The sequence below is a fragment of the Mycobacteroides franklinii genome, assembly GCF_002013895.1.
GTDB classification, from domain to species: domain Bacteria; phylum Actinomycetota; class Actinomycetes; order Mycobacteriales; family Mycobacteriaceae; genus Mycobacterium; species Mycobacterium franklinii.
Window position 1 is genome coordinate 57,672 of the sequence record NZ_MAFQ01000013.1, and the last position, 57,671, is coordinate 115,342.

At 64.6% G+C, this 57,671-nt stretch carries 55 protein-coding genes (1 of these 55 only partly in view); 32 read left to right on the forward strand and 23 right to left on the reverse strand.

The annotated features are described in order from the left end of the window. Nucleotides 1–1,097 precede the first annotated feature (1,097 nt). The 3 genes from B4393_RS21115 to B4393_RS27310 all read right to left on the reverse strand — a co-directional run bounded on the left by B4393_RS21115 (nt 1,098) and on the right by B4393_RS27310 (nt 2,782). A complete protein-coding gene (locus B4393_RS21115; RefSeq protein ID WP_078335810.1) occupies nt 1,098–1,631 on the reverse strand; it encodes a peptidase in 534 nt (177 codons plus the stop codon). Between the two features lie 153 nt (nt 1,632–1,784). Then, nucleotides 1,785–2,408 carry a superoxide dismutase gene (locus B4393_RS21120; protein WP_070937580.1) on the reverse strand — a complete coding sequence of 208 codons (624 nt, stop codon included), beginning with the start codon at nt 2,406–2,408 and terminating at the stop codon, nt 1,785–1,787. A 218-nt stretch (nt 2,409–2,626) separates the two neighbouring features. After that, nucleotides 2,627–2,782: a hypothetical protein gene (locus tag B4393_RS27310; RefSeq protein ID WP_109420686.1), complete on the reverse strand. Its 156-nt coding sequence runs from the start codon at nt 2,780–2,782 to the stop codon at nt 2,627–2,629. Between the two features lie 188 nt (nt 2,783–2,970). On the opposite strand from B4393_RS27310, the gene msrA reads away from it, so the two are divergent. The 4 genes from msrA to B4393_RS21140 all read left to right on the forward strand — a co-directional run bounded on the left by msrA (nt 2,971) and on the right by B4393_RS21140 (nt 6,383). Beyond that, nucleotides 2,971–3,705: a peptide-methionine (S)-S-oxide reductase MsrA gene (gene msrA / locus B4393_RS21125; RefSeq protein ID WP_078335811.1), complete on the forward strand. Its 735-nt coding sequence runs from the start codon at nt 2,971–2,973 to the stop codon at nt 3,703–3,705. 244 nt (nt 3,706–3,949) lie between these two features. Then, entirely contained in the window at nt 3,950–4,276 is a 327-nt protein-coding gene (locus tag B4393_RS21130; RefSeq protein ID WP_078335750.1) for a rhodanese-like domain-containing protein, read from the forward strand. Nucleotides 4,277–4,456: 180 nt separating this feature from the next. Then, entirely contained in the window at nt 4,457–5,521 is a 1,065-nt protein-coding gene (locus B4393_RS27970) for a DUF4328 domain-containing protein (protein WP_236743205.1), read from the forward strand. After that, nucleotides 5,496–6,383 (forward strand): glycerophosphodiester phosphodiesterase, encoded by an 888-nt coding sequence (locus tag B4393_RS21140; protein ID WP_191987006.1) that lies wholly within the window; start codon nt 5,496–5,498, stop codon nt 6,381–6,383. The genes B4393_RS27970 and B4393_RS21140 overlap by 26 nt, the downstream gene beginning before the upstream one ends. A gap of 197 nt (nt 6,384–6,580) precedes the next feature. Here B4393_RS21140 and B4393_RS21145 read toward each other — a convergent pair whose 3' ends face one another. From B4393_RS21145 to B4393_RS21160, 4 genes are all read right to left on the reverse strand, one after another. Then, the gene (locus B4393_RS21145; RefSeq protein WP_078335751.1) at nt 6,581–7,498 is read right to left on the reverse strand and encodes an SAM-dependent methyltransferase; all 918 of its coding nucleotides are present in this window, start codon (nt 7,496–7,498) and stop codon (nt 6,581–6,583) included. Nucleotides 7,499–7,631: 133 nt separating this feature from the next. Further along, complete coding sequence (locus B4393_RS21150; protein ID WP_078335752.1) at nt 7,632–8,177, reverse strand: ferritin; 546 nt, start codon at nt 8,175–8,177, stop codon at nt 7,632–7,634. Nucleotides 8,178–8,347: 170 nt separating this feature from the next. After that, the gene (locus tag B4393_RS21155) at nt 8,348–8,905 is read right to left on the reverse strand and encodes a ferritin (RefSeq protein ID WP_078335753.1); all 558 of its coding nucleotides are present in this window, start codon (nt 8,903–8,905) and stop codon (nt 8,348–8,350) included. An 18-nt stretch (nt 8,906–8,923) separates the two neighbouring features. Continuing rightward, complete coding sequence (locus tag B4393_RS21160; RefSeq protein ID WP_078335754.1) at nt 8,924–9,865, reverse strand: LCP family protein; 942 nt, start codon at nt 9,863–9,865, stop codon at nt 8,924–8,926. A 56-nt stretch (nt 9,866–9,921) separates the two neighbouring features. Between B4393_RS21160 and B4393_RS27605 the strand changes: the two genes are divergently transcribed. Further along, complete coding sequence (locus B4393_RS27605; protein WP_157901303.1) at nt 9,922–10,089, forward strand: hypothetical protein; 168 nt, start codon at nt 9,922–9,924, stop codon at nt 10,087–10,089. Nucleotides 10,090–10,173: 84 nt separating this feature from the next. Here the strand turns inward: B4393_RS27605 and B4393_RS21165 are convergent, their stop codons facing one another. After that, on the reverse strand, nt 10,174–10,935 hold the full coding sequence (locus B4393_RS21165; protein WP_078335755.1) for a CPBP family intramembrane glutamic endopeptidase: 762 nt from the start codon (nt 10,933–10,935) through the stop codon (nt 10,174–10,176). A 22-nt stretch (nt 10,936–10,957) separates the two neighbouring features. Here B4393_RS21165 and B4393_RS21170 point away from each other — a divergent pair, with 22 nt between their 5' ends. Continuing rightward, nucleotides 10,958–11,647 (forward strand): alpha/beta fold hydrolase, encoded by a 690-nt coding sequence (locus B4393_RS21170; RefSeq protein ID WP_078335814.1) that lies wholly within the window; start codon nt 10,958–10,960, stop codon nt 11,645–11,647. On the opposite strand, the gene B4393_RS21175 is transcribed toward B4393_RS21170, so the two are convergent. Continuing rightward, a complete protein-coding gene (locus B4393_RS21175; RefSeq protein WP_078335756.1) occupies nt 11,644–12,429 on the reverse strand; it encodes a DUF2470 domain-containing protein in 786 nt (261 codons plus the stop codon). The two genes, B4393_RS21170 and B4393_RS21175, sit on opposite strands and share 4 nt — an antisense overlap. Nucleotides 12,430–12,566: 137 nt before the next feature. On the opposite strand from B4393_RS21175, the gene pheA reads away from it, so the two are divergent. Together pheA and B4393_RS21185 are read left to right on the forward strand one after the other, a co-directional pair. Further along, nucleotides 12,567–13,493, forward strand: coding sequence for a prephenate dehydratase (gene pheA, locus B4393_RS21180; protein WP_078335757.1), 927 nt, complete (start codon nt 12,567–12,569; stop codon nt 13,491–13,493). Beyond that, nucleotides 13,490–14,176, forward strand: coding sequence for a histidine phosphatase family protein (locus B4393_RS21185; RefSeq protein ID WP_078335758.1), 687 nt, complete (start codon nt 13,490–13,492; stop codon nt 14,174–14,176). Before pheA ends, B4393_RS21185 begins: the two co-directional genes overlap by 4 nt. On the opposite strand, the gene B4393_RS21190 is transcribed toward B4393_RS21185, so the two are convergent. From B4393_RS21190 to B4393_RS21225, 8 genes are all read right to left on the reverse strand, one after another. Then, on the reverse strand, nt 14,173–14,400 hold the full coding sequence (locus B4393_RS21190; RefSeq protein ID WP_078335759.1) for a hypothetical protein: 228 nt from the start codon (nt 14,398–14,400) through the stop codon (nt 14,173–14,175). The genes B4393_RS21185 and B4393_RS21190 overlap by 4 nt on opposite strands. A gap of 75 nt (nt 14,401–14,475) precedes the next feature. Then, entirely contained in the window at nt 14,476–16,215 is a 1,740-nt protein-coding gene (poxB, locus tag B4393_RS21195; RefSeq protein ID WP_078335760.1) for a ubiquinone-dependent pyruvate dehydrogenase, read from the reverse strand. A 99-nt stretch (nt 16,216–16,314) separates the two neighbouring features. Next, the gene (locus B4393_RS21200; RefSeq protein WP_078335761.1) at nt 16,315–16,746 is read right to left on the reverse strand and encodes an ester cyclase; all 432 of its coding nucleotides are present in this window, start codon (nt 16,744–16,746) and stop codon (nt 16,315–16,317) included. A 332-nt stretch (nt 16,747–17,078) separates the two neighbouring features. Further along, the gene (locus B4393_RS21205; RefSeq protein ID WP_070937561.1) at nt 17,079–17,822 is read right to left on the reverse strand and encodes an ESX secretion-associated protein EspG; all 744 of its coding nucleotides are present in this window, start codon (nt 17,820–17,822) and stop codon (nt 17,079–17,081) included. Next, nucleotides 17,819–18,859 (reverse strand): PPE domain-containing protein, encoded by a 1,041-nt coding sequence (locus B4393_RS21210; RefSeq protein WP_078335762.1) that lies wholly within the window; start codon nt 18,857–18,859, stop codon nt 17,819–17,821. The genes B4393_RS21205 and B4393_RS21210 overlap by 4 nt, the downstream gene beginning before the upstream one ends. A 3-nt stretch (nt 18,860–18,862) precedes the next feature. Next, nucleotides 18,863–19,234: a PE family protein gene (locus B4393_RS21215; protein ID WP_070937559.1), complete on the reverse strand. Its 372-nt coding sequence runs from the start codon at nt 19,232–19,234 to the stop codon at nt 18,863–18,865. 145 nt (nt 19,235–19,379) lie between these two features. Further along, nucleotides 19,380–19,730, reverse strand: coding sequence for a metallopeptidase family protein (locus tag B4393_RS21220; protein ID WP_078335763.1), 351 nt, complete (start codon nt 19,728–19,730; stop codon nt 19,380–19,382). Nucleotides 19,731–19,755: 25 nt separating this feature from the next. Further along, a complete protein-coding gene (locus B4393_RS21225) occupies nt 19,756–21,453 on the reverse strand; it encodes a septum formation family protein (RefSeq protein ID WP_078335764.1) in 1,698 nt (565 codons plus the stop codon). 85 nt (nt 21,454–21,538) lie between these two features. Here B4393_RS21225 and B4393_RS21230 point away from each other — a divergent pair, with 85 nt between their 5' ends. The 4 genes from B4393_RS21230 to B4393_RS21245 are packed head-to-tail and all read left to right on the forward strand — an operon-like array spanning nt 21,539 to nt 24,608. Beyond that, nucleotides 21,539–21,976, forward strand: coding sequence for an ankyrin repeat domain-containing protein (locus B4393_RS21230; protein ID WP_070937556.1), 438 nt, complete (start codon nt 21,539–21,541; stop codon nt 21,974–21,976). A 42-nt stretch (nt 21,977–22,018) separates the two neighbouring features. Further along, nucleotides 22,019–23,275 carry a serine--tRNA ligase gene (serS, locus tag B4393_RS21235; protein WP_078335765.1) on the forward strand — a complete coding sequence of 419 codons (1,257 nt, stop codon included), beginning with the start codon at nt 22,019–22,021 and terminating at the stop codon, nt 23,273–23,275. A 5-nt stretch (nt 23,276–23,280) separates the two neighbouring features. Beyond that, nucleotides 23,281–24,102: a DUF5718 family protein gene (locus tag B4393_RS21240; protein WP_078335815.1), complete on the forward strand. Its 822-nt coding sequence runs from the start codon at nt 23,281–23,283 to the stop codon at nt 24,100–24,102. A 47-nt stretch (nt 24,103–24,149) separates the two neighbouring features. Then, nucleotides 24,150–24,608, forward strand: a complete 459-nt coding sequence (locus tag B4393_RS21245; RefSeq protein ID WP_078335766.1) for a nitroreductase family deazaflavin-dependent oxidoreductase — start codon at nt 24,150–24,152, stop codon at nt 24,606–24,608. Here the strand turns inward: B4393_RS21245 and B4393_RS21250 are convergent. Then, complete coding sequence (locus B4393_RS21250; RefSeq protein WP_070937553.1) at nt 24,605–26,158, reverse strand: MBL fold metallo-hydrolase; 1,554 nt, start codon at nt 26,156–26,158, stop codon at nt 24,605–24,607. The genes B4393_RS21245 and B4393_RS21250 overlap by 4 nt on opposite strands. Before the next feature lie 104 nt (nt 26,159–26,262). Between B4393_RS21250 and B4393_RS21255 the strand changes: the two genes are divergently transcribed. Beyond that, a complete protein-coding gene (locus tag B4393_RS21255) occupies nt 26,263–26,700 on the forward strand; it encodes a MarR family winged helix-turn-helix transcriptional regulator (protein WP_078335767.1) in 438 nt (145 codons plus the stop codon). Between the two features lie 10 nt (nt 26,701–26,710). On the opposite strand, the gene B4393_RS21260 is transcribed toward B4393_RS21255, so the two are convergent. Further along, on the reverse strand, nt 26,711–27,424 hold the full coding sequence (locus tag B4393_RS21260) for an AAA family ATPase (protein ID WP_078335768.1): 714 nt from the start codon (nt 27,422–27,424) through the stop codon (nt 26,711–26,713). 130 nt (nt 27,425–27,554) lie between these two features. On the opposite strand from B4393_RS21260, the gene B4393_RS21265 reads away from it, so the two are divergent. From B4393_RS21265 to B4393_RS21275, 3 genes are read left to right on the forward strand one after another with little or no spacing between them, the layout of a single operon-like run. Beyond that, nucleotides 27,555–28,535, forward strand: coding sequence for an NAD(P)H-dependent flavin oxidoreductase (locus B4393_RS21265; protein ID WP_078335769.1), 981 nt, complete (start codon nt 27,555–27,557; stop codon nt 28,533–28,535). Continuing rightward, nucleotides 28,526–28,939 carry a tautomerase family protein gene (locus B4393_RS21270; protein WP_078335770.1) on the forward strand — a complete coding sequence of 138 codons (414 nt, stop codon included), beginning with the start codon at nt 28,526–28,528 and terminating at the stop codon, nt 28,937–28,939. Before B4393_RS21265 ends, B4393_RS21270 begins: the two co-directional genes overlap by 10 nt. Before the next feature lie 12 nt (nt 28,940–28,951). After that, nucleotides 28,952–29,845, forward strand: coding sequence for a LysR substrate-binding domain-containing protein (locus B4393_RS21275; RefSeq protein WP_078335771.1), 894 nt, complete (start codon nt 28,952–28,954; stop codon nt 29,843–29,845). Here the strand turns inward: B4393_RS21275 and B4393_RS21280 are convergent, their stop codons facing one another. Then, nucleotides 29,846–30,409, reverse strand: a complete 564-nt coding sequence (locus tag B4393_RS21280) for a CHAP domain-containing protein (RefSeq protein WP_078335772.1) — start codon at nt 30,407–30,409, stop codon at nt 29,846–29,848. A 47-nt stretch (nt 30,410–30,456) separates the two neighbouring features. Continuing rightward, nucleotides 30,457–31,179, reverse strand: a complete 723-nt coding sequence (locus B4393_RS21285; protein WP_078335773.1) for an aminoglycoside 3'-phosphotransferase — start codon at nt 31,177–31,179, stop codon at nt 30,457–30,459. A gap of 44 nt (nt 31,180–31,223) precedes the next feature. Between B4393_RS21285 and B4393_RS21290 the strand changes: the two genes are divergently transcribed. Genes B4393_RS21290 through B4393_RS21305 form a run of 4 tightly spaced genes read left to right on the forward strand, consistent with a single transcriptional unit; the run spans nt 31,224 to nt 34,422 of the window. Then, entirely contained in the window at nt 31,224–31,997 is a 774-nt protein-coding gene (locus B4393_RS21290; RefSeq protein WP_078335816.1) for an SDR family NAD(P)-dependent oxidoreductase, read from the forward strand. A gap of 47 nt (nt 31,998–32,044) precedes the next feature. Continuing rightward, on the forward strand, nt 32,045–32,842 hold the full coding sequence (locus tag B4393_RS21295; RefSeq protein WP_078335774.1) for a lysophospholipid acyltransferase family protein: 798 nt from the start codon (nt 32,045–32,047) through the stop codon (nt 32,840–32,842). Next, on the forward strand, nt 32,843–33,607 hold the full coding sequence (locus B4393_RS21300) for a lysophospholipid acyltransferase family protein (protein WP_078335775.1): 765 nt from the start codon (nt 32,843–32,845) through the stop codon (nt 33,605–33,607). Continuing rightward, nucleotides 33,604–34,422, forward strand: a complete 819-nt coding sequence (locus B4393_RS21305) for an HAD family hydrolase (RefSeq protein ID WP_078335776.1) — start codon at nt 33,604–33,606, stop codon at nt 34,420–34,422. The genes B4393_RS21300 and B4393_RS21305 overlap by 4 nt, the downstream gene beginning before the upstream one ends. A 34-nt stretch (nt 34,423–34,456) precedes the next feature. On the opposite strand, the gene B4393_RS21310 is transcribed toward B4393_RS21305, so the two are convergent. Then, complete coding sequence (locus tag B4393_RS21310) at nt 34,457–36,208, reverse strand: N-acetylmuramoyl-L-alanine amidase (RefSeq protein ID WP_078335777.1); 1,752 nt, start codon at nt 36,206–36,208, stop codon at nt 34,457–34,459. Nucleotides 36,209–36,408: 200 nt separating this feature from the next. After that, the gene (locus tag B4393_RS21315; RefSeq protein WP_078335778.1) at nt 36,409–37,218 is read right to left on the reverse strand and encodes a hypothetical protein; all 810 of its coding nucleotides are present in this window, start codon (nt 37,216–37,218) and stop codon (nt 36,409–36,411) included. 274 nt (nt 37,219–37,492) lie between these two features. On the opposite strand from B4393_RS21315, the gene glf reads away from it, so the two are divergent. From glf to B4393_RS21375, 12 genes are all read left to right on the forward strand, one after another. Further along, complete coding sequence (gene glf / locus B4393_RS21320) at nt 37,493–38,698, forward strand: UDP-galactopyranose mutase (RefSeq protein ID WP_078282061.1); 1,206 nt, start codon at nt 37,493–37,495, stop codon at nt 38,696–38,698. After that, complete coding sequence (locus B4393_RS21325) at nt 38,691–40,643, forward strand: glycosyltransferase (protein WP_078335779.1); 1,953 nt, start codon at nt 38,691–38,693, stop codon at nt 40,641–40,643. Before glf ends, B4393_RS21325 begins: the two co-directional genes overlap by 8 nt. Next, nucleotides 40,640–41,203, forward strand: coding sequence for a phosphatase PAP2 family protein (locus tag B4393_RS21330; protein ID WP_078335780.1), 564 nt, complete (start codon nt 40,640–40,642; stop codon nt 41,201–41,203). The genes B4393_RS21325 and B4393_RS21330 overlap by 4 nt, the downstream gene beginning before the upstream one ends. Further along, the gene (locus B4393_RS21335) at nt 41,200–42,114 is read left to right on the forward strand and encodes a decaprenyl-phosphate phosphoribosyltransferase (RefSeq protein ID WP_078335781.1); all 915 of its coding nucleotides are present in this window, start codon (nt 41,200–41,202) and stop codon (nt 42,112–42,114) included. The genes B4393_RS21330 and B4393_RS21335 overlap by 4 nt, the downstream gene beginning before the upstream one ends. Then, nucleotides 42,092–44,134, forward strand: a complete 2,043-nt coding sequence (zomB, locus tag B4393_RS21340; protein WP_413816160.1) for a flagellar motor control protein ZomB — start codon at nt 42,092–42,094, stop codon at nt 44,132–44,134. The genes B4393_RS21335 and zomB overlap by 23 nt, the downstream gene beginning before the upstream one ends. A gap of 188 nt (nt 44,135–44,322) precedes the next feature. Then, complete coding sequence (locus B4393_RS21345) at nt 44,323–45,297, forward strand: esterase family protein (protein WP_078335783.1); 975 nt, start codon at nt 44,323–44,325, stop codon at nt 45,295–45,297. Nucleotides 45,298–45,376: 79 nt separating this feature from the next. Further along, the gene (locus tag B4393_RS21350; RefSeq protein WP_070937532.1) at nt 45,377–46,378 is read left to right on the forward strand and encodes an esterase family protein; all 1,002 of its coding nucleotides are present in this window, start codon (nt 45,377–45,379) and stop codon (nt 46,376–46,378) included. Between the two features lie 245 nt (nt 46,379–46,623). Then, a complete protein-coding gene (locus B4393_RS21355; protein ID WP_070937531.1) occupies nt 46,624–47,601 on the forward strand; it encodes an alpha/beta hydrolase in 978 nt (325 codons plus the stop codon). 222 nt (nt 47,602–47,823) lie between these two features. Beyond that, complete coding sequence (culp6, locus tag B4393_RS21360) at nt 47,824–48,834, forward strand: carboxylesterase Culp6 (RefSeq protein ID WP_070937530.1); 1,011 nt, start codon at nt 47,824–47,826, stop codon at nt 48,832–48,834. A gap of 338 nt (nt 48,835–49,172) precedes the next feature. Then, entirely contained in the window at nt 49,173–51,086 is a 1,914-nt protein-coding gene (gene fadD32 / locus B4393_RS21365) for a long-chain-fatty-acid--AMP ligase FadD32 (protein ID WP_078335784.1), read from the forward strand. A gap of 51 nt (nt 51,087–51,137) precedes the next feature. After that, a complete protein-coding gene (gene pks13 / locus B4393_RS21370) occupies nt 51,138–56,483 on the forward strand; it encodes a polyketide synthase Pks13 (RefSeq protein ID WP_078335785.1) in 5,346 nt (1,781 codons plus the stop codon). Beyond that, nucleotides 56,483–57,671, forward strand: the 5' portion of a protein-coding gene (locus B4393_RS21375; protein WP_070937527.1) for an acyl-CoA carboxylase subunit beta. It continues 365 nt past the right edge of the window; 1,189 of the gene's 1,554 nt are visible here — the first part of the coding sequence; the start codon lies at nt 56,483–56,485; its stop codon lies beyond the right edge, outside the window. Before pks13 ends, B4393_RS21375 begins: the two co-directional genes overlap by 1 nt.

Below are 57,671 nucleotides of genomic sequence, written 5' to 3' on the forward strand. Positions count from 1 at the left end.
TAAAGTTGCTAATTCGGGGGACGTATTTGCTGCCCATCGTAACCTTAGTTTTGCCTGTAGCCAAGCGCAACCGTCAAGTTTGGCTACAGCAGGCATGGTGTTCGGTTATCCAAACCTGCTAGCTCGGGTACATCTGTGCAGCGTCCAATATTCAGGACGATCTGGGAATCTTCGTTCTCAGGCAAATGATTGATAAATCCCCAGGGCGACGGCGCGGGGGCCGCCGCCCGGGCCTCGCTGAGAGATCGCATTCGTTTCCTAAGTCTGTCGTGCCCAGTGCTCGGCTGTATAACCTGCTCAGTTGCTACTCGCACCAAGACCACGCGTTCTGCGCGCACGCCTCGCTGACCTGGCAGGATGTCACGCCCGTGACGATAACGGCAGCTAGCGATTCTGGCGTGAATCGCCGCGCATAGGTAACGTTTTAATAATGGAACGGTGACCGCAAGTGTGGCCTCCAACAGGGCATCACCTCTGACCAGCGGTAAATCGGCACTGATGGACTGTGAGGAAGATCACAGCAACCATCAAGCTTTGAGAGCTGCCACTGCCATCCGCGGCCGCGCGGGTGTGCCGATCAAGATCATCCAGAACCCGAAGATCGGGGTAAGTCCCGCCGATGTTCTGCGGCAGATGTGACGCAAGAGGCCCGTGCGGCGACGGTCATCAAGAACGGCACTCCCGTCAGCGCACACCGCGAGTGTGGTCGGGTCCGGTGGCGCACGGTTCTGTTGATGGTCGCTGGTGAGCGCCATCGTGATCGGCCACGTCCTACCCCCTTCGTGGATCAAGATCGACGAAGAAATGATCGCCAGGAGGAAAAAACGACTGATGCGGGCGGTCGCTGGTTTCCCGTCCTCGTTTGCGTCGCTCCTGCCCCCAGGCGGCTTGCGGTGGCGGGCGCGTGGCCATGTTCGAGCAAGGAGACATCGGCGAGGTGTCCGATGGCGCCGCCCGGGCGGCGGGCCACGGCGCGAAGACGGTGCGGGCCCTGCGAGAAATACGATGCCGAGGCTCGTGGCGGCTGGTTGCGCCAGGAACTTCTGGACGCTGCCGAGAGCTAGTGTCTGGGGAGTTGCTGGAGGGTGCCGAATCCGTTACGCGGCAAGCAGCATTGCCAGCACAGCCGTGTCGGGATCGCTGATGGGATCGATGCCTACCCGACTCACCACCGAAGTGACGGTTCCGTCTGACTCGGCCTCTACCCATGCGGCCCGATGCTCAAGACCGAGGTGTGGCAACCCGGGCAGAAGGAGGCAACCCGACGCCGCGCCAAGGCATTCCGGCAGTGTGGGGTTGGTCTCCGAGGGCGGATGGAGCATGAGCAGCGCCGGTGGCTGATGCTCTGCGAAATGGCCAGGCGCGACAGCGGATTCGCCAAGGACCGTTCCCTCGGCGATGACCAGCCCAACCATGCCGGGTGTCGGGTCGTCGGGCAGGTCTTCGCGTGCACCAAAAATCGTTGTGGTGGAAAGCAATCCGGGCAATGTGGCGATGCGCACCGTCACGATCAGCAGCTGCATCCATTCTTTGGTGGAGTCGGGCCAGCGGCCGCACACCACAAACCCCCGCAGCGATCCGCCCGCATGAAAGGGCGCGATCTCGATCGGCCGATCGGAACTGGTCGCCATATCTGCCTCCGCGACATCACAATCCATATTGCGCGACGCTGCTGATTCCAGAATTACCATGCGCGGAAGCACCCCGCAATCGCTAGCGGACACGCCGAAAACACACTTGGGCCCCGGATTCGTAACGAATCCGGGGCCCAAGCGAAAGCGAGATCAGCCGAAGATGAGACCCGACGTCTTGGTGGTGGCCGCTGCGTAGCGGTCCTGCACGTCGGCCCAGTTGACCACGTTCCAGAACGCCTTGACGTAATCCGCCTTGACGTTCTTGTACTGCAGGTAGAAGGCGTGCTCCCACATGTCCACCTGGAGCAGCGGGATGATGCCCAGAGGAACATTGGCCTGCTGGTCATACAGCTGGAAGGTCAGCAGCTTCTGTCCGAGGCTGTCGTAGCCGAGCACGGCCCAGCCCGATCCCTGCAGGCCGTTGGCTGCGGCGGTGAACTGCGCCTGGAACTTGTCGAACGAGCCGAACTGATCGTCGATGGCGGCGGCCAGATCACCGGTGGGCTTGTCGCCACCGTTGGGGGACAGGTTCTTCCACCAGATCGAGTGGTTCACGTGCCCACCGAGGTGGAATGCCAGGTTCTTCTCGTTGAGGAAGATCGCCGCGTGGTCGCCCTTTTCGCGGGCCTCTTCCAGCTTGGCGACCGCGGAATTGACGCCCGCCACGTAGGCCGCGTGGTGCTTACTGTGGTGCAGCTCGTTGATCTGTCCCGAGATGTGGGGCTCCAGCGCTCCGTAGTCGTAGTCCAAATCGGGCAGTGTGTACTCAGCCACGAGATTCCTTTCCGCTTGCGTCGTAATCGCTCGTATCTGCGTTATGTGCAGAACTATTCAACAGAAGGCGCGGCTCAACCTGTTCCCACCGGAGTGCCGGCCTACCGATTCAACCCTGCTCTATTGCGCCCTAGGCCGCAAGGACTGGGGAAGGGCACGCACGTCCCGGATGTGGCTACCGAACGGGTGAGCCGCAGGTGTGCGCGGTCGACTGTCGGTCAGACGAGAATGAGAAACGCGAGGCCGGCCGCGAGGATGAGAGCGATGATGAGAGCGCGGAACGCTGCGACACGGTACGAGGTGTTGTAGCAGCGGGGAGTCAACTGCCAGCCGGAAGTGGACATCGGTTCTTGTCCTGCCGACTGTGCTGTCATCGCCGCCCTCCTGCCATTCATTGCAAGTACCGTCACGGTGAGATGAGTCACAGCATCACTCGTGTGACGGTCATCATAACTCCAAATCGTGGTGCGCGAAAATTCACCCAGCGTGTACCTGGAAACCCCAGCTAGACCAGCAAATTGAGGGCACCCGGCGGCGTATCATCAAAGGCATGGCTTCTTGGGTGGATAACGTTCGCGATCAGATCCTGGGACGACTCGAAGACGGGGTTAAGCCGGGAAAGTCGGCAATCGTGGAGGAGGGCGCGGCCCTGCCCGGCCGTGCTACCCCGATTCGGATAACCGGCACTCATTTCGTCAACGGTCACACCACGGTGCCGCCGTTCCCCGAGGGGCTCGAGCTCGCCGTGTTCGGGGAAGGTTGCTTCTGGGGTGCGGAGCGCGGCTTCTGGAAGCTTCCGGGCGTCTATTCCACCGCAGTGGGATACGCCGGAGGATACACGCCCAACCCCACGTATGAAGAGGTGTGCTCGGGACGGACCGGCCATGCCGAGGTCGTGCTGGTGGCATTCGACCCCCGTGAAGTGACTTACGAACAACTGCTGGTGCAGTTCTGGGAGAGTCACGACCCGACCCAGGGCATGCGGCAGGGCAACGACCGCGGATCCCAGTACCGCTCGGTCATCTACACCACCGGCGAGGGTCAGGCGGCGCATGCCGCGGAGAGTGCCGCTCGGTATGCGGTCGCCCTAGCCGGCGCTGGGTACGGGGAGGTCACCACCGAGATCGCTCCGCTGGACGGGCCCGTCGGGCATACGTCGCGGACCTTTTTCTATGCCGAGGAGTATCACCAGCAGTACCTGGCCAAGAACCCGAACGGGTACTGCGGACTTGGTGGAACTTCGGTTTCCTGCCCCATCGGCCTGGATGTGCCACCCGGCAGTGCGGCACAGGCGTGAGCTATCCCACGGACGCGGCAATGAATTCGCTAACCCTGCACAGGCAGTGCTACGGTTCCCCGTCGCGAGCCCCGCTGAGCCTCTTGATGAAGTCCTGGCCAGCGCAAATGCAAATGAGCAACCTGTGGTTTGTGGATCAACCTGTGGATAGTGTGGATAAGCCGACATTGCTGTGGTGTGCGTCACACTGCGAAAAGTTGCGGGCGCCGCAGGTGTCATACCGATCGAGCGACAGGAATGAACGATGAGCTTCCCTTCGGGCGATGAGGTTCCACAGGTCGGCATCGACGAGATCTCGGCGGCGCTGGACCTTGGTGTCAAGTTGCTTGACGTTCGTGAAGACGATGAGTGGGCGGCCGGACACATCGAGGGCGCGCAACATATACCGCTCGGTGATGTGCCGTCCCGGATGGATGAGCTCGATCCCGACGCGCCGCTGTGGGTGATCTGCCACGCGGGCGGACGTTCTCAGCGCGCCGCGGCGTACCTGAACCGCAATGGTTTCGACGTCAGCAACGTCTCTGGCGGCATGCTGGCCTGGGTTCAGGCTGGTAAGCCAACCGTCAGCTGAGCTCCTGGCGACCGACCTCGTCGGTTGGTGTCGATGCCCCACTCGCTGCGAGGTGCGCCCTCAGGCCGTTACGCTGGACGAATGATCCAGGTGTGCTCCCGCTGCGGTACTCAGTGGAACGTGCGTGAGCAGCGTCGATACTGGTGCCCACGGTGTCGAGGCACCCTGCTGGAGCCGGGTATGACCGCCCCGCCGCGCCCCGCGGCGCCGATGCCGCGCCCACCCGCCGGGGCCCCGCCCTCCGGAGGTAAGTACTGGGTTCCACCGACGCAGCAGGGTCCTGTGGCAACTCCTGCGGGGCGTCCTGCGGCCCGTCCGACACGGCTCCCCGCGGGATATCGGTGGATTGCCGTGCGCCCCGGCTCGCCCCCGAAAACGGCGCGCCGCCCGCGGCCGCTCGGTCCGACGCCGCGCTACGCGTACATCCCTCGGTGGGGTCTGGTCGACCACATCGACCCGTCGGGATCGTCACGCCAAGGGATAGCCGGGGGCGGTGTCCCCAGCCGGGTGCTCGAACGGCTCCTGCTCGCCACAATCATCACCCTGGCAATCACTTCGTGTGCGCATTTTCTTCGATATGCGTTGATGGTTTATAACCGCGGAGCCCTGATTCCGCGGTTCATCGCCAGCACGTCGAATGGGCTAGTGCTCGTCAGCGTCGCGCTCGCCTTCGCCGTCATGGTGGCCACCGCATGGTTCCTTACCGAATGGATGATCGCGCGACGCGCCGAAACCTACCGTGACCTGGGATTCGAGGATCCGCGCGCTCGGTGGGAGATTCGGGTGGGCTGCCTGCTTCCCATCGTGAACATCGTGGGCGTGCCTCTGTTACTCCTGGAGCTCGCCAAGATCGAGAACCGGTGGTACCGGCAGTACCGAAACATCCTGTGGTGGTCGGGACTCTGGGCCGCGACGTGGCTCTTGGTCCTGGTGACATGGGTGTCTCGCGACGCGGTGACGGTGCAAGGCGTAGCGGACAACGCGCTGTTCACGGCCATCGACTACGCGGCCGCGGCGGCCGCGGTCTGGTCGCTGCGCCGGGTGTACGAAGGCTTCACTGCGCCCGAAGGACATCGCCGCGCGGTGCGCTGGTTGGCGGTGGAATCCCTCCAGGGGCCGGTGCCCGTCGATGCCGACCGCCCGGATGTTCCGCCGACACGCGACAACAATTCCGCTGCTGCGGTTGAACCGGTGGGCCAGGAACCGGCAGCATTGGAGCGTGACCGAGTCGTCGGAGCCTGGTGATGGTGAGGCCAATGCGTGGGGAGCCGACGATATAGACGGCATAGGCGAGGTCCCCGCCTCCGGGCGGGACCCACAGCATCCGTTCGTCGTCGCGCACCGGGGCGCGTCGGCGGACCGGCCCGAGCACACCCTTGCCGCCTACGAGCTCGCTCTCGAAGAGGGCGCCGATGGGGTGGAATGCGATGTCCGCCTGACTCGGGACGGACAACTAGTCTGCGTTCACGATCGCCGAGTGGATCGCACCTCGAACGGAACCGGGCTGGTCAGCGAGATGACACTGAGCCAGCTGCGCGCCCTGGATTTCGGCAGCTGGCATCCCGGCGGCGCGGAGGCGTCATCGGGCACAGGACTGCTGACGCTTGAGGAATTGGTTTCGCTGGTACTCGACTGGAACCGGCCGGTGAAACTGTTCATCGAAACCAAGCATCCGGTCCGGTATGGATCGCTGGTCGAAAACAAAGTGCTCGCGCTGCTGCACCGGTTCGGGATTGCCGCCCCCGCGTCCGCCGACATGTCGCGCGCGGTGGTCATGTCGTTCTCGGCTGCCGCGGTATGGCGCATCCGCCGGGCGGCACCCATGCTGCCGACAGTGCTGCTGGGCGAGACGTCCCGATACCTCGGCGGCAGTGCGGCGACCACCGTCGGGGCCACCGCGGTGGGACCGTCCATCGCGACCCTGCGTGAGCATCCGGAACTGGTGGACAGGGCGGCGGCTCAGGGACGGGCGACATACTGCTGGACCGTCGACCACTACGAGGATGTCGAGTTCTGCCGGAGCATCGGCGTCGCCTGGATCGCTACCAACCACCCCGGCCGAACCAAATCCTGGCTGCAGCGGGGACTTACCGGCACCACGTTGTAGCCGGATCTCTCGTGCAATCGCAGTAGTGGCGGGGTCTCCTGCGCGCAGATAGTCACGCCTGTGGCCGGGGCGCACGCACGGTCGTGGATCTTTTCGATCGGCCAAGGGTCTCTTCGATTCGGGAGATTGCGCCGGGCCGCCGGTGATGTGCTCTACGCGGCAAAACGCGATCGCCGCAACGGTTTCCGCGCTACCGCTCAACTCAGGTACGTGACGGGGAGCGTTGCGGTGAGGAATCTGCGGGCATCGAACTCGTCGACATAGGCAGCCAGTGCGCCGTTCGTCCGCAAACCATAGCGATCTGCCAGTTCCCGCCCTGTGGTGGTCTGTGCCAGCCAGCCGTGCCCCGACAGCCATTCGCTGGATCGTGTCCGCTCCTCATAGCCACGTGTCAGCTCCGAAGCGTTGAACGCCTCGGCGGCGAGGGCGTCACGTACATCCGCCCAGGACTGGCCGGACGGGGAGATCCCGTCGGTGTCGGTCGCGATGGTGCTGCCCAGCGCCGACATCTCGATGATCCGCTCAAAGAGCGCGTCATGACTCGGGCCGGGCAGGTGGGAGATGAGAGCCTCCGCGAGCCAGGCGGTGGGCAGGTCGGGATCGAAACCAGCCGCCGTCAAGTCGGACTGCCACGGCCCACTGAGGAATGTGGCGACCTGTCGTCGTTCGGTTCGCGGTATCGCCCCCACCGACGTGAGCACACTGGCCTTGAACTCGAGTAACTCCGGGTAATCGATCTCGAAGACCGTGATGCCGTCGGGCCAATCCAGTCGGTAGGCGCGGGTGTCCAATCCGCCGGCCAGGAGCACCACCTGGGTGGCACCGGATTGGGCCGCGGCCAGCAGGGCATCGTCGTAGTGGCGTGTCATCACCGCGCGGCACCGGGCGAGGAAGAGTGTGCGTTCGGTTGCGGCACCGGTGGGCGGATGCGCCCGGGCCGTCTCCAGCAGCGCAAGCGCATAGGGATCATCAGACTTCAGCACCAAGCCTTCGGCGAAGGTGTCGATGAACAGCGGTTCGGCGCGATCCGACTCGATCGCCCGGGACGCTGTCAACGTCAGTTGAATTTGCCTACCGCGGAACAACGTTTGCACCGCCTTTCGCCGCGCCGTCACCGAGCGATGTTCTCTGCATCCCATGAAAGATTATCGGAAAGCAACCGGGCAAACGTGTGGGTTCACGGCCGGAAATGCAAGATGTCCCTCACCGCGGCGATGAGCCGAGGTGAGGGACATCTTGTTGGGGTGCCTAGAGCGCGCCGCCCGCGGCCGGAGGTGCGGTGGCGTCGCTTGACTCAACGGAGATCTCGCGTGCCACGAACTCTTCGAGGTCGAAGTAGTTATCGCCGGCACGCTCGGCAACAGTGAGCAGCGTGTCCATGAGTGCGACCTCTTCCACCTGCTCCTTGAGGAACCACTGCATGAACTGCTCGCCGATGTAGTCGCCCTCGTCCCGGGCGGTGCGTGCGAGCTCGGTGACCTGTTCGGTGACCGTCTGCTCCTGGGCCAGCGCCAGCGCCAGCGGCTCGCGCGGTGCCGTGAACCCGTTGATCACCGCGCCCACGGGAGGAATCTCGACGGAGACGCGCCGGTCGATGAGGTACCGCACGATCATCATGGCGTGGTTCCGTTCCTCGACTGCCTGCTTGTAGAAGTGTGCGGCGAGCTGAGGAAGGTCGGCGTCATCGAAATACGCGGCAATTGCAATGTATTGCTGAGACGCGGTGAACTCGTGACCGATCTGGTCGTGGAGGAGTGCGTTGAATTTCGTCTTGGGGGTGTCGGTCGCGGACATGAAATCGACAATAGGCCAGGTCAGAGGCCTTGTCACCCAAGGTCAACCTTAATGAGGTTATGTTCACCTAAGTAAATGGCGCATATTACGTAAGCTAATTGGCCAATTCTTAACTTAGCCAAAGTTAATCCATCCCCATGGCAATTGAGAATCGCCATGCGCAGAATTGATTAGGGTGCTTCCCCGGCCGCCCGCGGTGCCGTCGGATCCTGGCCGACTGGACGATTGAGCTCGCGCTCCACAAAGTTCTCCAGATCGAACAGATCATGATCGGCGCGGTCGACGACCGTCAACAGCGTGTCCATGGTGGCGACCTCTTCCACCTGTTCCTTGAGGAACCATTGCATGAACTGCTCGCCGTAGTAGTCGCCCGATGAGCGCGCCGCGCGAGCGAGCGCGGTGATCTGATCGGTGACGCGCTTCTCTTGTTCGAGGGCAAGGGCGATGGGTTCGCGCGCATCGGCGAACCCATTGATGACCGGATCGACTCCAGGGATGGTGACGGCGACGTTCTTGTCGATGAGGTACCGGATGATCATCATCGCGTGCGTGCGCTCCTCGACCGCCTGCGCGTAGAACCGTTTGGCCAGCTGCGGCAGATCGGCATCGTCGTAGTAGACGGCGATCGCGATGTACTGCTGGGATGCCGTGAACTCGTTGCGGATCTGGTCGTGCAACAGTTCGAGGAACGGTGAAGACGCGCGCACGTGCGGATCGGTGGTAGCCACACCGAAAAGCCTAGTGCGTCAGGGAGTCGTTGTGGCCGGCTCAGGCAAGAGGTCGGCGGGAACTTGTTGGCCCGAGCGCAGAGCCTCGAAAAGCCGGGCCGAGGCGTCCTGATCCCAGGTGACGATGTCGCCCGCCCAGTTTGAGGAGAACGACCCGATGGGCATTGTCATATTCTGCACGGAACCCGCTAGGGCCCAGCCCAATTGGGCCAGGTTCCAGCTGTGGTCACCTTCGGCGATGGTGATGGCGTCGGCGGTGGACGTGGCGATGGGATACCAGCGGAATGGGTTGGCCCACACCGCCGGACTACTCATCCGGTGGAACAGCGCGGTCATGAAGGTGCGCTGATGTGTCATGCGATCCAGATCTGCGCGCGGCGTGGCACGGCTACGCACATAGCCAAGTGCGCTGGGCCCGTTGAGTATCTGGCATCCCGGCGCCAAATCGACACCGGCCAGCGGATCGTCGATGGGCTCGTCGAGGCACAGGGAAACGCCACTGATCGCATCGACGACGGAGGCGAACCCGCTGAACCCGATTTCCGCGTAGTGGTCTATGCGCAGGCCCGTGGCCTGCTCGACGGTCTGGGTGAGCAGTGCCGCACCGCCCAGCGAGAACGCGGCATTGAGTTTGTTGCTGCCGTTTCCGGGGATGGGGATGTATGAGTCGCGGGGAAGCGACACCATGGTGGCCGCCCCACCGTCGTAGAACGCGGGTATGTGCACCAACAGGATGGTGTCGGTACGGCCGTCACCGATGTCTCCGCCGGTAGCCAGCTCGGCTTCCTGATCCGGAGTGAGGCCCTGACGGCTGTCCGAGCCGACGAGTAGCCAGTTGGTCCCGCTGCCTACCGGGGGGCGATCCGGGTAGTCGTTGAGTGCGTTGACGTGATGTAACCGCCCGTCGAGCCAGAAGGCGGTGCCGATGATGGTGCAAAACCCGAGCAGGACAAGGGTCATCGCGAGGACGAAGGTGCGCCGTATCCATGCGCCCCAGCGCCTCTTACGTGTGGGGCGTGCGGGCGTCGGGGGTGCGGGCGGAGCGGCTGGTCGGCGCGGTCGCGGGTCACGTGAAGACGGTCGCGGCGGCGGTGGCGGCTGCGCGCGGCGGGGTGGTGGCGGACCCGGCCGCCGCGGTGGATTGCCGGGTGGCGGGGGTGGAGGTTGGGGATGCCGACGGATGACTTGGCTGTCCTCCCGTCGGTGGGGGCGCCGACCACGGAAGGGGATGGTGGGCTCGGTCATCGTGCGCGTCCCATGAGATGAGGCTAACGGAGCCAGCCAAGGTGATCCCGGAGCAACGCGAACCCTACGAAGGCCACGGTGTCGATGACGCCATGGGCGACGACCAGGGGCCATAGCCTTCCGCTGCGGTGCCACACGTATCCGAAGACCAGACCCATTGCCAGGTTTCCGATACCGGCCGAGACTCCCTGATACAGGTGGTAGCAACCACGCAGCAGCGCAGAGGACGCGATGGCGGCCGCCGTTCCGTAACCCAGCTGGCGCAGGCGGGTCTGTAGGTAGGCGACGACCACCACCTCCTCGGCCCAGCCATTCGCGAACGCGGACAGCACCAGCACCGGTATGCGCCACCAGGTGTCATCGAGGGAGGCGGGAATGACTTGGGCGCTCATGCCGGTCCAGCGTGCGCCCACATATAGGGCCAGGCCGGGAAGCCCGATGAGCGCGGCCAACCCGAGCGCGCCCAGGCCGTCGCCCCGCCAGCGCCAGCGGCCGAGCCCGATCGAGGAGGGGCCGAATCCACTGCGCCACAGCAGGTAGACCGCAAGTGCTCCCCAGGCAACCAGCCGCGTGATCGACACCAGGTTCAATCCCAGGTCGATCAGGCTGAACTCGGCGCGGCGAGGATTCAGGGCGACGGTTTGGCCGGACAATCCCGCCAGTACAGCCGAGGTGAACTGCAGGATGGCGCTGAGTGCGCTCATCCCGAAGCTGATGGCGAGCACAATTCCGATCTCGATACGGATTGTGCGTGCTGACATGTCCGATTCCGCCACGGCGCTCATTCTGGCTGGTATTGGTGGAAGGGTGTCCGATGTGGTGAGCACTCTGCGCTATGTGGCATCGCCCGATGGCGTCCGGTTGAGCCTGACCGTGTCCGGAGAAGGGCCGCCGCTCGTGATGGTGCACGGAGCGATGGATTCGGGGGCGAGCTGGTCCGATGTCGCCGCAGAGCTGCAGCACGACTTCACCTGTTTTCTCGTCGACCGGCGAGGCCACGGCGCCAGTACTGACGCGCAGGAACACAGCCTGGCGCGAGAGGCGGACGACGTGATCGCGGTCGCCGCGGAGGTCGGTCCCAATGCGGTGATACTCGGCCATTCCTTCGGTGCCGTTGTCGTCCTGGAGGCGTTGCGTCGCGGACTTGATGTGGCATCCGTCGTGCTGTACGAGCCGCCACTGCCGGTTTCGGACTCCGTAGCGGCAGCGAATCGGAGTGGAAGTGAGGCGGTCAGGGCGCGTTCGGCGACAGTGTCGCGTGAGTTCGAGGCGCTGGATCGTTGTGTAGAGCTCCTCGGGGAGTACGCCCGCTCGGTCATCCCGATGCTGCTGCTCGAGGGGGCGAACTCGCCGCCTCAGTTCCGGGAGCCGGTGGGTTATCTGGCTCGTCGCGTGCCCGGCGTGCGGGTGAAAGAGCTTGACGGACAGGATCATTTCGCACACCGCGACGCTCCGGTGATGTTCGCGCGGGTGCTCCGCGAGCTGTTGCTCGGTTAGATCTTGCGGGCGCGCAACCCGTTGAGGAATGGGCAGCCGGCCAGGATGCGCAGCGCCTGGCTTAGCCCCGCGGTGTCGTTGACGGGCTCGTTGAACGGTAGCCGTACGTCGTGGTCGCCCTCGTTGCCTTCCACTCGCAGCTGGATGCCGTAACGGTCGATGCCGAGCAGACGTACCTCGCCGTGCTGCAGATTCAGGGGCAGACGACGGGCCAAGCGTTCGACGAGATCCCGGTGGTCGTGGTCGATATGCGACAGCCATCCGGCCTCGAGTGTGCAGAAGGGGTCCGGCCGCGCGCCGAGCAGCGCCGAGACGTCGACCGATTCGGCACCCGTGGAGTCGGCGACGACGACGGACTCCACCGCCAGGCACAGCAGTATTGAGCCCGGCTGCGTGCGCAGCCGCATATCGGTGCGGATATCCAGGAGCGCCGGGTTGGGTATCCGGCTGGCGATGACATCGACAATGCCGCGCGCCTCCCGATCGGAGGCGGACACCACATTGCCGCGCACCCAGACCAGAGACCTGACCGGCTCGCGCAACGGAAGGGGAGCCTGATCGGTCAATTCCAGCAGCGCGGGCATTCCGGATGAGCCGGCCGCGACCACCGTGGCCGCAATGGCGCTATCCGAGGGGACTGCGACGGCGAAGGTGCCGTCGTCGAACAAATGGTGCAGTGAGGTGCCGACGACATCTGCTCCGGCGATGGCGAGGGTCGAGCTGGCGGCCCGTGCGCAAGCCGATCGCACGCGCTCGGCGGTGGTAGGCGGTGCTGCGGTCATGGCGACCCTCTTCCTGACGAACCTAGCGAACTGAGGTAAGCCTAAGTTAACAACGGACCGTGGAGAGTGCAAGGGACACCCGTGCCATCGCCTGTGTCGAGGGTTCGCCCAGTGGCCGAGCGCCTAAGGTTTGAAGTGTGCAGCGCATCACTTATCTGGGGCCGCAAGGCACGTTCTCCGAGGCCGCACTGATCAAGCTGCGCGCGACGGGACGCATCCCCGGTTCGCCGGACGTGGAGCCGGTCTCGGTCTCCAGCGCGCGAGACGCGTTGGTACAGGTACAGGGCGGGGACGCCGCCTACGCGTGTGTGCCGATCGAGAGTTCACTGGAAGGTCCGGTGGTGCCGACACTGGACACCCTGGCGGTCGGTACGCCGCTGCAGATTTTCGCCGAGACGGTGTTGCCGGTGTCGTTCACCATCGCGGTGCGACCGGGCACCACCGCCGGGGATGTGAAGACCGTCGCCGGCTTCCCGATTGCCGCCGCACAGGTGCGGGAATGGTTGGCCGAGAACTTGCCGGACGCGGAGCTGGTGGCCGCGAACTCGAATGCGGCGGCAGCCGAGGACGTGAAGGCCGAGCGGGCCGATGCCGGGGTGTGCACGGAGTGGGCCGCCGAACGCTTGGGGCTGCATGCCCTGGCCAGCGGCGTCGTCGACGAAGCCCATGCGCACACGCGTTTTGTGCTGGTGGGGCGGCCAGCGCCGCCGCCCGCGGCCACCGGCTCAGATCGCACCTCGGTGGTCCTGGGGCTCGGGAATGTGCCCGGTGCACTGGCCGCCGCCATGAACGAGTTCGCGATCCGGGACATCGACCTGACGCGCATTGAGTCCCGGCCCACTCGTACGGGCCTGGGTACCTACCGGTTTTTTCTGGACTGCGTGGGCCATATCGACGACATCGCCGTCGGCGAGGCACTCAAGGGCCTGCATCGTCGTTGTGAGGATGTGCGGTATTTGGGATCGTGGCCGAGAGGGACCACAGCAGCCGCCGGCGCCAATCCGCCGGTGTTGGACGAGGCGTCGGGATGGCTCGCCGAGACACGGGAAGGGAAGCTGCGATGAGTGGGCGCCTTGTCTTGGTCCGGCACGGGCAGTCCTACGGAAACGTTGAACGTCGACTGGACACCAAACCACCGGGCGCGGCGCTGACCGAACTCGGATTGCAGCAGGCGCGCCTGTTCGCCAAGCGGTATGAGGAGCATGCGCCGGCGGTCCTGGTGCATTCGGTGGCGGTGCGCGCCGTGCAGACAGCCACGAAAATCGCCGAACACCTTGGCCTGCAAGCAGAACAGATCGAAGGCCTGCATGAGGTTCAGGCCGGCGAGCTGGAGGACCACACCGATCTAGAGTCGTTCGCCGTCTTTGATCGCACATATGAGCGTTGGCATTTCGGAGATCTCGACGCCCGGATGCCCGGCGGAGAATCGGCGCAGGACGTGTTCGACAGGTATCTACCCGCGGTCGCCGAGCTGCGGCTACGGCACTTGGAGAACGATGCGTCGACCGGTGATGTGGTGATCGTGAGTCACGGGGCGGCGATTCGTCTGGTGGCCGCGACCCTTGCCGGGGTGGATCCGGGCTTTGCGGTGAACCGTCACCTGGGCAACGCGGAAGCCGTTGTGCTGGCGCCGATTACCGACGGACGGTGGAGTTGCGTGCATTGGGGAGATGCGGCAGCGCCGTTCCCGCACCAGGAGGCCGCTAGCGCTGAGGAGCTGGCGCAGTCGGCCGATCCGATGGGTTAGACCGCCAGCTGAATTTCGCCCGCGCAATCGCATTGTGCAGCAATGCAATCGATCACCAGGCTGTGACGCAGCAGGTACTGACCGTCGCAGTCACGGTCCGTGCACTCGGCATGATGCGAGGAATGCACGATCAGTGTGCCGTGACAGTGGTCGATATCTCGGATGCAATCACGGCATGCCACACCGCAGCTGATGGCGTGCCGCCAGTCCGGTGTTTTCTTCATACAAATGTTGTAACACCGGATGCCGACAAGTCCGCGTAACCGCGCGGGGTCTGGCCTTATCTTTTGGCTTCCGCGTCACTTGCGGCGCAGGCGTGCACCAAGGTTGGTCTTGGCCAGGTCGATGAGCTCGTCGCCACGCCCGGACAGCAGGGTTCGGGTGGCCCACAGTGAGAATCCCGCGACTTGTGCGGCGGTGATGGTCGGTGGAATCGACAGTTCTTGACGGGCGGTGACCACCTCCACGAGTACGGGCCCCGGGTGGCTGAACGCTTCCGATAACGCAGCATCCAGCTGATCCGGGCGTTCGACCCGGATGCCGTGGATCCCGAGTGCCTTCGCGACGTCGGCGAACACCGGATTATCCAGGGCTGTACCGTAATTCACGATGCCTGCCGCCTTCATCTCCAGCTCCACAAAGCTGAGCGCGCCGTTGTTGAAGACGATCATCTTGACGGGCAGCCGCGACTGGGTCAGCGTGATGAGATCCCCCAGCATCATCGTCAGCCCGCCGTCGCCGGAAAGGGTGACAATTTGGCGGTCACGATGAGACGCCTGTGCGCCGATTGCCTGCGGCACCGCATTGGCCATGCTGCCGTGATTGAACGAGCCGAGTAGGCGACGGCTGCCATTCATCGACAGGTATCGCGCTGCCCAGATGACGGGGGTGCCGACATCGGCGATGAAGACGGCATCATCAGCCGCCAACTCGTTGATGCTGCGGGCGACGAGTTCCGGGCGCACCGGTGTTTGATTGCGGTCGTCCACCGCCAATCGGTCGAGCTGAGCCCGGGTGCGCGTGTAGTTCTCCCGCGCACGATCCAGATGCCTGCTGTCCGAATGCGGTGGCAAGACCGAGTTGAGGTGCTGAAGAGTCTCTTTCACCGCACCGACGAGAGGGACGTCGACCCGAACACGCCGACCGATGTGCTCGCCGCGGATATCGAGCTGGATGACGGTGGCCTTCGGCGGATAAAACTGGCGATACGGGAAATCGGTCCCGAGCATGAGCAGCACGTCGGTGTCTTCGAGGGCGTCGTACCCGGAGCGAAATCCGAGTAGGCCCGTCATCCCGACGTCGTACGGGTTGTCATGCTCGACGAATTCCTTGCCGCGCAAGGTATGCACGATGGGCGCCTGCAGGATGCGCGCGGCGGCCAGCAGCTCCTCGTGTGCTCCCTCGCATCCCGCTCCGGCCAGAATGGTGACTGCGTTTGATCCGTTCAGCACCTGTACTGCGCGCTCCAGGGAGGCTGTATCGGGTAGCCGGGTGCCGATGCCGGCCACGATGGGGGCTGATGGAGGCGCTACATCCGTCTTGGCGCTGAGGATGTCGCCGGGGATTGTCAGGACTGCCACACCGCGTTGGTCGAGGGCGGCGCGGATGGCGATGTCGAGGACGTACGGCAACTGTTCGACGCTGCTGACCAACTCGCTGTACACGCTGCATTCGGAGAACAGGTCCTGCGGGTGGGTCTCCTGGAAGTAGCCACTGCCGATCTCGGCACTGGGGATGTGCGATGCGATCGCGAGCACGGGGACCCGGCTGCGATGGGCATCGAAGAGGCCGTTGATGAGGTGCAGGTTCCCGGGGCCGCAGCTGGCGGCGCAGACCGCGAGGTTTCCGGTCAGAGCCGCCTCGGCCCCGGCCGCGAATGCAGCGGACTCCTCGTGTCGTACGTGGACCCACTCCACGGTGCCATCGCGACGAAGTGCCTCGGTGAAGCCGTTCAGGGAGTCGCCGGGCAATCCATAAATACGTTGAACACCAACAGCTTTGACTGTTTCGAGGATGAGCTGAGAGACGGTGCGTGCCATGGTGTGCTCCGAATCGGTCGAGCCGCGTCGGCGGCTGGGATGGATCGGCTCTTCACTATCGGATGCTAGCGAGCCGGATGACGTGATGCCTCCGAGCCATCACGTCTCGATACGGCCGCCGAGTTGGTGCACCACGGAATAAAGGTTGGCCACGCCCCAGTGTTCGACGATCCGTCCGTCCCGCACACGCATCGCGTCGACGGTGTCGAACTGGACGACGCGGCCCGTCGGTTCGATGCCGAGGAACGCACCGCGATGCGTTCCGTGGTAGGTCTTGAAGGTAGTCACCACATCGCCATCGACTGTCTGCCAATGAATCTCGGGGTGGAAGTCGGGAAATGCGTCGCGCAACCGCCGATAGAGCACCCGCACGCCTTGCTTGTCAGGGGTCGTTCCCGGTTGTGGAGTGTGGTCCACGAAATCGTCCGCGAACAGCGTCTCCAGTAGCTCGAAGTCGCCCTGTCCCTGTACCTGTTCGGTGTTGCGCCGGACGATCTCCTTGGCCCGCCCACCCGCGTCGTTGTCGCTCATGTGTCTGCTCCCGTTCATAGGCCCCGACTGCGGCCGTCTGCACCATTACAACCGGACTGCGGTCCGGGTATTCCACAAGCTGCCACTCCGCGTGGCACTTCGGGAACTGGTGGACGAATCCTGTCGGTGTCGAGTCTGCAGGTGTGAAGGCCGTATTTCGCGGACAGCGGCGAAGTGAAGGCGTCGAGGTTGAACGAGGGGCGCCGCTGGATGGGGCCAGTCGAACTCCATCAGTCGACGCCTGTGTTCATGCAGACCCTTGAAACGTGGCAAGGCCGACTTGGCGCACCCCAGCAGGCCACTGCAGTGGCTTGCTGGGTGGTCTGTCCGGCCTATTCCAGGCCGAGGCTCTTGAGCGCGTGTGTCATCCGCTGCGGTGTCGCGGGAGTCAACGTCGCCCACAGTGCACCGTCGGTGGAGGTGCTGGGGGTGGCCATGATTCGTCCAAATGCCGTGTCATACACCGCAACTCCGCCGGGTGCACGGTCAGTGATGCCGTCGACCCGACGAATCGCGGTGATCTCCGTCATCGCACCGCGGCGAGCCATTGCCTTCGCGACGGTGACCGCGTCGGCCTTGGTGGCGCCCAGAGACATGAGCTGTCGTGCCATATCCGCAGGCTCGGAGTTCAGGGCCAGCGCCAGCTGCTCGGCGGGTGCGTTGATCGAGCCGAACTTCAGCGGGGTGGCATCCCCGAGATAGCGCCACAGCTCGGCGCCGAGTGAACCGGTCACCGATCGCATGGCCACACCCTCGCCATCATTGACCAGCAGCACGTACGCCTCACCGTGCTCGACCAGGCACAGGCGCAGCATCTGCGATCCCGCCCAGCGGCGCACGGCAACCTGACCGGTGGCCTTGCTGGCAGAGGTCAGCATGTCGCGCAGGGTTGGGTGAAGGTCTTCGCCCTTCAGTAGGTTGCGTTCCTTGAGCCGGGTCCGGGCGCTTTCCAGGGCGTCTCGATGTTCGACTTCGTCTTCGTGGCGGGGACCGGCGGCCAGCACAACCGGCAAGAGGTCGTTGCCGGTGATCTCGCGGGTCAGCTCCAGCTCGTCGAAGTCCAGGCGGACGGTCACAGCTCCGCGCTCGCGCCGAGGACCGGAGGCGCCACTGCTCCCTTGGAGCCGCCGCGCTCGAAGAGCGATGAGGCGTCAACGTTTTCGAAGTCCGGAACCTTGTCGGTACCCGACTTGTTGGTCAGGATGTCCGGCAGTTCGACAGGCTTGCTCTCGTCACCCATGAAGACGCCGGTGGCGCCGATGGCGGTGAGATCCTTGTCGTCCTCGTCTTCATCCTTCTTGTTGACACTGCCGCCGACCTTGATGCCCTTGCCGGCGGAAGCAGCCAGTGCGCCGCCCGCCATCATCCCGGCCATCGGTGCGCCCATACCGCCCATGCCCACACCGGAGCCGCCGACGGCGGCCGGGTTGCCTGCCATGGAGATGGCTGCCGCGCGGGCGCTCTGCACACCAGGTACCGAGTCGGGGCTCAACGGGCTCGGGCCCATCTCCGACAGGCCGACGCCGGCAGCACTGACACCGGTGTTGCCGCTGTTGGCTTCCGACTTCTCTTCGGGGTACTTGATGACTTCCGGAGCCTGCGGGAACTCGACGACCTTGGCCGCGGGCTCGCTGGCCGACTCGTACGTTTCCATGGCCTTAGCTGCCTGAAGGTCCAGGCCCTGCTCCATGCCCTCGGTGGTGGCGTGGAGCCCGAACAGCGCTCCGCCTGCCGACAACGCCTCGGCCTTGGCCTTCTCCAACTGCGCCAGGTCGTTGATGTGCGGCATGTCGAGAACCGCGGTGCCATACGACTCGGCGTAGGTGTTGGAGGTGTCACTGACCTGTTGAGTCAGCCCGGCCATCTTGTCGAGCCAATCGGTGAACGGGTTCAGCTTGGTCAGCGCCTCCTCGGCGCGAGGTCCGCGGTACCCCTCCATCAGCTTCTCGCCGACCCGCGTGCTGTTTTCGTGCACCTCGGCAAACGCGGCACTGATCTCCTGCCAGGCCAGCGCGCTGTCGACGACATGTGTCGGACCTGCACCAGTGGTCAGGTCAAGGGCCAGCTTCTTCGCTTTGCGGGCCACCCAGTTGACGCCAGTGAATCCGGTCATGATCTATTCCCCCACACCATTGATACGGGCGGCGTTGTGGTGCTCGAGGTCCACGAACGCCTGCGAGTTACGCCGGAGTGCTTCGGCGATGCGCTTGAGCTGCTCGATGCCGTCCTTGGCAACCTTCTCGAAGTTCTCGTTGGTCTTCGCCGAGGCGTGCGCCACCGCGGTGGACACCTCGTCGCGGCCCGCCGAGCCGAACTTGGCCGTCTCCAGCTGCTTGTCGAGAGCTTCCTGCAGTCGCTGCGCCATCGCGTCGTACTCGGTGGCGGCATCCTTCATCACATCCGGATCGACCTGCAGAACAGTTCCCGGCTGGTTAGCCAGGTCCCAGCGGATCTCCTCACGCTGGGCGGGCGCCGGTACGTCAGCCATCTTCTGTCCCCTTTCCCCCACTTGTCTCACGTCGTCCTAAGGGCAGTTTTGCCCTTTCACTAGAGATGGACGGCGGATCCCTCTATTTGGTTCCATCATTCTCCAAGATTTTTGGATTTTTTTCCAGCAAACCTCAACCGTCCCTTTAGCCCCAGCCCAGCTGGTGTAATCGGTCGTCGTCGATACCAAAATGGTGGGCAATCTCGTGGATCACTGTGATCGTGACCTCATCGATCACCTGATGTTCGCTGGAACACATTTCCAGCAACGGTTCGCGGTAGATCGTGATGGTGTCCGGCAGTGCCCCTGCATAGAAGCTGTCGCGCTCTGTCAGCGCGATCCCCTCGTACAGCCCGAGTAGCTCGGGATCCTCCGGATGACGATCCTGGACCAGCACCACCACGTTGTCGATGGCGGCGGCGAGCTTCTGCGGCACGGCGTCAAGAGCATCGGACACCAACTCCTCGAACCGTTGCTCGCTCATCTCGACGGGCATCAGACGGCATCCGACATCGGCACGGCTAGGCCGGCCCGGGTGGCGGCGCTCCCGCAGGTGCCTGGCCCGGAGCTGGACCTTCCATGGGCGGACCGTCCATCGGCGGACCCGCGGGCGGCGGTGGCGGACCCGCACCTGGAGGCAGCGTTGTCACGATGGTGATGCCCGGAGGGTTACCGGGGCTCGGCACCGCGGACGACGTCGGCGGCGCCGAGCTCCTTGTCGGTTGCTGAGTCGGCTGTTGAGTCGATTGTTGGGTGGATTGCTGAGTACGCGTCGGCTGCTGTGTATACGTGGGCTGCTGCGTATAAGTGGGTTGCTGAGTCTGGGTCGGCTGCTGAGTGGGAGCCGGTGCCGTGGTGAGTGGGATCGGGGTCAGGTTCAGCCGATCGGCGGGGATGTCCGGCGGCGGTACCGGCGGCTGGCCGTTGATCAACAGCTGCCCGCTCTTGGCGCTGTTGACCAGAGTCGACCACGCACCATTGCCCAGCGTGGAGCCGATATTGCAGCTGACCTGGCGGCTGCCGGCGGTCCAGCTGGGCAAGGTGATCGTGTTATAGGACAGCGTCAGCGTGGTGGCCCGGAATCCGTCGGGATTACCCATGTATTCGTTGGTCAACCGGGTGCAGTTGTCCTTGATGAACACGTCCTGGTCGGGCTCGGGCGGGACCGAACCCGGGAACTGCTCCGCCAGGCTCACCGTTCCGGTGATTTCCATGGAATGAGCCTTGTCGCAGTCCACAGGGAGTTCGGTGGGCAGATTTGTTGTCGAGTCGATGCCCAGGCAGGTGCCGGCCGGCCAGATTTTCGACTGATCCTGCTCGGCTACCTTGCCGTGGAACAGCTGTTGCTGGTTGTCGGCGCCGGGGAGCTGCAGCCCGCACAGCACGCGACGTTCTCCTGCCTCGGTCCAGCCCTTTTCGCCTGGCCACAGCATGCCCATGGTGAATCGGCTGTTGGGGTCGTAGCGATCGCCAAGGTAGCGGTTGATGGCAACCTGGCACTGCTCCTGGCTGATTTCCTGGATGCGTCCGACGGTGGGTGGTCGTGAGTTCGGCCCGTACTCCGTGCCGGGGAATGTGCGTAGGTCGATGGACTCGGCGATTTCGAAACGATGGTCGTTCGCGCAGTCGACGACGTTGACGTCGTTGGTGGAGGCGGGCGCGGGCCAGTTGAGGCACTCACCGGCCTTCGCCGAGTTGAAGGTGCTGTTACCCGGGGCGCCGGTGCTCGGCACCGGGTTGGAATCGATCCTGTTGACCAGGCGATCTGCGGAGGTCCAGCCGTCCGGCAGTGCCTGGGTGATGCCCGCGATGAACAATCCGCCGAAGGTGACGAGGAGCAGCGCACGGTGGGTAGAGCGCTCCTTGAGCCCTTCCTTCAGGCCGGCCCACCAGTGAGGTTTGGCGGACTTAGGGGGTTCGCCCTGGGATTCCCCGGCGACCGGCGCGTCGGCATCCGCGGTGTCGGGATGCTCGCTGGCGGGATGCTCCAGGGCTTCCGTCTGCGGCGCCTCTGCGGCGTCGACGGATTCGGTGGCGGTCTCGGCATCGACCGCAGGTGAGGCGGCAGTCTCCGGCGATTCCGCGGATGGCGTGGCAGAGTCCGGTGACTCGACGTCGGAGTCTCCGGATGTGTCGGTGCCCAGCTCGTCCTTGGCGGATTCTTCCGGGGTGGAGTCGTCCCGCTCGACCTTCGGCGTGGGTTCGGCTTCGTCACTCATACTGCAGTCATTGTTACAGGTGACGGTGTGGGTTAGCCGAGCGATGCTGTCCGCATGCGCCGCTAGATTGAACACTGTGACAACGATGGAACCTGACCGTGACAACCCGGAGGATCAGGCGGGGGAGGCCGAGCATCAGGCCCGTGTTGCCGAGCAGGTCGCGGCGCTCGCCCATGAGCTGTTCGATATGGCCCGAGAGGGCAATGCGTCGACCCTGGCCGCGTACCTGGATTCCGGCGCGCCAGTGGATCTGACGAATGCGGCAGGCGACACCCTCGTCATGCTGGCCGCCTACCACGGGAACACCTCGACGGTGCGTTCGCTGATAGCGCGCGGAGCCGACGTCAACCGCGCCAATGACAAGGGGCAGACTCCGCTGGCAGGAGCGGTGTTCAAGGGCTCCGACGACATCGTCCAGATCCTGGTCAACGCGGGCGCTGATCCCACCGCGGGAACACCCTCCGCGCTCGACGCGGCGCGGATGTTCGGCAAGGACGAGTACCTGAGCCTGTTCGGCGCCTAATGGGTTGGCCGGGGATTCTGGCCCCCACGTAAGGTTCAGCAGGTGATCGACCTGAAATTCCTGCGCGAAAACCCCGACGCGGTGCGTGCCTCGCAGCGTCTCCGGGGCGAGGATCCGGCACTCGTCGAGGTGCTGCTTGACGCCGATACGGCACGACGGGCGGCAATATCAACAGCCGATACGTTGCGTGCCGAACAGAAGACCGCCAGTAAGAAGGTAGGCCAGGCGACGCCCGAGGAGCGCCCGGCGCTGTTGGCAGCCGCCTCCGAACTTGCCGCGCAGGTCAAGGCGGCCGAGGCCGAGCAGGTGGTCACCGATGCCGCGTTCACCGAGGCGCATAAGGCGATCAGCAACGTGGTGATCGACGGTGTCCCCGCCGGAGGCGAGCAGGATTTCGTGCTGCGGGAGTTGGTGGGTGAGCCGACCGCCATCGAGAACCCCAGGGACCATGTGGAATTGGGTGAATCGCTGGGCCTGTTCGACATGGAACGCGGCGCCAAGGTCTCCGGTGCACGGTTCTACTTCCTCACCGGGTACGGCGCGCTGCTACAGCTGGGCTTGCTGCAGTTGGCGGTGCAGACCGCGGTGGCCAACGGGTTCACCCTGCTGATCCCGCCAGTCTTGGTGAAGCCCGAAATCATGGGCGGCACAGGATTTTTGGGTGCACATGCCGACGAGGTGTACCACCTCGAAGAGGACGATCTGTACCTGGTAGGGACCTCGGAGGTGCCCATCGCCGGCTACCACTCTGGTGAGATCCTCGATTTGAACGAAGGTCCGTTGCGTTACGCGGGGTGGTCCAGCTGCTTCCGCCGCGAGGCCGGCAGCTACGGCAAGGACACCCGCGGCATCATCCGGGTGCACCAGTTCGACAAGGTGGAGGCATTCGTCTACTGCAAGCCGGAAGACGCCGAGACCGAGCACGCCAAGATCCTCGGCTGGGAGCGGGAGATGTTGGCTCACATCGACGTGCCGTACCGCGTCATCGATGTTGCGGCAGGCGATTTGGGCTCATCGGCGGCGCGCAAGTTCGATTGCGAGGCGTGGGTGCCGACACAGCAGGCGTACCGTGAGTTGACCTCCACCTCTAACTGCACCACGTTCCAGGCGCGGCGGTTGGCCGTGCGCTACCGCGACGAAAACGGTAAGCCGCAGACCGCTGCCACCCTCAACGGCACCCTGGCCACCACCCGGTGGTTGGTGGCGATCCTCGAGAACCACCAGCAGCCTGATGGCAGCGTCCGCGTGCCCGCGGCGTTGGTGCCCTTCGTCGGAACCGAAGTGCTGGAGCCCAAATGAGCAAGATGTTCGACGTCGAGTTGAACGAACTGCGCAGCTGGTTCGGTTTCGGGGTGGCCGGGAACTTCGCCGGTCATCTCGAACAGGCGGGGGAGTCGGCAGATTTCGTGAACGTCGCCACGGATACCCCCGCCGGGACATCCGCGCCCAAGGGAATCTTTCCCTGGTACGTACCGGGCGACGAGGGATTCCTGGGACAGTTCCCGCTCTCGCAGGACGAGACGGTGCTGCCCGAGAGTGACACGCCGCTGAACCTGCAGATCGAACCCGAGGTGGGCTTGGCATGCCGGGTGCATTGGCGCGGCGACGTCGTCGCCTCGCTGGAGCCGTTTGCGCTGGGCGCCTTCAACGACTGCTCGATCCGTCGGCCCAATGCCCCCAAGATCAGCCACAAGAAGAACTGGGGTGCGGCATCCAAAGGTGTTGCACGACAGTTCTTTGAGATTGGTGACCTGACTCCTGACGGACCTACTGCCACCTTGCGGCTCAACTGCCACCTGCACACCGCCGATGGCCAGGAGCACGAGTATGGCGTCGACAGCCCGTTGCTCGGATACTCGTACTACGGCGAGGTGCTGTTGGACTGGATCACCGAGCGTCTGGACAACCAAAAGGGCTCCCCGGATACGCCATTGGAAGATGTGGGTGCCCTGATGGTGGCCGCGGGGCACCCCGAGCACGTGTTGATCGGTATCGGGGCGACCAGGTACACGGCGCTGGGTGAATCCACATACCTGCAGGCGGGCGATGAGGCTGTGGTGCGGGTGTACGGTACCGGCTCCGACGAGGCGTCCGAGCTGCGACAGCGGGTACGAACGGTCCGCTAGATGGGACATGCGGAGTTGCGCCGCCGGGGGCACGCTAGCGTCGGGGCATGACCGAAGGCGTGACCTCGGATACCTACCGGGAACTTTCTGAAAACGGTGTGCAGAAGCACAATAACCGGATGATCCGGCTGCTCCGTGAGAACGGCGGAAGGCTGCCGGGAGTGCCCGACGACGAGATGCCGGTACTCATCGTGACCATCACCGGCGCGAAGTCGGGGATCGAGCGGCCGACACCCCTGGGGTACTTCGAACATCGGGGCCGCCGGTTCATTGTGGGATCCAATGGCGGACAGGAACGGCCACCGGCATGGATCTTCAACGTGCGCGCCCATCCCGAGGTGATCGTCGAGGTGGTGCCGAACATCTACAACGCTGTTGTGCGCGAGCTGAACTCAGAAGAACGTGACGAGATGTTCCCTGCGCTGGTGGCCAAGCATGCGTTCTTCGGCGACTACCAAACGCGCGTCGACAGGGTCATCCCGATGTTCGAGTTGGTGCCGCGCTAGCCCAGCTTTTTGGACCGCAGCTCGTGACCCTTGGAGGTCAAGCAGCGGCCGGTCTCCAGATTCCAGTCCCACCCGTGCAGGTTGCAGGTGAGGGTTTTTCCTTCTACCACGCCGAATTTCGATAGGTCGGCCTTCAGATGCGGGCAACGGCGCTGGATCTCCCAGCCGTCCAACGTGATCGAGGCACTGTCGTCATGGGCCTCGGCGAACCAGCCGTCGGCGTAGGCGATGCGCTCGTTGGTGAGGCATTTGAAGAAGGTGTAGAGATACTCGTTGTAGCCGCCCACGCGCCAAGCCTTGAAGCGGGTGGACAAGAAGATGGTGTTCACCCAGTCGGGCTCGTCATCGCGGAGCACCGTACGCACCAACTCGGGCGCGATCCCGAAACCGTAGCGGAACTTCTCATTGGGAATCGGTTCACGGACAATGCGTTTCGGAAAGTCGAGGGCCACCGTCTCGTCGCCCATGCGCAGCTCGACGGGATAGCCGATGCCGTCGCAGATTTGATCGGTTTGCGCCATGATCGGTTCGAATTTGGCGCGCAGCGCCCCGAGTAGTGGTTCGCCCTCGGCGGGTGCCCAGGCCGCTTTCTCGGCGGCCAGTACGGGAGCCATTCGCTGGGCGTATTCCTCGATGTAGGCGGCCTTGCCTGCGCCGAAGATGTGTTCGGCCTCCTCGTCGGACACCGGATGTTCCAGCGAATTCAGTTCCGAGCCAGTGAAATCCGCGACCGTACCGGGAATCATCAGCAGGCCCTTGTCATGGCCGTGCTGGCGCATCTGGTCCAGGAACACCAGCTGGTCCGGGAAAATGTTCGCCGGATCGCCATGGTCGTCGTTGAGGTCGCGCAACTCCGCGTCCAGGAAACACGGCGGCCCGGCGGATGGGATCACCCAGGTGGCACCCACCTGCGCGATGTACTGACGGCACCGATCCATTCCGCGCTGTCGCTTCTGGGTGCCGAAGGCCTCCTTGGCGCGGGCCGGCATGTCGTAGACCATCGGGTACCAGATGGCCCCCGAGTACTGCAGCATGTGCACGTCGACATGCCCAAACTCTTGGGCCAGCACATCGAGGTCGACGGGGCGGGCGTCGTTCATATTGAAGCAAGTGGTGGAGCCGTCCGAAATGACGAGGCCGGAGTCACCGATCGGTCCGTCGGCCGGCGCCCGCAGCGCGATGATCATGATGTCCAGATCACCCTTGGGGCCGCTCACTCGATGCTTCACCGAGTCCTCGGTCTCCACGAACGTGTGGAATCCCAGTCCTTCGAGCTCACGCTTCAGATCGGGCACCGGGTAGTCGGGCAGCAGCACCACCGCGTCCTTGTTGACGTGCTCGGTCAGGTTCTTCGGGTCGTAGTGGTCCTTGTGTAGGTGCGATACGTAGAGGTAGTCGCAGTTGCCGAGCCGGTCCCAGTCAAGGGTGCTGTTATCAGGGAACGGAAACCAGGAGGCGAAGTAGGCAGGATTGACCCAGGGGTCGCAAAGGATGCTGCCCGCCGCCGTCTCGATGAAGAATCCGGCGTGGCCGACACTGGTGACTCGCATGGCCCCAGCCTATCGAGCTGCGATTACCGTGCAAAAAGGTGCGTAAGCCGCAGGAAAATACGCCGTAATACCCTTGTATAGAAAACCTACGTAAAATTGCGTGTGTGTCCACCACCGATGGCGTCACTGCCGACGTTCTTACCGTGATCGCGCGGCTCAACCGCTGGGTGTCCAGCCACGCCGAGCTGCCTGTGCCCACCGGGCAGGCGCGGCTTCTCGCGCTCGTCGGCGAGATGGAGGATGCTCGGATCTCCGACCTGGCGCAGGCCGACCACTGCAGCCAGCCCACGATGACGGTGCAGTTGAAGCGGTTGCAGGATGTCGGGTATGTCGAGCGCCGGGTCGACCCAACCGACAAGCGTGCGCAGCGCATCAAGCTGACCGAGGCAGGCCGGGAGGCGCTGGTCGCCATGCGTGCGCAGCGGCAGAGTGTGCTCGATCCGTGGCTGAGCACGTTGCCGACTGGCGAGCAGCGGACTCTCGTCGAGGCCGCGAGGATTCTCGAGGGCCTTACCCGCCGGATGGCCGCACAATCCGGCTAGTCCAGTCGGTTCACTCGGCCTCGAACAAGTGCCGCAGATAGGCGCGTGGGTCGGAAAGAAAACGCTGCCAGTGCCCCACCATCTCCAGGTCGTTCCAATCGGATTGCTGCACACCATCTTCCCCGAACTCCAGGATGGTGGCGCCAGGAAATGCCGCGAGCACGGGGGAGTGGGTGGCCATGATGACCTGAGATCCTGCGGCGACCACGGCGTCGAGCATCGCCATCAGCTGCAGCGACGAGGTGAAGGACAGTGCGGCCTCGGGCTCGTCGAGGATGAACAATCCCCGCTCCATGTCCCGCTCGGCGAGGAAGGCCAGAAACGACTCGCCGTGCGAGCGCTCGTTGAGCCTGCCGTCGAAGATCTGTTCCGGGGTGCGCCCGTCGACGGCTGTGAACAGCTGATGCATTGCTTCGGCACGTAAGAAACATCCTCCGGTGGGTCGGGGATGCTCGGCGTCGAGAGTGAACATCCAGTGCAGGTCGGTGTCTTCACCGCTGGGGCGTGCGCCCCAATGTTTGACCGCGGCGGGCAATTTCCAATGCCACGAGGATGCCAGCGCCTCCAGGAAGGTGGACTTGCCCGAGCCATTCTCGCCGACGATCACGGTGACACCGGCGGTCAAGCGCAGCGGCTGGGTCGCGAGTTGGGCTATCGCGGGAATCTCGAAATACCAAGCATCTGGCTGTTTTTCACGATTGATCGCGATCTGACGCAGGATCACTTCTCGATGGTATCGGGAAGTAGTGTTCTCGAGAATCGGGATCTTGAGTGACAAGCATTCTTAATTGGAGAACGCTGCTATCGTTAGAAACCGTTGGACCTGCGGTTTCTCTTGATTCTACGGTTGAGGCATGACCCTGAAAACACGGCTGACACGCCACTTCGGCATCGAGCATCCGGTGGTCCTCGCGCCCATGGACGACGTCGCCGATGCGCGTCTTGCCAGTGCCGTCAGCGCCGCGGGTGGGCTCGGCCTGCTCGGTGGCGGCTACACAAACGAGGCGTGGGTTCGCCAGCAGTTCGAGCGGGTGACCGCTGCGGTGGGGTGCGGATTCATCACCTGGACCCTGCGGGGAAACGAATACGTCCTGGACCTTGCGCTGCAACAAGATCCCGCCGCGATCTTTTTGTCGTTTGGGGATCCGGCCCCCTACGCACCCCGCATCCGGGCGGCCGGTGTGCCGTTGATCTGCCAGGTGCACAACGTTCAGCAGGCGCTGCGGGCCATTGAGGTGGGCGCCGACGTCATCGCCGCTCAAGGAGGAGAAGCGGGGGGACACGGGGAAGGGCAACGCTCAACGTTCACCCTGGTGCCCGAGATCGCGGACCTTGTCGCCAGTACCGCGCCACAGGTGCTGGTGTTGGCGGCGGGCGGAGTGACCGATGGGCGCGGTTTGGCGGCATCGCTCGCGTTGGGCGCCGACGGTGTGCTGGTCGGGACCCGGTTCTGGGCCGCACAGGAAGCGGCGATCTCCCGGGCGGCCCAGCAATACGCCCTTCAGGTCGATGGCGACGGCACCATCCGCCAGCACGTCTATGACATTGTGCGCGGCAAGGACTGGCCGCGCCCGTACAGCGGCAGGGTGCTGCGCAATGACTTCGTCGAGAAGTGGCACGATCACGAGGCCGAGCTCGCTGAGCATCTCGACCAGGCCCGGTCCGATTACCAGGCGGGTGTGACTGCCGAGGAATACCGCATCGCCAATGTGATTGTCGGCGAAGGCATCGGGCGAGTACGTCATATCGAGAGTGCCGCTGGCATCGTTCATTCCATGGTGGCGCAGGCCGCCGCCATCAACCCGACATATCAAGGAGCCAAGACATGCCACTAGTACGTATCGAGCTGACCTCGGACCGGTCCCGTGCGGAGCAACGCGCCATTGCCGACGCCGTGCACGACGCGTTGGTGGCGGTGTTGAAAATCCCTGCGCGAGACCGATTCCAGATCATCACCGCACACGATGCGGCGGACATCATCGCTGAAGACGCCGGGCTGGGATTTCAGCGGTCGGGCCGGGTGGTGATCGTGCACATCTTCACTCAAGCCGGCAGGTCCACCGAGACCAAGCAGAGGATTTTCGCCGAGGTGGCCAAGAGGCTTGCCGTCGTCGATGTGGACGGCGCCGATCTGTTCGTGGCAATCAGCGAAAACGGGCCGCAGGATTGGTCTTTCGGCTTCGGGGCGGCGCAGTACATCACCGGCGAGCTGGCCGTGCCTGCCGCCGCGAGCGCGTGATTGACTCCAGATATGGAGCTCAGTGACATCACGCATTTTCTCGCGGTCGCCGAGGCCGGGGGTATTTCACATGCCTCGAAGCAACTTCACACCGTGCAGTCGAATGTCAGCAGCCACATCAAGGCGTTGGAAGACGAGCTCGGCGTCGAGTTGTTTCGGCGGCATGCCCGGGGCATGACACTGACCAACGCGGGTGAGGCCTTTCTGCCGTACGCCGAGCGGATCACGGCGCTGCTGAGAGAGGCAACCCAAGTGGTCGGTGACGAGGCCGAACCCACTGGGACGTTGGCGATCGGATCCATGGAAACCACGGCCGGTCTTCGCCTGCCGGGCGTCCTGGCGGCGTACGCGGTGGCCTGCCCGCGGGTGGACTTCACCCTTGCTACCGGCACCACCGCCGAGCTGATCGATATGGTGATAGATCGTCGGCTGGACGGTGGATTTGTGTGCGGACCGGTCGAAAATGATGTGTTGACAACGGATTTAGCTTTCGTGGAAGAACTGGTCCTGGTCACTGCCCAGCGCCACACGGACGTTCGCGATGTCTTCGGTACATCCGCTCGGATGCTCGTCTTTCGCAATGGCTGCTCCTATCGCACCCGGCTGCACGAGATCTTCGTCGACCAGGGCATCGCCGATCCCCAGATTCTTGAGTTCGGCAGCCTCGAAGGAATTTTGGGCTGTGTCGCGGCCGATATGGGTGCCACGCTGCTACCGGTAGGGGTCGTCATGGCCTCGCAGCGTGCCTCGCTGCTGCGTATGCACCCGTTGCCGCCGATGCGGTCCCGCGTGGAAACGGTGTTTGTCCGGCGTGCGGATTCGATTGTTTCTCCGGCGATGTCGCAGTTCCTGCGTCAGCTGCAGCGCGCTGATATGCCGGTCCTGCTGCGGTCGGTGGCGCCGTGATTATTCGTAGCGCCCGTAGCCGGTGATACCCGAATCATCGGCGGCCACGTAGGTCGATAACCCGACTCCCCGGCCCTCGCCGCCGCCGACGGTGGTGAGGGTGCCGTTGTCGTTGATCAGCACGATGTTCACGTGTTGCCCCTTGGGGCTCGGTTTGTCATACAACACCATGTCGCCGGGCTTGGGCGCGTAGCCGGGCGCCTCGTAGCGCCCCTCATCCTTGAGATAGGCGGTTAGCGTCAGCACCCCGGGGATGCGCCAGTGTCCGGAGTTCGGGTTGGCGAACGGCTTGCCCGACGCGCGCATCACCCAGCTGGTGAAGTCGGCGCACCAGGGCTCGTCATTGCCCTCGGAGTACTTCGACATCCCCGCCTGGGTGGCGTACTCCTCCCCGAGGATGCGCACCACGGCGGCTCGCCCCGGGGACAACGCCGAGGTGTCGATGACGGGAAACGCCGGCGTGGCGGTGCGAGAATGGTAAAAGCCGATGGCGCCACCGGCCACAACGACGAGCGTTGCGGCGAGCGCTACCAGCAGCAGAGCTCGGCGGGTCGTAAGACGCATGCGATCTAGATTACGGAAACTCGCCGCCGAACTGCTTCCAGGCAGGATTAGTCTTCGGAGTCCCAAAGACGGCGGTAGTAGGACACGCGGTCGGGGTCCTCGGGTACGCCGTAGGCCTCGAAGAAGGTGGCGTCCCAGCCCCCGCCGTAGTTCCATTCCAGTGACCAGCTGGCGACCGCGAGGTCGGCCCAGCGGTCCGCGACCCCAAGCTCACCGAAATCTACATGCCCGCACCAGTTCCCGTCGTCGTCGAGCAGGGTGTTGGGCGCGCAGGCGTCGCCATGGCATACGACCAGCTGATCGATCGGTGGGTGCGCCGAGAGTCCGGCAGGGTTGGCCACCCGGGCGATGCGGTCGGCCACCGACCAGCTGTACGGGCAATCGCCGACGGGTAGCAGGTCATGCAGCGCGCGCAACCCGGATCCGATGGCGCGCACGGCCGGTTCGGGATCGTCGATCCAGCGCGGCACCACCGCACTATCGCCTGGGATGCCCGCGGTGTGCAGCCAGTGCAGGGGACCGTCGGTGTTGACCGCCAGGACGGCGGGCACCGTCGTGTAGCGGCCCGCCCAGGTGAGCTTCTCGGCCTCGGCGCGCAGGTCAATGGCCGGGTGGGGCGCCGATACCTTCACGAACTCCCGGCCCGGCCCGGTGCCGAGTTGAAAGGTGTGGCCGCCAATTTCGTTGTCCCACACCGGCAGTATGGGACGCCCCGCGGCCAGCTGCGTGGCGACCTCGGGGATGGTCGCCGGCTCGGTCGGAATCGTCACCGTTCCAGTCTGCCCGGCGTCGTCAACCGAATAGAGTGCCGAACGTGAACCTCAATGACTTCCAAGCGCTCTACGACCTGTCGGGGCGCACGGCCATCGTCACCGGCGGCACCCGGGGAATCGGGTACGCGATTGCCGAGGCCCTCGGCGCCTGCGGGGCGTCGGTGGTGGTGTCGAGCCGGAAGGCCGAGGCCTGCACGGCCGCGGCGAAGGAGCTGCACGACAAGGGGTATCGAGTGCTGGGCGTGCCCGCCCACATGGGTGACCTCGGCGATATCGACGGCCTGGTGGCCGCCACGGTCGACGAGTACGGCGGCGTGGACATCGTGGTCAATGCGGCCGCCAACCCGGTGGCGCAGCCCATGGGCAGCTACACACCCGAGGCGCTGGGCAAGTCGTTCGACGTCAACGTGCGCGGACCCGTGTTCCTGGTGCAGGCCGCGCTGCCGCATCTGACCGCCAGCGAGCACGCTTCGGTGCTCAACGTGGTGTCGGTGGCGGCATTCCAGTACGTGCCGATGCTGTCGATGTACGCCGCGATGAAGGCCACGCTGATGTCCTTCACCCGGTCGATGGCGGCCGAATACACCGGTCGTGGCATCCGGGTGAACGCGCTGGCCCCCGGCACCGTCGATACCTACATGCTGCAGCAGAACCCGCAGGAGGTCATCGACGCGATGGCTGCGCAGTCCTTCATGGGCCGCGTGGCGCACACCGACGAGATGATCGGTCCCGCGCTGCTGCTGTTGTCGGACGCGGGTTCATTCATCACCGGCCAGGTGATCGTCGCCGATGGCGGCGGCGGGGTGCAGCGCTAGCCGGGTATCGAGTGTGCAAGCCGGACCGCCAGCGCTAGGCTCGTCACGTGGAGCCTGTTTATGGAACGGTGATCGGGCTTGCCCGCACCGTCTGGGCCATTCAGGGCCTGAAGTTCACCGTCACCGGTGTCGAGAACCTGCCGACCGAGGGCGGGGCGGTGGTGGCGATCAACCACACCGGATACATGGATTTCACCTTCGCCGGGCTGCCGGCGTTCCTTCAGAAGAAGGGACGCAAGGTGCGCTTCATGGCGAAGAAGGAAACCTTCGACAACAAGATCACCGGCCCCATCATGCGAGGCTGCAGGCACATCTCGGTGGACCGCGTCGACGGCGCGGCGTCCTATACCGAGGCGGTCGAGAAGCTCAAGGCGGGTGAACTCGTCGGGGTGTACCCGGAGGCCACCATCAGCCGCAGCTTCGAGATCAAGGAATTCAAGTCGGGGGCCGCGCGGATGGCCATTGAGGCCGGAGTGCCGATCGTCCCGCACATCATCTGGGGCGCGCAGCGCATCTGGACCAAGGGGCATCCGAAGAATCTCGGCCGCACCAACACCCCGATCTCGATTGCCGTGGGTCCGCCGATCCAGCCAACGCTGCCGGTTTCGGAGCTCACCGCGCTGCTGCACGCACGCATGCAGCACCTGCTGCTGGAGGTGCAGGACGACTACGGCCAGCACCCGGCCGGGGAGTACTGGGTGCCGCATCGGTTGGGTGGGTCGGCGCCAACGCTGGCCGAGGCCGCCCAATGGGATGCCCAGGACGCTGCCGAGCGCAAGGCACAACGCGCCGCTCGCGAAGCAGAAAAGCAGGCCCAGAAGGATGGGGCACAGAAAGAAAGCTAGATGGAACCGGTTTACCGACTCCTCGAAATTACGGCCAACACGGCGGTCTTCCTCACCGGGGCCAAGATCAGATATCGGGGCCTGGAGCAGGTTCCATCCAGCGGTGGTGCGGTCATCGCGATCAACCACACCAGTTACGTCGACTTTCTCCCCGCGGGCCTGGCGACCGTGCGCGCAGGACGGCGACTGAGATTCATGCTCAAGGCAGAAATGCAGGAAGTGCCCATCATGAACTTCCTGATCAAACACGCCAAGGCGATCCCGGTGGACCGCGGCGCGGGTCACGGCGCCTACCAGGCTGCGGTGGACAGCCTGCGCAGCGGTGAGATCGTCGGGGTGTATCCAGAGGCGACCATCAGCCGCAGCTTCGAACTCAAGGAGTTCAAGAGTGGCGCAGCGCGGATGGCCCACGAGGCCGCGGTGCCGATCGTTCCGCTCATTGTCTGGGGCGCGCAGCGCATCTGGACCAAAGATCATCCAAAAGACTTGAGGTACAGCAGGATACCGGTGAGCGTTGCCGTGGGTGCGCCCCTGGACGCCGCGCCGGACTTTGAGCGCACCACCGCGGAATTGCACGATGCCATGGAGCAGTTGCTGATCCAGGCGCAGCAGGACTATCCCGGTGAACCCGGTGCATACTGGTTACCGAGGCGTCTGGGTGGCAGCGCTCCCACACTGGAGGAGGCAGCGGTGCTTGAGGAAGCGGAACTGGCCGAACGCGCGCGTAAGAAGGCCCAGAAAAAGACAGATCCGGGGCGCGCGTGACTCCTCCGGTCCTTATCGCGTCCGACGTGGATGGGACGCTTATCGATTCTGACGAGGTCCTGTCCGCGCGCACCCGTGCGGTCATTACCGCAGCGGTCGAGTCGGGCACCACGTTCGTGCTTGCCACCGGGCGTCCACCCCGCTGGATCACCCCGATCGTCGATGCTCTTGGTTTTGCGCCGATCTCTGTGTGCGCCAACGGGTCTGTTTTGTATGACGCCGCCAATGATCGGATCATCTCGGCCGCCACGCTCGGGCCGGCTGAGCTGGCGGTCCTCGCCGAGGTGGCGCAGGCGGCCATTCCGGGGGTAGGCCTGGCGGTGGAGCGCGTCGGCCGCAGCGCACATGATGCCGCCACTCCACAGTTCGTCAGCTCGCCCGGCTACGAGCACGCCTGGCTGAACCCCGACAATACCGAGGTGTCCTTGGAGGACCTGCTGAGTTTTCCGGCGGTGAAGTTGTTGGTGCGCAAGGCTGGAGCACGAAGCTCGGAGATGGCAGAGGTACTGGCGCCCTTGGTGACCGAGGCGGGCGCGGCGATCACCTACTCCACCGACAACGGGCTCATCGAGGTGATGCCCACCGGGATCAGCAAGGCCAGTGGAATCGCGGTGGTAGCGGAACAGGCTGGGGTGCAGCCGGAATCAACCATCGCCTTTGGCGATATGCCCAATGACGTGGCGATGCTGCGCTGGGCCGGTCACGGGGTGGCGATGGGTAACGCGCACCTCGAGGCACGTGCCGCCGCCAACGAGGTGACCGCCACCAACGACGACGACGGGGTGGCGAAGGTACTCGAACGCTGGTGGGGTTGAGACAGTTACGGCCTCACGCTTGCCCGCTGTCTCGTTAGGCGGCGGGCGCGAACTGCTCGACAGGCGGCGGTGGCGGCGGCGGAGCCGGCGCGGGGGGCGGCGGTGCGGCAGGGGCGGCGGGGGCTGAGAACTGTTCGGGCAGAGCGTTCTGTGCCACCGGTGCCACCCCGAGAATCTCGCGGGTCTCGCCGTTGATCACACTCGATACCCGGCCGCTGGCCCGGTCATAGATCAGCGAACCGTTCTGGAAGTTCTGCACGATGATGTTCGGCTCGCCGATCTCATCGCTCATCGGGAGTCCCAACGGCCCACGCTCGAAATTGGTTTCGGCCCAGGCGTGGTAGATCGCACCGATGACGGGGTGGGTTCCGGTGCCGGGCGAGAAGTACATCGCGCCGTTGCGGAAAGTGGCGAAGCGGGCATCCCCGGCAGCCTGTTGTTCGACGGATGTTGGCGCGCCAAGGTCACTTTCGGTGCTGCCGAGCCGCATCCAGGTGTCGTAGATGGCGCCGCCGCGAATGGAATCCACCAGATCGGGGGGCTCGCCATTGGCCGCGCCTGCGGCAATATCACGCAGCCGGGGCATCAATCGGTAGGCGGCCTCACCGGGGCATTCGGTGTTGCCGACGTCGCGGTGCGTGAAAATCGTTGGCAGCGTGACGACTTTGCCGCCGGGCACGGTGGTGAAGGGTCCACCCTCGGAGGCCAGGTCCACCTGTCCGCGCGGGTCCACCCCAGCCAGTCGCAAGCGCCAGCCCAGCATGCGACCGGCGGCCTGCAACATCGCGGGTGAGGGTTCGTCGCGGGTGAAGTCGCCGATCAGTGCGAGTCCCCAGCTGTGCTCGTTGAATCCGCCGGTGTGTGCGCCCTGCACGTTATTGGTGATACCGCCGAAGCGGCCCTCGAAGATCTGTCCGTACTTGTCCACCAGGACGTTGTAGGCGATGTCGCACCACTTGAGCGTTTTGGTGTGATAGGCGTAGATCGCCCGGATGATCGCGGCGGAATCGTAGGGCGAGTAGTTGTTGCTCCCGGCGGTGTGGTGGACCACGCCCGCGCGCACATCCCTGTTGTAAACCGGTGGGCAGCGGTCCGATTCGTTGGCGCCCCATTGGGCGCGGGTGATGATTCGTGGGCCCGCTTGGGGCAGTGCCACCGGCGCAGACCAACGCTCCTCGAACCGTGCCCCGTCGGCCGGTGCCAGTTTGGGGCTGATGAGGATGGCGTCGAGCCCGGTGGTCAGCGGCTGTTCGATGCTCGCGGGCCGGTAACCCAAGCCGGTGTCCGCCGGTGCCCGGCCGTTATCGGCTTTGGGCGACTTCACGTTCTTGCCGTACTTCGGCTGCACCGCGACCTGGGCGGAATAGGTGGAGCCGACGAACACGGGTTCCGTCGCGGCGGGGATCGCCTTGTTCTGGGCCACCGGATCGCCCGATTCCACGGGGTCGAGCTCGTACCACTGCCCCCAGCTGCCGTCGGTCTGCTGTGCGCGCACGGAGAGGTCGACGGCGCCGAGGTCTGCGCCGCGGACGGCGATGAGGCTGAAAGAGTCGGCCTGGTGGATGTCGTGCACGGTGGCCGGGGTGCTCGGGCCGGGGATTCCGACGTCGGAGGTCAGGACGTCATGGGTCGCGGCGTTCTGCAGGGACTGCGAGGTGATGGCAGTCTCTTCGGCTTTGTCGGACTTGATGTGATCGATGACGCTGACGGTCATCACCGTCGCGGTCGCGGCAACGGCCATCGCAAGCTGCCGTCTCATCGGCATCTTGCTGACTCGTATGGGCACGTCGTCTCTCCTGGATCACACCGGACGTGCCGCACGGAGCGACACAACCACCAGGGATGTTACGTATGGGACAAATGTGACTAGTGATTCGACACGCGCCAAATGCCGATCTTGGTGTTTGACACGTTGATCACACGCAACGACACCGCAGAGCCTCTGTGCCCTGCGGTGCCGTTTCGCTACCTAGCTTGTTGTCTGACCTAGCCGGCCGGCGGAGCCGCCGCGGAGGCGGCAGCCGGGATGGCGCCCTTGATCAGGTCAACCGCCTGGGTGATTCCCAGCTGGTTGACGGCTCCCATCGCGTCGCTGATCAGGCTGCTGCCGCCGCCCAATCCACTGCCGCCACCGAGGCCGCTGGGCGAACCGAGGCCCGCCAGCGAGGGATCGGCCAGTGCCGGGTTGGTCAGGCCGGTGCCCAGTGCGGGGTTCGTCGCGGTCGGGACTCCGCCCGCGGGGGAGGTGAGCCCCGCGGCCGGATCGGTCAGCGCCGGGTTCACGCCCGTCGCGCCGGTGCCCGCGGCGGGAGTCAGTCCCGGGGTGCTGGCGGGAGCGGCCGGGTTGGTGAGACCGGGGTTGGTCAGCGCCGGGTCGGTAAGACTCGGTGTGGTGGCCCCACCCGGGCTGGTGAGGCCCGGGCTGGTCAGTGCGGGGTTCGTCAGTGACGACGACGGGCTGGTCAGGCCGCCCGGCGTGGTGAGGCCACCGGGGGCGAGCGCAGGGTTGGCGCCGCCGAGGCTGCCGAGTCCGCCACCGCCCAGACCGGGGATGTTGAGACCGGACAGCCCGGGGATCTGCACGCCGAACTGCGATGTCATCTGTTGAACTGCACCCATGAGCTCACCGGGCAGGTCCGACACGATCGCGGCCTGTACGAATTCATGCTGTACGGGTGCGGGCGCGGCTGCCTGGGTCATGTTGGTCGCGAGGGCAATGGCAAACGGACTTGCAACGGCCAGCGCGGCGACCGAGCTCAAGGCTGTCGAAAGCCGGCGGCGGCGACTGTTAGGCACGGAAGTCTCCTCAATATCGGGTCGATCACTTATGTTGTTCTGCGGTTTTGCGTGTGCTGTCGCAGGTTTTCCCGCGAGTGTCGGATCGGTGGATCGGCACCGGAACCGACGTATTCGATGGTAACCAGAGTTACTGGTGTTACTAGTGGGACGAAATCAAATCGTGAGCCAATCGCGACCGGATCCGTACCTGCGAACCCCGGCGCACTCGTTCTTGCCGGGGCGGATGTCGCTGTCAGGGGCTTGCGATGCCGGTCCAGTACCCTGACTGCACGTGACCGGAGAAAACCAGCAGTTCGACCTGATCGTCGTCGGATCCGGGTTTTTCGGCCTCACTATCGCTGAGCGTGCCGCGACCCAACTCAACAAGCGGGTGCTGGTCGTCGAGCGCCGCCACCACATCGGTGGTAACGCCTACTCCGAGCCGGAGCCACAGACGGGTATAGAGGTACACAAGTACGGCGCCCACCTGTTCCACACCTCCAATAAGAGGGTCTGGGATTACGTGCGGCAGTTCACCGAGTTCACCGGCTACCAGCATCGTGTCTTCGCGATGCACAACGGGCAGTCCTACCAGTTCCCGTTGGGCCTGGGGCTGGTCTCGCAGTTCTTCGGCCGCTACTTCACCCCCGACGAGGCTCGCGCGCTGATCGCCGAGCAGGCTGCCGAGATTGCCACCGAGGACGCCACCAATCTCGAGGAGAAGGCGATATCGCTGATCGGGCGCCCGCTGTACGAGGCGTTCGTCAAGGCGTACACCGCCAAGCAGTGGCAGACCGACCCCAAGCAGCTGCCCGCCGGGAACATCACCCGGCTGCCGATGCGGTACACCTTCGACAACCGGTACTTCAACGACACCTATGAAGGCCTGCCGGTCGACGGGTACACGGCGTGGCTGCAGAACATGGCGGCCGACGACCGGATCGAGGTGCGCCTGGACACCGACTGGTTCGAGGTCCGCGAAGACCTCCGTACCGCGAACCCGTCCGCCCCGGTGGTGTACACCGGACCTTTGGATCGCTACTTCGACTATGCGGACGGCCAGCTGGGCTGGCGCACACTGGATTTCGAGGTGGAAGTGCTTGACACCGGCGACTTCCAGGGCACCCCGGTGATGAACTACAACGATGCCGACGTGCCCTACACCCGAATCCACGAGTTCCGCCATTTCCATCCGGAACGGGCCTACCCGACGGATAAGACCGTGATCATGCGGGAGTTCTCGCGGTTCGCTGAGGGGAACGACGAGCCGTATTACCCGATCAACACAGAATCCGATCGGGCCATCCTGGCCGCCTATCGGGCCCGTGCGAAGCAGGAAACAGCGTCGGCCAAGGTGCTGTTCGGCGGCAGGCTGGGTACCTATCAATATCTCGACATGCACATGGCGATCGCCAGTGCGCTGAGCATGTACGACAACGTGCTGGCGCCGCATCTGGCCGACGGTGCACCCTTGTCCGGAGGTGACGACAATGAGTGATATTCCATTCGGCCCCATCGATTCGACCGAGTCGCACGCGGTGAGCCTGCTGTCCCGGGTGATCCTGCCGCGGCCGGGCGAGCCGCTCGACGTGCGCAAGCTCTACATCGTCGAGTCCGAGACCAATGACCGGCGTGCGCACGCGCCCACCCGCACCACGCTGGAAATCGGTTCGGAGTCCGAGGTCTCGTTCGCCACGTACTTCAACGCCTTCCCGGCGAGCTACTGGCGTCGCTGGTCGACGCTGGAGAATGTGGTGCTGCACCTCGAGCTGACCGGCTCCGGCCGCGTCGACGTGTACCGGACCAAGGCCACCGGGGCGCGAATCACCGTGGGCGGCACTCAGTTCAGCGGAGAGAGTGCGGTCATCGAGTTCGAGATCGGTCTGGACGCCTTCGAAGACGGCGGCTGGATCTGGTTCGACATCACCAGTGACACCGAGGTCGCGCTGCACAACGCGGGCTGGTACGCGCCGATCGCCGCGCCCGGCCGGGCCAGCGTCGCTGTCGGCATCCCCACCTTCAACCGGCCGAGCGACTGCGTGAACGCGCTCAAGGCACTTACCTCGGATCCATTGGTGGACGAGGTGATCACGGCCGTCATCGTTCCCGATCAGGGCACCAAGAAGGTCAAGGACCACCCCGAATGGGCGGCCGCTTCGGCTCCGCTGGAGGGTCGACTCCGGGTACACGACCAGCCGAACCTCGGCGGTTCGGGCGGCTACAGCCGAGTCATGTACGAGGCGCTCAAGAACACCGACTGCGAGCAGATCCTCTACATGGACGACGACATCAGGATCGAGCCGGACTCGATCCTGCGCGCGTTGGCGCTCAACCGATTTGCCAAGTCGCCGATGCTTGTCGGCGGTCAGATGCTCAACCTGCAGGAGCCGTCACACCTGCACGTGATGGGCGAAGTGGTCAATCGGGACAACTTCATGTGGACCAATGCGCCGTTCGCCGAGTACGACCATGACTTTGCCAAGTTCGCGCTGGACGACATCGATAAGGAGCGCAGCAAGCTGCTGCACCGCCGCATCGATGTCGACTTCAACGGCTGGTGGATGTGCATGATCCCGCGCGCTGTCGCCGAGGAATTGGGGCAGCCGCTGCCGCTGTTCATCAAGTGGGATGACGCCGAGTACGGGCTCCGCGCCAACGCGCATGGTTACGGCACCGCTTCGATGCCGGGAACCGCGATCTGGCACATGGCCTGGAGCGACAAGGACGATGCCATCGATTGGCAGGCCTACTTCCACCTGCGCAACCGGCTGGTGGTGGCTGCCCTGCACTGGGACAACAGCATTCGCGGGTTGTTGGCCAGCATGGTCAAGGCCACCATCAAACATCTGATGTGCCTGGAGTACTCGACGGTCGCTATCCAAAACCGGGCGATCGACGATTTCCTGGCGGGCCCCGAGCACATTGCCTCGATCCTCGAGTCGGCCTTGCCCGAGGTGCGCGGCATGCGCCAGGAATTCCCCGACGCCGTGGTGTTGCAGACCGCCACTGCGCTGCCCGCGCCGTCGGGCCGCCGCAAGGTACACAAACCGCCGGTGTCGTTGCCTGCCATTGGTTTCCGGCTCTCCCGAGGGGTGATCCACCAGCTCAAGAAGGAAAACCCCGCGCATCACGTGCGCCCGGAGCTGAATGTCGCGACTCAGGATGCCCGCTGGTTCCTCCTGTGCGGTATGGACGGCGTCACCGTCACCACCGCCGACGGGCGGGGCGTGGTGTACCGCCAGCGCGACCGCGCCAAGATGTTCGCGCTGCTACGCGCGTCGCTGCGTCGCCACCTGCAGCTGATGCGTAGTTTCAACAAGATGCGCAAGACCTACCGCAAGGCGCTGCCCACGCTGACCAGCAAAGAGCAGTGGGAGAGCATCCTGGGGATTGGCAAGGACAACTCGGCGTCCCAGCCCGTGAACCCCGGGGTGAGTGCATGACAGGTCCGCTGCCAGGCGAGGTCACCGCACCTCAGGGAGAGACCGCGGTTCTCGTCGCCGTGCAGTCGGCTCTCGCCGGGAAGCCCGGCGTACTCAGCACCGCGCGCGGTCTCTCGCATTTCGGTGAACACAGCATCGGATGGGTGGCTGCCGCGCTGATCGGCGCCGCCATCAACTGGAGAGATAAGCCCCGTCGTCGCAGCTGGTTGGCAGCGGGCGCCGGCGCATTCGGTGCCCACGCCGCCTCGGTCATCATCAAACGCCTGGTGCGCCGGCGTCGTCCCAGCCACGAGGCGGTCCGGGTCAACGTCAGCACCCCGAGCCGGCTGAGCTTCCCTTCCTCGCATGCCACCTCGACCGCGGCGGCCGCGGTGCTTTTCGCGCCGCTGACCGGGCTGCCGCTGCCAGCGCTGTTGATTCCACCGATGGCATTGTCGCGGTTGGTTCTTGGCGTGCATTACCCCACAGATGTGGCCGCCGGCGCCGTGCTCGGTGCGCTGATCGGTGCGGCCGTCCGCCAGGCGGATTCCCGCCTGGCGTCCAAGGAGGAACAGCGATGAGTGAGGAAGCGGCTCCGACTGCGGGCCCACCGAAGAATCTCGCCTCGGGGATCATCAAGGCCGTGCGCCCGCGTCAGTGGGTGAAGAACGTCCTGGTCTTCGCGGCGCCCTTGGCTGCCCTCGGTGACATCCCGCCGCATGACTATCGCGGAGTCTTCATCCGGGTCGGTGTCGCATTCGTGGTCTTCAGCATGGCCGCCTCGTCGATCTACCTGATCAATGACGCGCGCGACGTTGAGGCAGATCGGCAGCATCCGACCAAGCGCTTCCGTCCGATCGCCGCGGGTGTGCTGCCAATACCCGCCGCGTACGGGCTGGCGGTGGTGCTTGCCGCCGGATCCCTGGGCATCGCATCTCAGGTCAATCCGAACCTGGTCGTCGTCATCGCGATATATATCGCCATTCAGCTGGCCTACTGCTTCGGCCTGAAACACCAGCCCGTGATCGATATCTGCATCGTGTCTTCGGCGTATCTGATCCGTGCTATCGCCGGTGGCGTGGCCGCCGGGGTATATCTGTCGCAGTGGTTCCTGCTGATCATGGCCTTTGGGTCGTTGATGATGACCGCGGGCAAGCGATACGCCGAGCTGCAAATCGTCGAGAAGACCGGTGCCAAGATCCGTAAGTCGCTCGAGGGATATACCTCCAGCTACCTGCGTTTCGTGTGGACGCTATCGGCCACTGCCATCGTGGTCTGTTATGGGCTGTGGGCCTTCGAACGCGATCATCGCGCCGGATCCTGGTTTGTGGCTTCGATGATTCCGTTCACCGTCGCGATCCTGCGCTACGCGGTGGACGTCGACGGGGGCGAGGCGGGGGAGCCCGAGGAGATCGCTTTGGGGGACAGGGTGCTTCAGTTCCTGTTCGTCGCATGGATCGGATCGCTCGGTGCGGCCTTCTACTTCTCCTAACACGGAGCGGACCCGGGCGCAGGGTCCTAGCAATGGGCTGACCCGCTTCACGGTGTGGGTCAGCGTCTTCACCGTGGTCGCATTGTTCGGCTGGGGTGCCTGGCAGCGTCGCTGGATCGCCGACGATGGCCTCATCGTGTTGCGTACCGTGCGAAATCTGCTGGCGGGCAATGGGCCCGTGTTCAACAAGGGCGAGCGGGTGGAGGCCAACACCTCCACGGTGTGGACGTATTTGACGTACCTGGGCGGTTGGGCCGGTGGAGGCGTGCGCCTGGAGTATGTGGCGCTGACGATGGCGCTCGTGCTGAGCCTGGTCGGTGTGGCCCTGGCCATCCTGGGCACCGCGCGGCTGTACGCGCCCCTTCTTGCCGGGCGCGCGGCCGTCATGGTCCCGGCCGGAATGCTGGTCTATATCGCCATTCCCCCGGCCCGTGACTTCGCTACCTCCGGTCTCGAAAACGGTTTGGTGCTGGCATATTTGGGTGGGCTGTGGCTCATGATGGTGATCTGGGCGCAGGCGGTGCGCGCACCGGTGACCCTTGATCGGCGCGGTGGCCCGCATCAGCCGGTGGACCCCCGGATCGTCCACGCTGCCCAGAAGAATGCTCAAGGGAACCAGAAAGACGTTCTCAGTAAGCGGTTCACCATAGGGCTGGCCTTCCTGGCAGGCCTGAGTGTGCTGATCCGCCCGGAGCTGGCGCTCATCGGCGGCGGCTTCCTGGTGATGATGCTGATCGCCGCCCGCGGCTTCATGAGCCGGGTGTGGATCGTGGTCGCGGGTGGCGCACTGCCCGTGCTGTACCAAATTTTCCGGATGGGCTACTACGGACTTCTCGTGCCCAGCACCGCGATCGCCAAGGATGCCTCGGGTTCCAAGTGGGGACAGGGCTTCGTCTATCTGCAGAACATGAACTCCCCGTACCTGATCTGGATCCCGGCGGTGCTGCTCATCGCCCTCGGTGTGGCCGCCTATCAGGCCCGGCGCGGGCAGTGGTGGGTGCGTCAGGTGGCGGCTCCCGGCTACGGCTGGTTGGCGCGTCTCGTGCAAAACCCCACGGCGGTAGTCATTTTCATGCTCGCGAGCGGATTCATCCAGGGCGTGTATTGGATACGTCAGGGTGGCGACTTCATGCACGCGCGGGTGCTGCTGACCCCGGTGTTCTGTCTGCTGCTGCCGATCGCGGTGGTTCCGCTGGCGGCTCCGGACAGTGCGGCCTTCAGCCCGAAGCAGGCTCGCCTGCTCACCGCGGCCACCGTCGGGCTGTTCGCCGGCATCGCGGGCTGGTCGGTGTGGGTGGCCAACTCCCCGGGCATGGGGGGTGACGGCACCAAGGTCACCTACAGCGGCATCGTCGATGAGCGGCGCTTCTATGCGCAGGCGACCGGTGTCGCCCATCCCTTGACCGCCGCGGATTACCTGAACTACCCGCGTATGCGGGCGGTGCTGGTGGCGATCGACAACACGCCAGACGGGGCGCTGCTGCTCCCGTCGGGGAATTACGACCAGTGGGACGTGGCACCGGCCATCCCGCCACCGCCGCCGATCCCGCCCGGTTACCGCGGGCCGCACGCGGTGCTGTTCACCAACCTGGGCATGCTCGGCATGAACCTGGGTCTGGACGTGCGGATCGTGGATCAGATCGGCTTGGCCAATCCACTGGCCGCGCATACCGCGCGCATCACCGACGGACGCATCGGCCACGACAAGAACCTGTTCCCGGACTGGATGATCGCCGATGGTCCCTGGCTCAAGCGTTATCCGTACATCCCTCGGTACATCGACCAGGACTGGGTGGCCGAGGCGGTCGAGGCGCTCAAATGCCCGCAGACGGACGCGATGCTCAGTGCGGTGCGCAAACCGCTGTCACCGCGGCTGTTCCTGTCCAACCTGCTGCACTCGTACGAGTTCACTACCTATCGCATTGACCGTGTTCCGCGCTTTGAACTGGTGCGATGCGGTCTACCGATGCCGAAACTGGACACTCCCCAGTACACTGGGCTTCCGGCAACCGGTCCCTAGCGCGTTCTCGTCCGAACCCTCGAAGCGGCCGTTCTGTATCCGATTTGAGATCCCAATTAGGTAACGCCGCGGCCCCGTCACGGCGATACGAAGACGACCTTGTCAGACACTTCAGGCGCAACGTTGCGTGACAGAAGTGACCAATGTGACTTCTGCGATTTCCTCGATATGAAACGGATGGACCCCAGATGAGCGTGCGCGTGAGAGCCCGCCGCGTGCTGTCGGCCCTGTTAACGGCATTGGTTGTCCCGGCAGTGGTCGTGGCCGGCCTATCGATCAGTCCCGCCGCCGCGCATGCCTTTTCGCGTGACGGACTCCCGGTCGAATACCTGGACGTCTACTCCACTTCGATGGGACGCAACATTCGCGTCGAGTTCCAGGGTGGCGGACCGAAGGCTGTCTATCTGCTGGACGGTCTGCGCGCACAGGATGACTTCAACGGCTGGGATATCAACACCGCAGCGTTCGAATGGTTCTACCAGTCGGGGATCTCGGTGGTCATGCCCGTCGGCGGGCAGTCGAGTTTCTACACCGACTGGTACTCGCCGTCGGCGCTGAACAAGCAGCCCTACACGTACAAGTGGGAAACATTCCTCACTCAGGAACTGCCCGCCTACCTGGCCACCAATAAGCAGATATCGGCCACGGGCAACGGTGTGGTGGGACTGTCCATGAGCGGTGGCGCCGCACTGATCCTGGCCGCCTTCCACCCGGCTCAGTTCAGATTCGCGGGCTCGCTGTCCGGGTTCCTCAACCCGTCAACCATCTTCATGACCAACGCGATCCGGGTCGCGATGCTCGACGCGGGCAGCTACAGCGTCGACAACATGTGGGGACCGCCGTGGGATCCGGCATGGCGGCGCAATGACCCGACCGTGCAGGCCCAGGCGTTGGTCGCGGCCGGCACCCGCCTTTATATCTATTGCGCTCCTGGCGGTTCGACACCGATCGACGACAACACCGACGCCGGTGTCGCTCTGAGTGCAAGCAGCTTGGAGTCGCTGGCGGTGGCCGGCAACAAGGCATTTCAGCAGGCGTATGCCGCCGCCGGTGGCCGCAACGCCACGTTCGTCTTCCCCTCGTCCGGGAATCACTCCTGGCCGTATTGGGGACAGCAACTGCAGGCCCTCAAGGGTGATCTGATTGCCATGCTCAACGGCTAGGGTCCCGGGGCACCTTGAGAGAAGGTTCGCAGGCGCACATAGTGGGAAATCGATTGAGACAGATAGGAAAACGAAGTAAATGAAGCTCTTTTCGAAGATGCGTGGTGCCTTGGCGCGTCAGTCGGCGCGCCGCATTGCGGTAGTGGCCACGGCCGCGGCTGTGCTGCCGGGTGTCGTGGGTATCGCCGGCGGTGCCGAGCTGAACCCGGTTGCGAACGCCTTCTCGCGTCCCGGGCTTCCGGTCGAGTACCTGCAGGTGCCCTCGGCGTCGATGGGCCGTGAGATCAAGGTTCAGTTCCAGCCCGGTGGCACCAAGGCTGTCTACCTGCTGGACGGTCTGCGTGCGCGCGACGACTTCAGCGGCTGGGACATCGAGACCACGGCGTTTGAGGACTACTACCAGTCCGGTATCTCCATGGTCATGCCCGTCGGCGGTCAGTCCAGCTTCTACACGGACTGGTACAACCCGGCAAAGGGCAAGGACGGCGTCTGGACCTACAAGTGGGAAACCTTCACCTCTCAGGAGCTCCCGGCGTATCTCGCTGCGAACAAGGGCATCTCGCAGACCGGTAACGCGGTCGTCGGGCTGTCGATGGGTGCCTCGGCCGCACTGACGCTGGCGATCTACCACCCGCAGCTGTTCGTCTACGCCGGAGCGCTTTCCGGATTCCTGAACCCGTCGGACATGAAGTTCCAGATCGGCCTCGCGATGGGTGATGCCGGCGGCTTCAGCGCCTCGGACATGTGGGGCCCGGACAGTGATCCGGCGTGGCAGCGCAACGACCCGTTCCTGAACATCCAGAAGATCATCGACAACGGCACTCGCCTGTGGATCTACTGCGGTACCGGTGATTCCACCGACGTGGACGCGACGCGCAATGGTTTCGAAAACTTCACCGGCGGTTTCCTCGAGGGAATGGCCATCGGTTCCAACAAGAAGTTCGTCGAGGCGTACACCGCGGCCGGTGGCAAGAACGCTCACATCGAGTTTCCTCCGGGCGGCATCCACAACTGGACCTACTGGGGCCAGCAGTTGCGGGCCATGAAGCCCGACATGGTGGCCTACCTCCAGAGCCACTAGGCATAAGCAGTTGAAAGAGCGGTGGTCACCTCCTCGTACGACGGGTGGCCACCGCTCTTTCGTCTTCGCCGGGTTGTGTCTCAGGAACACATCGGTCCGGTTGCGGAGGGCCAACAACGGCGACGGAATGTGTTGACAGGCGCCCTGATGTGGTTGACTACCCCGGGAACCCCAGGGATGTCTATCGGGATGTCCATCGGCCTGACATGTGTAACGCCGATTGAAGCAGACGGGATACTGAGGTAATGAAGCTCTTTTCACAATTGCGCGGTAAGACCGCGCGTCGACTTGCCACTGTGGCCGCCGCTGCGGCCGTTCTACCTGGATTTATCGGTGTTGCCGGTGGTTCTGCGGTAGCCAATGCGTTCTCGCGTCCGGGTCTGCCGGTCGAGTACCTGCAGGTGCCGTCGGCGTCCATGAACACCACCATCAAGGTCCAGTTCCAGAACGGCGGCGCGAAGTCCGTCTACCTGTTGGACGGTCTGCGCGCACGCGACGACTTCAACGGCTGGGACATCGAGACCACCGCATTCGAGGACTACTACCAGTCCGGCATCTCCGTGGTTATGCCCGTCGGCGGTCAGTCCAGCTGGTACACCGACTGGTACCAGCCCGCCAAGGGCAAGGACGGCGTCTTCACCTACAAGTGGGAGACCTTCCTGACCCAGGAGCTGCCCGCATTCCTGGCCAACCAGGGGCTGTCCAAGAACGGTAACGCTGTCGTCGGTCTGTCCATGGGTGCAGCCTCCGCGCTGAACCTTGCGAACTACCACCCGCAGCAGTTCGTGTACGCCGGTGCGCTCTCGGGCTTCCTGCACCCGGCTGACATGAAGGGCCAGATCGGCATGGCCATGGGCGACGCCGGTGGCTTCAGCCCGCAGGACATGTGGGGCCCGGACAGCGATCCGGCCTGGGTTCGCAACGACCCGTTCCTGAACATCGACCGGACCGTGGCCAACGGCACTCGCCTGTGGATCTACTGCGGTAGCGGTGACGCGACCGACCTCGACGCCACGCGTAACGGCTTCGAGAACTTCACCGGCGGATTCCTCGAGGGAATGGCCATCGGCTCGAACAAGCAGTACGTCGATGCCTACACCGCCGCCGGCGGCAAGAACGCCCACGTGGAGTTCCCCCCGGGTGGTCTGCACAACTGGACCTACTGGGGCAACCAGCTCAAGGCCATGAAGTCTGACATGGTCGCGTACCTGCAGAGCCACTAAGGCACAACGAACGATCGCGACGGCGGCGGCCACTTCGGTGGTCGCCGCCGTTGTCGTCAGCGGGGGCTGACGGCCACAATCACGTAACGAATTCTGTGCTGTCGCGATCATTTGCGCAGGTGTGAGGCGCACCGGTTCGGTAGCCTCGCTCGAGGTTGCCGGTACCTTGGAGCAAGCTAGTGCAAGCTGCGAGACCGCACGTCAAGAACGGCCAGGAGACACATGCCCAAGAGCTCGAACAGTAAACGGCACCGGATTCTCGGTTTGGCCGCGGCGCTGGCCGTCGCCGTCGTCGTCATTCTGGTGATCGCGATCGTTGTCGTCATCGTCCGCAGGCCTGACGATGTCACGCCGGGCGCCCAGGTGCCCGTGACGACGACACCGGCGGTGACTCGGCCCGGCCAGAAGCCCCGGCCGGCCTCGCAGAGCGCTGATTGCCCCGATGTGCAGGCGCTCATCATCCCGGGCACCTGGGAGTCGTCGACGACCGATGATCCGCTCAACCCGACGCAGTTCCCGCGCTCGCTGCTGCTGAACGTGTCCCGGCCCATCACCGAGAAGTTCGACAAGGCCCGGTTGCAGACATGGACGGTGCCTTACACCGCCCAGTTCCACAACCCGTTCGCCAACGACAACCAGATGTCGTACAACGACAGCCGTAAGGAAGGGACCGATCGGGCGGTCAAGGAGCTCACCGAGATGTACGACCGGTGCCCGCTCACCAGCTACGTCATCGTCGGTTTCTCGCAGGGCGCGGTGATCGCCGGTGACATCGCCAATCAGATCGGCAACGGCCAGGGTCCCGTCGACCAGGACCTGGTGCTGGGCGTGACGTTGATCGCGGACGGTCGTCGTCAGGATGGGATCGGACAGTCGCCCGGACCCAACCCGCCCGGGCAGGGGGCCGAGGTCACTCTCGGCGATCTCGGGGTGCTGGATTCATTCGGGCTGAAGATGTCGGGTCCGCGTCCTGGCGGATTCGGTGAGCTCAACGACCGCACCAACCAGATCTGCGGGACCGGGGACCTGATCTGCGCGGCGCCCCCGGACGCGTTCAACATCTCGAACCTGGGCAAGACGCTGGACATCCTCTCCGGTGGCGCCGGCGCCCCCGTGCACGCGCTGTACGCCACCCCAGAGTTCTGGCAGATCGACGGCCGGCCCGCGACGGAATGGACCACCAACTGGGCTGAGGGGCTCATTGAGAACGCGCCCCACCCGAAGCATGGGTGAGCGTCTTGCGTGAAGACCATGCGCTCGGGGTGAGGTCTCCGACAAGCGTTGATGTCATCTTCACAACAGGACGCCTAGATATTTGGTGGGCGCGGTACGCTCACCTAAGATTAAGAGAAAAATAAGACTGTAAGCCGTTCGCGGGGCTGAGTGATTTTGGCTGGCCGCCGCCGACCGATAATCTCGTCGCGAATGGCCGCCTGAGCTGCCGTAGTACGCGATTGCCTCTCGGTACGATCATCGAGGATTTGACGTTCGCCCCGATGTCATATCGGCGTGCACGAACTGTTCAGGCCCGCGAAACGCGCACCATGCGCTGTTAGAGGAGAGAAGCACACATGGCGTTCGACAACCCGTTCCTCGATTCGGCGGGCCACATCAAGTTCCCCGAGGACGGGAGCATCGTTCGGCACGTCGAAGGCTGGGCGGAGTCGCAGGGCGACAGCCTGGCTTACCGGTTCCTCGACTTCTCCACCGAGCGCGACGGCGCCTATATCGACATCACCTGGTCGGAGTTCGGCGCACGCAACCGTGCCGTTGCCGCTCGTCTGCAGCAGGTGACCAAGCCGGGCGACCGCGTCGCCATCCTGGCTCCGCAGAGCCTGGATTACCTCGTGGCGCACTATGGCGCTCTCTACGCCGGTGCCATCGCAGTGCCGCTGTTCGATCCCAGTGAGGCAGGCCATGCCGGCCGACTCCACGCGGTGCTCGACGACTGCCAGCCCTCCGCGGTGCTCACGACGACCGAATGCGCCGAGGGCGTACGGAAGTTCTTCCGGAACCGTCCGCCCAAGGAGCGCCCGCGCGTGATCGCCGTCGACGCGATTCCCAACGACGTGGGTTCGACGTGGGTGGAGCCGGTGGCCACCAAGGACACCATCGCCTACCTGCAGTACACCTCCGGCTCGACCCGCGCCCCGGCCGGTGTGCAGATCACCCACCTGTCGCTGGCCACCAACCTGCTGCAGCTGGTTGACGCGTTGTCGCAGCAGGAAGGCAAGGACGGTCAGCCCGGTCACCGGGGGACCACCTGGCTGCCGTTCTTCCATGACATGGGCCTGATCACGGTGATGGTGCCGTCCATGATCGGCGAGCACATGACGGTGATGAGTCCGGCGGCGTTCATTCGCCGCCCGCTGCGCTGGCTGCGGGAAATGGCGGTCAAGGGTGACGACCGCTCGGGAAGCTTCTCGGCGCTGCCCAACTTCGCCTTCGAGCATTGCGCGCTGCGTGGTCTGCCCAAAGAGGGCGAGCCGCCGCTGGACCTGTCGAACGTGTACTCGATCATCAACGGTTCCGAGCCGGTGTCGACGGCCTCGATCAAGAAGTTCTGCGATGCCTTCGAGCCCTATGGTTTTGACCCCAGGGCCATTCACCCGTCCTACGGCATGGCTGAGGCCACGCTGTTCGTCACTTCGACCATCTGGAACACGGACAGGGCGCGCGTGCTGCACGTGGATCGCACCGAGCTGAACGCCGGGCGCATCGTGCAGGTGGAGCCGGGTGCCGAGAACTCGGTGACCCAGGTGTCCAGCGGACGGATGGCCCGCGACGAGTGGGGCGTCATTGTCGACGGTGAGACCGCCTCCGAATTGCCCGACGGTCAGATCGGTGAGATCTGGTTGCACGGCAACAACATTGGTTCCGGCTACTGGGGCCGCCCGGAGGAAACCCGCGAAGCGTTCCAGAACACTCTCAAGTCGCGGATCTCCGCGTCGCATGCCGAGGGCGTGCCGGACGACGCCAACTGGCTCAACACCGGCGACCTCGGCGTATGGGTGGACGGCGAGCTGTACATCACCGGCCGCGTCAAGGACCTCATCATCGTGGACGGGCGCAACCACTACCCGCAGGATGTGGAGTTCACCGCGCAGGAAGCCAACAAGGCACTGCGTCCGGGGTACGTCGCCGCGTTCTCGGTGCCGGCCAACCAGCTGCCGCAGGTGGTCTTCGACAATCCGCATGCCGGCCTGAAGTACGACCCGGAGGACTCCTCCGAGCAGCTGGTCGTCATCGGTGAGCGCAGCGTGGGCGCCCACAAGTCGGATAACCAGGCCGTGGGCGACGATGTGCGCGCCGCGGTCGCGGTGCGCCACGGTGTGACGGTGCGCGATGTACTGCTGGTTCCGGCCGGCTCCATCGCGCGGACCTCCAGCGGCAAGATCGCCCGGCGTGCCGCCCGGACCAGCTATTTGGACGGCAGCCTGCGCGGCGGCTACCAGCAGACCGCATTCCCCGACGACCGGCAGTAGGCGATCGAATATCGCCGCCGCCATCCGATACCCCGGAGATAGGCCTCGAAAATGACTGATACGCAACAGGATTCGACACAAGAGACCAAGGCTCCGGAGGTGGCGGTGCCGGCGAGCGGTGCCCAGCTGACCGTTGCCGAGATGCGTGAATGGCTGCGCAACTGGATCGCCGCGGCCACCGGGGTAAGCCCCGATCGCATCGACGATTCGGCGCCGATGGTCGAGATGGGTCTGTCCTCGCGTGACGCGGTGGCGATGGCGGCCGATATCGAGGACCTCACCGGGGTCACATTGACGGCCACCGTGGCCTTCCAGCACCCCACCATCGAGTCGCTGGCCACCCGCATCATCGAGGGTGAGCCGGAGTTGCCGGATGCCGGCGACGAGGACTGGTCACGCGATCCCAAAGCTGCCACAGGCGAATTCGATATCGCGGTGATCGGTCTTGCCACCCGTCTGCCCGGTGATGTCAATACCCCGGCGCAGCTGTGGGAGGCGCTGTTGGAGGGCCGCGACGCGATCACCGACCTGCCCGAGGGGCGCTGGGAAGAGTTCACCAGTGAACCGCGAATCGCCGAGCGGGTGGCGCAAGCCGCCACCCGTGGCGGATACCTCAAGGACATCAAGGGATTCGACGCCGAGTTCTTCACGCTCTCCAAGATGGAGGCCGACAATATCGATCCGCAGCAGCGGATGGCTCTTGAACTCACCTGGGAGGCGCTGGAGAACGCGCGCATCCCGGCGTCGAGCCTCAAGGGAGACAGCGTCGGTGTCTACATCGGTAGCTCCAACAACGACTACGGTTACCTGTCGGTGGCCGACCCCACCGTCATGCACCCGTACGCCATCACCGGCAACGCGAGTTCGATTATCGCCAACCGGGTTTCGTACTTCTTCGACTTCCGTGGCCCCAGTGTCGCCGTCGACACCGCATGTTCGTCCTCGCTGGTCGCGGTGCACCAGGGCGTGAAGGCACTGCGTTCCGGTGAGGCCGATGTCGTGTTGGCCGGTGGCGTCAATGCGCTCATCACACCACTCGTGACGGTCGGTTTCGACGAGGTCGGCGGCGTGCTGGCCCCGGACGGCCGCATCAAGTCCTTCTCGCAGGATGCCAACGGCTACAGCCGTTCCGAGGGCGGCGGCATGCTGGTGCTCAAGCGCCTCTCCGATGCGCGCCGCGATGGTGACCCGATCATGGCGATCATCGCCGGGTCCGCGGTCAATCACGATGGCCGGTCCAATGGTCTGCTCGCGCCAAACCCCGATGCCCAGGCCGAGGTGCTGCGCAAGGCCTACAAGGACGCCGGTATCGATCCCCGCACCGTCGACGTCATCGAGGCGCACGGCACCGGCACCATCCTCGGTGATCCGATCGAGGCCGACGGCCTGGGCCGGGTGGTGGGCCGTGGTCGCGACGCCGATAAGCCGGCACTGCTGGGCTCGGCCAAGTCGAACTTCGGGCACCTGGAGTCCGCGGCCGGCGCTGCGAGCCTGTCGAAGATCGTGCTGGCCCTGCAGAACAACAAGGTTCCGCCGTCGATCAACTACACCGGCCCCAACCCGTACATCGACTTCGATGCGATTCACCTGAAGGTCGTCGACCAGGTCTCCGACTGGCCGCGCTACAGCGGGCACGCCATCGCCGGTGTCTCCGGTTTCGGTTTCGGCGGCGCCAACGCCCACATCGTGGTGCGTGAGGTGCTGCCGATCGACCTGGTGGAACCCAGTGAGCCGTCCGAAGCCGATGTGGACGAAGATTCCGATGTCAACGGCAAACACGCTGGGGCAGAGGCAGATACCGAAGAAGGAAATGTCGAATTCGTTGAGTCTCGGTTTGACGAGTACGGCGAGTTCATGGGCGGTTACTCCGATGGGCCGCGGGAGCTGCCCGGACTGACCGACGAGGCCAAGCGTCTCAAAGAGGAGGCGCTGGCCGCGCTTTCTGCCGAAGAGCCGGTGACTCCCGTTGTCCCACTCTTTATCTCGGGCTTCCTATCCTCTCGCAAGAAGGCCGCCGCGGCCGCGCTGGCGGACTGGATGGAATCCGAAGAGGGCCAGTCCTACTCGCTGGAATCCATCGGACGATCGCTGTCCCGGCGCAACCATGGGCGCTCGCGCGCCGTGGTGCTCGCCCATGATTTCGACCAGGCCATCACGGGTCTGCGCGCTGTCGCCGAAGGCAAGCAGAAGCCGTACGTCTACTCCGTGGATGGTCCCGTGACCAGCGGCGCGGTGTGGGTGATGGCCGGTTTCGGTGCGCAGCACCGCAAGATGGGCAAGAGCCTGTACCTGCGCGATCCGATTTTCGCGGAGTGGATCGACAAGGTCGACGCGTACGTGCAGGACGAGCGGGGTTACTCCGTTGTCGAGCTGATCCTGGATGACTCGCACGAGTACGGCATCGAAACCAGCAACATCGCCATCTTCGCGATCCAAATCGGGTTGGGTGAGGTACTCAAGGCGCATGGCGCCAAACCCACCGCGGTGATCGGGCAATCGCTGGGAGAGCCCGCGTCGGCCTACTTTGCAGGTGGGCTGTCGCTGGCCGACGCCACCCGCGTCATCTGCTCGCGCGCACACCTGATGGGTGAGGGCGAGGCGATGCTGTTCGGCGACTACATCCGGCTGATGGCGCTGGTCGAGTACTCGGCCGACGAGCTCAAGACGGTGTTCGCCGACTTCCCGGACCTCGAGGTATGCGTGTACGCCGCGCCGTCGCAGACCGTCATCGGTGGTCCGCCGGCGCAGGTCGACGCGATCGTGGCCCGTTGCGAGGCCGAGGGCAAGTTCGCGCGCAAGCTGCAGACCAAGGGTGCCGGTCATACCTCGCAGATGGACCCGCTGCTCGGTGAGTTCGCCGCGGAACTGCAGGGGATCGAGCCGATGACTCCGAACATCGGGATCTTCTCGACGGTGCACGAGGGCACGTTCATCCGCCCAGGCGGTGACCCGGTGCACGACGTCGACTACTGGAAGAAGGGGATGCGGCATTCGGTGTACTTCACCCATGGCACCCGTAATGCCGTGGATGCCGGATACACCACCTTCCTGGAACTGGCACCGAATCCGGTGGCGCTCATGCAGGTTGGGCTCACCACCATGTCATCGGGACTGCCCGACGCGCAGCTGATCGCGACTCTCGCCCGTAAGGAGGACGAGGTCGAGTCCATGGTCAAGACCATGGCGCAGCTCTATGTGTACGGCCACAGCCTGGACCCGCGGACGCTGTTCACCGCGGCAACCAGGTCGGCGGATTACGCGCCGATTCCTCCGACCGAGTTCAAGCGCAAGGAGCATTGGCTCCCCGCGCATTTCAGCGTTGATGGCGCAACCCGGATCCCCGGTACGCACGTGTCGCTGCCCGACGGCAAGCATGTGTGGGAATGGAGTCCGGGAGCCGCAACGCCGGCGACATCCGACGCGAGCGGTGTTTCGGCTCTTCTCCCCGAACTGGTGAAAGCCGCTGCGGTAACGGTACTTCCGGATGCCCAGCTCACCGCATTCGAGCAGCGGGCGATCCCGGGCGAGGGTTCCACACTGGTGACCACGCTGTCGCGGCACCCGGGCGGGGCCACCGTGCAGGTGCACGCCCGCATCGGTGAGTCGTTCACCCTCGTCTACGACGCGGTGGTATCCCGGGCCGGTCAGGGTGGCGCACTGCCGTTCGCGACCGCTGCGGGTGTCGCCACCAACGGTTCGGCGACGGCGCCGTCGCAGGCGGTCGCGGTCGTGGCCGACGAGGTGCCCGAAGAGATTCAGGACAACCTGCTCTCCGGTGCGGGTGCGGGTGCCGACTTCAAGAAATGGAGCAAGGAGTCCGGCGAGCCGGTCATCGAGCGTCTGGCCGCGATCGTGTCGTTGGCCATGGGTTACGAGCCCGAAGACGTGCCGCGCGAGGTGCCGCTCATCGAGCTGGGGCTGGATTCGTTGATGGCGGTGCGCATCAAGAACCGTGTCGAGTTCGACTTCGACTTGCCGCCCATTCAGCTGCAGGCCGTGCGCGATGCCAACCTGCTCGATGTCGAGCGGCTGGTCATCTACGCGTTGGAGAACCCCGACGCCGTGCACGAGCTGCACGACTACCAGCAGACCGACGAGTTCAAGGAGGCCGCGCCGACAGGTGGTGTCCTGTCGAAGGCCGATCTCGAGAAGGCGCTGGCGGTGGGTGCGGCGGAGACGTCCGTGCCGGACGAGGAGCCTGCCCTTGCCGAGAGCGCTCCCGCTGCGGAGCCGGCAATTTCGGCGGAGACCTCCGAGCTGGCTAAGGCCGCCGCCGCGATGAACCAGGAAGCCATCGCCGAGGCACTGAATGCCGATGTGCCACCGCGTGATGCGGCCGAACGTGTCGCCTTCGCGACATGGGCCATCGTCACCGGTGAATCGCCCGGCAGCATCTTCAACGCGCTGCCGAAGATCGACGATGAGACGGCGGTCAAGCTCGCGGAGCGTCTTTCGCAGCGGGCCGACGGTGAGATCGGCGCCGACGAGGTCAAGCTCGCGCCGACCATCGAGGCGCTGGGTGAGGTGGTCCGCAGCCGGCTGGAGGCGGGCAAGATCGACGGCTTCGTGCGAATCCTGGCCCCCAGGCCGGAGGGTTCGACGGCGGTCCCTGTCTTCGTGTTCCACCCGGCGGGTGGATCGACGGTGGTCTACGAGCCCCTGCTGAAGCGGCTCCCCGAGGGCACACCGATGTTCGGCTTGGAGCGGGTCGAGGGCACCATCGAGGAGCGGGCCGCCCAGTACGTGCCCAAGCTGTTGGAACTGAACGGCGCTGCACCCTTTGTTTTGGCCGGATGGTCACTCGGTGCGGTGCTGGCGTATGCCTGCGCGGTCGGTCTCAAGGAGGCCGGCGCCGAGGTCGCGTGGGTCGGCAATATCGATGGGGTGCGCCCCGGGACGCCGATCCTGACGACCACGGAGGAGACCCGCAAGCGTTGGGATCGCTACGCGAAATTCGCGGAGAAGACCTTCAACGTGCAGATCCCGGAGATCCCCTACGAGCAGCTCGAGGAGCTCGACGACGAGGGTCAGGTCAGGTTTGTGCTGGAGGCCGTCAAGGCGGCCGGTGTGGAGATCCCCGGCGGCATCATCGAGCACCAGCGCACGTCCTACCTGGACCAGCGGGCCATCGACACGTCGACGCCGGTGCCCTTCGACGGGCATATGACGCTGTACATGGCCGATCGTTACCACGATGACGCGATCACCTTCGAGCCCGCGTACGCGACCCGCCAGCCCGATGGCGGCTGGGGCGAGTTCGTATCCGATCTCGAGGTCGTTCCGGTCGGTGGTGAGCACATCCAGATCATCGACGAACCGATCATCGCTAAGGTCGGTGCACATATGAGTCAGGCGCTGCGTTCGATCAACGCCAAGAATCAGGAAGGCCAGGGATAGTGCCACCACACACAACCGCCGAGAAGCTTGCCGACCTGCGTGAGCGGATGGCCCTGACCAAGGAGCCGGGCGATCCGAAGGCCATCGCCAGGCGCGACAAGAAGAACATCCCGAGCGCGCGGGCCCGTATCGACTCACTGCTCGACAAGGGCAGCTTCATGGAGCTCGATGGGTTCGCCCGCACGCCCGGCGATCCCAACGCGCCGTACACCGACGGTGTGGTGACCGGCTTGGGTCGCATCGACGGACGTCCGGTCGCGGTCTTCTCGCACGACCAGACCGTGTACCAGGGCAGCGTCGGCGAGATGTTCGGCCGCAAGGTCGCCAAGCTCATGGAATGGGCGGCCACCAACGGCTGCCCGGTGATCGGCATCAACGACTCGGCAGGCGCCCGCATCCAGGACACCGCCACCTCGTTGGCCTGGTACGCCGAGTTGGGCCGTCGCCATGAATTCCTGCGGGGCTACGTCCCGGAGATCTCGATCATTCTCGGCAAGTGCGCCGGTGGTGCGGTGTATTCGCCGATTCAGACCGATCTCCTGGTCGCAGTACGCGACCAGGGCTACATGTTCATCACCGGGCCCGACGTCATCAAGGACGTCACCGGCGAGGATGTGAGCTTCGATGAGCTCGGCGGCGCCGACGTGCAGGCACAGCGTGGCAACATCCACAAGGTCGTCGAGGACGAAGCGGCCGCGTTCCAGTATGTGCGCGACTACCTGAGCTTCCTGCCGTCCAACACCTTTGATTACCCGCCGATCGTGAACCCCGGCCTGGAACCGGAGATCACCGAGGACGACCTGTTCCTCGACACGTTCATCCCTGATAGCGACAACCAGGGCTACGACATGATGGAGATCCTGCTGCGGATCTTCGACGATGGCGATGTCTTCGAGATCTCCGATCAGCGCGGCCCGGCCATGATCACCGCGTTCGCGCGCGTCGACGGGCACCCGGTGGGCGTGGTCGCAAACCAGCCGATGCAGTTGGCGGGAGCTGTCGATACCGACGCCTCCGACAAGGCGGCTAGCTTCATCCGGTTCTGCGACTCGTACAACCTGCCGTTGGTCTTCGTCGTCGACACCCCCGGCGCCCTGCCCGGTGTGGCGGAGGAGAAGAACGGCATCATCAAGAAGGGTGGCCGCTTCTTCAACGCCGTGGTGGAAGCCGACGTGCCGAAGGTGACCA

Coding starts and splice junctions, on each gene's coding strand:
- B4393_RS21330 (WP_078335780.1), top strand. CDS start 40,640: ATGACAGGTCCGCTGCCAGGCGAGGTCACCGCACCTCAGGGAGAGACC.
- B4393_RS21335 (WP_078335781.1), top strand. CDS start 41,200: ATGAGTGAGGAAGCGGCTCCGACTGCGGGCCCACCGAAGAATCTCGCC.
- poxB (WP_078335760.1), bottom strand. CDS start 16,215: ATGGCACGCACCGTCTCTCAGCTCATCCTCGAAACAGTCAAAGCTGTT.
- B4393_RS21215 (WP_070937559.1), bottom strand. CDS start 19,234: ATGGCTGACGTACCGGCGCCCGCCCAGCGTGAGGAGATCCGCTGGGAC.
- B4393_RS21160 (WP_078335754.1), bottom strand. CDS start 9,865: ATGACCCTTGTCCTGCTCGGGTTTTGCACCATCATCGGCACCGCCTTC.
- B4393_RS21225 (WP_078335764.1), bottom strand. CDS start 21,453: ATGAGTGACGAAGCCGAACCCACGCCGAAGGTCGAGCGGGACGACTCC.
- B4393_RS21230 (WP_070937556.1), top strand. CDS start 21,539: ATGGAACCTGACCGTGACAACCCGGAGGATCAGGCGGGGGAGGCCGAG.
- B4393_RS21245 (WP_078335766.1), top strand. CDS start 24,150: ATGACCGAAGGCGTGACCTCGGATACCTACCGGGAACTTTCTGAAAAC.
- B4393_RS27970 (WP_236743205.1), top strand. CDS start 4,457: ATGACCGCCCCGCCGCGCCCCGCGGCGCCGATGCCGCGCCCACCCGCC.
- B4393_RS27310 (WP_109420686.1), bottom strand. CDS start 2,782: ATGACAGCACAGTCGGCAGGACAAGAACCGATGTCCACTTCCGGCTGG.
- B4393_RS21265 (WP_078335769.1), top strand. CDS start 27,555: ATGACCCTGAAAACACGGCTGACACGCCACTTCGGCATCGAGCATCCG.
- B4393_RS21175 (WP_078335756.1), bottom strand. CDS start 12,429: ATGACCGCAGCACCGCCTACCACCGCCGAGCGCGTGCGATCGGCTTGC.
- B4393_RS21240 (WP_078335815.1), top strand. CDS start 23,281: ATGTTCGACGTCGAGTTGAACGAACTGCGCAGCTGGTTCGGTTTCGGG.
- B4393_RS21220 (WP_078335763.1), bottom strand. CDS start 19,730: ATGCCCGTCGAGATGAGCGAGCAACGGTTCGAGGAGTTGGTGTCCGAT.
- B4393_RS21185 (WP_078335758.1), top strand. CDS start 13,490: ATGAGTGGGCGCCTTGTCTTGGTCCGGCACGGGCAGTCCTACGGAAAC.
- culp6 (WP_070937530.1), top strand. CDS start 47,824: ATGCCCAAGAGCTCGAACAGTAAACGGCACCGGATTCTCGGTTTGGCC.
- B4393_RS21210 (WP_078335762.1), bottom strand. CDS start 18,859: ATGACCGGATTCACTGGCGTCAACTGGGTGGCCCGCAAAGCGAAGAAG.
- B4393_RS21190 (WP_078335759.1), bottom strand. CDS start 14,400: ATGAAGAAAACACCGGACTGGCGGCACGCCATCAGCTGCGGTGTGGCA.
- fadD32 (WP_078335784.1), top strand. CDS start 49,173: ATGGCGTTCGACAACCCGTTCCTCGATTCGGCGGGCCACATCAAGTTC.
- B4393_RS21280 (WP_078335772.1), bottom strand. CDS start 30,409: ATGCGTCTTACGACCCGCCGAGCTCTGCTGCTGGTAGCGCTCGCCGCA.
- B4393_RS21325 (WP_078335779.1), top strand. CDS start 38,691: ATGAGTGATATTCCATTCGGCCCCATCGATTCGACCGAGTCGCACGCG.
- B4393_RS21250 (WP_070937553.1), bottom strand. CDS start 26,158: ATGCGAGTCACCAGTGTCGGCCACGCCGGATTCTTCATCGAGACGGCG.
- B4393_RS21355 (WP_070937531.1), top strand. CDS start 46,624: ATGAAGCTCTTTTCACAATTGCGCGGTAAGACCGCGCGTCGACTTGCC.
- B4393_RS21150 (WP_078335752.1), bottom strand. CDS start 8,177: ATGTCCGCGACCGACACCCCCAAGACGAAATTCAACGCACTCCTCCAC.
- B4393_RS21345 (WP_078335783.1), top strand. CDS start 44,323: ATGAGCGTGCGCGTGAGAGCCCGCCGCGTGCTGTCGGCCCTGTTAACG.
- B4393_RS21275 (WP_078335771.1), top strand. CDS start 28,952: ATGGAGCTCAGTGACATCACGCATTTTCTCGCGGTCGCCGAGGCCGGG.
- B4393_RS21350 (WP_070937532.1), top strand. CDS start 45,377: ATGAAGCTCTTTTCGAAGATGCGTGGTGCCTTGGCGCGTCAGTCGGCG.
- B4393_RS21130 (WP_078335750.1), top strand. CDS start 3,950: ATGAGCTTCCCTTCGGGCGATGAGGTTCCACAGGTCGGCATCGACGAG.
- B4393_RS21270 (WP_078335770.1), top strand. CDS start 28,526: ATGCCACTAGTACGTATCGAGCTGACCTCGGACCGGTCCCGTGCGGAG.
- B4393_RS21165 (WP_078335755.1), bottom strand. CDS start 10,935: ATGAGCGCCGTGGCGGAATCGGACATGTCAGCACGCACAATCCGTATC.
- B4393_RS21115 (WP_078335810.1), bottom strand. CDS start 1,631: ATGGCGACCAGTTCCGATCGGCCGATCGAGATCGCGCCCTTTCATGCG.
- B4393_RS21300 (WP_078335775.1), top strand. CDS start 32,843: ATGGAACCGGTTTACCGACTCCTCGAAATTACGGCCAACACGGCGGTC.
- B4393_RS21200 (WP_078335761.1), bottom strand. CDS start 16,746: ATGAGCGACAACGACGCGGGTGGGCGGGCCAAGGAGATCGTCCGGCGC.
- pks13 (WP_078335785.1), top strand. CDS start 51,138: ATGACTGATACGCAACAGGATTCGACACAAGAGACCAAGGCTCCGGAG.